Consider the following 52,370-nt stretch of genomic DNA (forward strand, 5'->3'; position numbering starts at 1 on the left):
GAAGGCAACAATCCAGACTGGAAGACGGTTGCTTTCGACACCAAGTCTGGCGCCTATGTTGCGCCACAGGGTTCCATCGGTTTCCGTTGGGGCGACGATGGCCAGTGGAATCTCGAAGAAAAGGGCGGCAACGGCCAGGATGTGGAACTGGCCAAGAGCTTCATCGACAAGGACAAACACGATGCCGTCGCCGATGTGGCCTTCCCATATTTCGGCAATCGTGAGCACGATTACTTTGAAGGCAGCGACCATGACAGCGTGCTGGTCCGCAAGGTTCCGGCCCGCAAGCTCAAGCTCAAGGGCGGCGACGTCATGGTCGCGACCGTGTTCGACCTGTTTGCGGCCAATTACGGGCTTGATCGGGGCCTTGGCGACGAGAATTCGGCCAAGTCCTACGACGAAGGCCTGCCATACACTCCGGCCTGGGCCGAAAAAATCACCGGCGTCCCGCGCGATCAGATCATTGCGGTGGCGCGTGAATTCGCGACCAATGCCGAAAAGACCAATGGCCGCTCCATGGTCATTCTGGGGGCCGGTCTTAACCACTGGTACCACATGGACATGAACTATCGTGGCATCATCAACATGCTGGTGATGTGCGGTTGTATCGGCCAGTCCGGTGGCGGCTGGAGCCATTATGTGGGGCAGGAGAAGCTGCGCCCGCAAACGGGCTGGACAGCGCTCGCCTTTGCGCTCGACTGGAACCGTCCACCGCGCCATATGAACTCAACCTCGTTCTTTTATGCGCATACTGACCAGTGGCGTTATGAGACGGTGAAGGTGCAGGACATTCTGTCGCCGACAGCGCCTGATGGTGCATGGGACGGCACTTTACTTGATTACAACATCCGGGCCGAGCGCATGGGCTGGCTGCCGTCTGCGCCACAACTCCAGACCAATCCGTTGGACATAGCAAAGGAAGCGTCAAGTTCTGGCAAAGACCCGAAAGACTTCATCGCAAATGCGTTGAAGAACGGCACCGTCACCATGTCCTGCGAGGACCCCGACCACGAAGCCAACTGGCCGCGCAACATGTTTGTCTGGCGTTCGAACCTGCTTGGCTCGTCGGGCAAGGGACACGAATATTTCCTGAAGCATTTGCTCGGTACATCGAACGGTTTGCTTGGCAAGGATCTCGGTCAGGACGGAGCGCAGGAAAGCCGCGAGGCCGTGTGGCACGAGAATGCGCCGGAAGGAAAGCTAGACCTTCTGGTCACGCTCGATTTCCGCATGTCCACGACCTGCGTCTATTCCGATATCGTCCTGCCAACCGCAACCTGGTACGAAAAAAACGATCTCAATACCTCCGACATGCATCCCTTCATCCATCCGCTGTCGAGCGCAGCGGACCCTGCATGGGAAGCACGCAGCGACTGGGAAATCTTCAAAGACATTGCCAAAAAGTTTTCTGAAGTCGCCCCGGAAGTGTTGGGTGTCGAAAAGGACGTTGTTCTTGTTCCGACCCTGCATGACACGGCTGGCGAACTGGCGCAGCCCAAGGACGTCCTCGACTGGAAAAAGGGCGAGGTCGAGCCGATCCCCGGCAAGACGATGCCATCTGTTGTGGTTGTAGAGCGCGACTATCCCAATCTCTACAAGCGCTACACTTCTGTTGGCCCGCTTCTCGACAAGCTTGGCAATGGCGGCAAGGGTATCTCGTGGAATACTGAACATGAGGTGGATTTGCTCGCCAAGCTCAACGGAAAAGTTGAAGAGCCTGGCGCAAGCCAGGGACGTCCGCGTATTTATACCGACATCGATGCAACTGAAGTCATTCTGTCGCTCGCGCCGGAAACTAACGGCGAGGTTGCGGTCAAGGCGTGGAAAGCGCTTTCCAAGTTTACCGGACGCAACCACACCCATCTGGCGATCCCAAAGGAAGATGAAAAGATCCGCTACCGCGATATCGTTTCTCAGCCCCGCAAGATCATTTCATCCCCGACATGGTCCGGCATTGAATCAGAGAGCGTGTGTTACAATGCGGGCTATACCAATGTGCATGAACTGATCCCATGGCGCACGCTGACCGGTCGTCAGCAGCTCTACCAGGATCATTTGTGGATGCGCGCTTTCGGTGAAGGCTTCTGTGTCTATCGTCCGCCCATTGATACCAAGACGGTCAATCCTGCGATCCGCGAGAAGGCGGATGGCAAGCCGCATCTCGTGCTGAACTTCATCACGCCGCATCAGAAATGGGGCATTCACTCGACCTATACGGATAACCTCTTGATGCTCACACTCAATCGTGGCGGGCCGGTTGTCTGGATTTCGGAGCCGGATGCCGCACGGGCTGGTCTTGTCGATAATGACTGGGTGGAAGTTTACAATGCCAACGGCGCCATTGTGGCGCGCGCGGTTGTCTCCCAGCGCATGAAGGACGGAACCGTCTTCATGTATCATGCGCAGGAAAAGATCGTGAACACGCCCGGCTCGCCAATGACCGGCCAGCGCGGTGGCATTCACAACTCCGTCACACGCATCATCACCAAGCCGACGCATATGATCGGCGGGTACGCGCATCAGTCCTACGGTTTCAATTATTACGGCACGGTTGGGTCCAACCGTGACGAATTCGTTGTGGTGCGCAAGCTCGACCATGTGGACTGGATGGAAGGTCCATTGGAAGAAAGCAAACAGTCGTCGTTCGCTAAGGAGGCAGCAGAATGAAAATTCGCGCTCAAATCGGAATGGTGCTTAATCTCGACAAGTGCATCGGCTGCCACACCTGCTCGGTGACGTGCAAGAACGTCTGGACCAATCGCGAAGGCGTGGAATATGCCTGGTTCAACAATGTCGAAACCAAACCCGGCATTGGCTTCCCAAAGGAATGGGAAAACCAGAAGAAGTGGAACGGCGGCTGGGTCCGCAAGAAGAACGGTAAGATCGAGCCGAAGATGGGCGCGAAATGGCGCATCCTCGCCAAGATTTTCGCCAATCCGGACCTGCCTGAAATCGACGATTATTATGAACCGTTCGATTTCGATTACGGTCATCTCCAGACAGCGGGCGAAAGCAAGACCATGCCGACCGCCCGTCCGCGTTCGCTGATTTCTGGCGAGCGGATGGAGAAGATCGAATGGGGTCCGAACTGGGAAGAAATTCTCGGTGGCGAATTCGCCAAGCGTTCGAAGGATTACAATTTTGAGGGCGTGGAAAAGGAAATCTACGGCCAGTTCGAAAATACCTTCATGATGTATCTGCCGCGCTTGTGCGAGCATTGCCTCAACCCGACCTGTGTTGCGGCCTGTCCTTCAGGCGCAATCTACAAGCGCGAGGATGACGGCATCGTCCTGATCGACCAGGAAAAGTGCCGTGGCTGGCGCATGTGCGTTTCCGGCTGCCCCTATAAGAAAATCTATTACAACTGGAGTTCGGGCAAATCCGAGAAGTGCATCTTCTGCTATCCGCGTATTGAAGCCGGCCAGCCAACGGTATGCTCCGAAACCTGTGTCGGTCGCATTCGCTATCTCGGCGTGATGCTCTACGATGCCGACCGTATTTCGGAAGCCGCTTCCACCGCCAACGAGCAGGATCTCTATCAGGAACAGCTCAATATCTTCCTTGATCCGAACGATCCTGCCGTGATCGAACAGGCCCGCAAGGATGGCGTGCCGGAAGCCTGGCTGGAATCCGCCAAGCACTCGCCGGTCTACAAGATGGCGATGCAATGGAAAATTGCCTTCCCGCTGCATCCTGAATACCGCACCTTGCCGATGGTCTGGTATGTTCCGCCGCTCTCGCCGCTCCAGTCGGCTGCCGCTGCAGGCAAGCTCGGCATGGACGGCCCACTGCCGGATGTCCGCTCCATGCGCATTCCGGTCCGTTATCTCGCCAATCTTCTGACGGCGGGCAAAGAGGAGCCCGTTATTTCGGCGCTGGAACGCATGCTCGCCATGCGCGCCTATATGCGCGCCAGGACGGTCGATGGCGTTCTCGACGAGGCGATTGCGGATCGCGTTGGCATGAGTGGCGCGATGATCGAGGAAATGTATCACATCATGGCAATCGCCAACTACGAAGACCGTTTTGTCATTCCGACCACGCATCGCGAAGTTACCGAAGATGCCTATGACATGCGCGGCTCCTGCGGCTTCACCTTTGGCAATGGCTGCTCGGGCGGTTCATCGACGGAAGATCTGTTCGGCTCCAAGCGACCGAAACTGGTCCAGACGCCGACAGATATCTTCAGGGAGCAAGTGTAATGAACAAGACCCTGAAAATCATTTCGCTCCTGCTTTCCTATCCGACCGCCGAGCTTCAGCTGGGCGGGCAGGAGTTGAAAGATGCGCTGGCAGGAGAAAAGCTTTCTTCCGGTGTCCGGAAGCTTCTCGACAGTCTCACGGATTATGTTTGCGACTGCGATCTCTATGAGGCGCAGGAGCGTTATGTCCATCTGTTCGATCGGACGCGTTCGCTGTCGCTGCATCTTTTCGAGCATGTCCATGGCGAAAGCCGTGATCGCGGTCAGGCTATGGTTGATCTGATGAAAATGTATGACGACAACGGCCTTGTCGTCGATGCGAAGGAACTGCCGGACTATCTGCCGCTGTTCCTCGAATTTTTGTCGACGCGTTCACCGGAAGAAATTCACGATCTCCTCGCCCAGACCGGCCATATCACGGCGGCGCTCGGCGAACGTCTGCGTAAGCGTCAGTCGCCTTATGCCAATGCTTTTGCGGCGCTGCTTCACGTTGCCAATGCGAAACCGGACAAGAATCTTGTTGGCGAGTTGCTTCGACTGGAAGAGGACGACCCTAATGATCTCGCCGCACTCGACCGTATCTGGGAAGAGGAAGTGGTGACCTTCGGCGGCAATGCGGGTGAGAATTCCTGCGGACCGGACCGGCTGCGTATGCAGATGCGCGCCGCACAGCGCAAGCCCGGCGCCCCGTCCAACCCATCGCATCTTTAGGAGACGGAAAATGGCTTATATCCATACGTTTCTGTTCGGCATCTATCCCTATATCGCGCTCAGTGTACTCGCGCTCGGTTCGATCTTTCGTTACGACCGTGAGCCCTATACATGGCGTTCAGGGTCCAGCCAGCTTCTGCGGCGCAAGCAGCTGATGTGGGGTTCCGTGCTTTTTCACGTCGGCGTGCTATTCATCTTTGCCGGGCACTTTGTCGGTCTGCTGACGCCGATCTGGGTTTTTGACGCTCTGGGCGTCAGCCATGAGGCCAAGCAAATATTGGCTGTGGTTGCTGGTGGAATCGCGGGGGTGATGGCCATTATCGGCGCCTCGCTTCTGGCCCATCGCCGGGTTTTCGACCCGCGTGTTCGCGCGTCGTCGCGCCCGACCGACACGCTGATCATCATTCTGCTCTGGGTCCAGCTTCTGCTTGGCCTCAGCTCTATCCCCGTTTCGTTGCAGCACATCGATGGCCATGAAATGGTGAAGTTCATGAACTGGGCGCAAGGCATCTTTACTTTCAACCCGGAAGCTTCAAGCTACATCACCGATGCGTCCATCATCTTCAAGATGCACATTTTCCTCGGGCTCACAATCTTCCTGCTGTTCCCGTTCACGCGGCTTGTGCATATGTTGAGTGCGCCGGTCCGCTACATCTGGCGTCCGGGCTATCAGGTCGTGCGCGAGCGCAACCATACGGCTCAGTCCTCCCACATGCGCATTCCAGCGGAGTAAAGATCATGGTGACACTTTTTGATCGGAAACAACCGTCAGAACAACCGCGTGGCGCACATGCTCATCATGAGGGTTACACGAGCTATAAGGAGCCGGACACGCGCGTACCGCCAAAGCCGCGCCCGGTTTTCGATGCGGTGTCCGTCAATGGCGTGACGATTGATGAGACGAACATTCTGACGGAGGCGCAAAACCATCCATCGGAAAATCCGGGGAGGGCGCTGCTCGCGGCTGCGCGGGCGCTTGCGGTGCGCGAACTTCTTCTGCAACGCGCAAAAGAAATTGGCCTCGCGCCAGTGCACGAGAAAGATGCGGAAGGACGCAGCGAAACCGACGAAGATGCGCTTGTGCGGATGGTGATCGAGCAGGAGGTCGAAGTGCCTTCGGCCACGCGTGAGGAGGCGCTGCGGTTTTATGAGAACAATCGCCATCGCTTTACGAGCGAGCCCATTCTGGAAGCAAGTCACATATTGATTTCTGCTGATCCGGCTGATGAGAAACAACGGGACAGAGCGCGTTCCACAGCGACACAACTTGCCGCCTCGGCGATTGCCGAGCCGACAAGCTTTGCATCCTTGGCGCATGACTACTCTGCTTGTCCTTCCAGCGCGCAGGGCGGCAATCTCGGGCAGCTTACGCGCGGCAGCACCGTGCCGGAATTCGAACGGGCGCTGGAACGGCTGATGCCGGGTGAGATCACGGCGGCGCCAATCGAAAGCCGTTTTGGCTTTCATATCATTCGCCTCGAACGGCGCGTCGATGGCGAAGAGCTTCCCTTCGATTATGTTGCGGACAGAATTGCGGGCTGGCTGGAAGCATCCACATGGTCGAAAGCCGTCTCGCAATATATCGCAATCCTCGCTGCAGATGCCGACATAACCGGAATAGACCTGCTGGCGGATGACCGGGGAAGCGCATGAGTAAAAAGCCCAGCCTGGCAGCCATTCACTGCGTGAAAGATTTGCCGGTCGATCATTTTCTGGCGGATATCGTGACACGGGCACGGGAGGAAGGTCTGCGTGTCACCGGTTTCCTCCAGCATCGCGGTGCACAAACGGATGAATGTTGCCGAACAATCTCTATCGAACATATCGATAGTGGTGAGGTTCGGCTCATTTCGCAGCCGCTGGGCACGGGATCGTCAGGATGCCGTCTCGATCCTGCCGCACTGGCAGACATTGCAGCCGAATTGCTTGCCGAGCTTGATCGACCGACGGATTTGCTCATCCTTAATCGCTTCGGCAAGGGCGAATGCGAAGGCCATGGCTTGCGTGCGGTTATCGAAACTGCATTTGCGCGCGGCGTGCCGGTATTGACGGTCGTGCGCGATACTTATGCAAATGGATGGTGCGATTTCGCAGGGGAATTCGGTGTTCTCTTGACTGCCAACCAGCAAAGCATAGCCGGCTGGTTCAACGCGCATATTTCACGCCGCACCCAAGTCCTTCAGGACGCATTCTCTCAATAATCCTCGCCACACCACGCCACGTTTGGTCGCACCCAAAAACAAGTATTTTATTTGCATGTTTTCGCGCGCCCATATAGATGCATATCAGATACATAATTTAACATCGTGAGACTCATTCCGGCGGTGCAGCCGTCGAAATGCGCATAGGCCTGATAGCGAACAGGTCGCCTGGCATGCATTTGATATGGAGACGCATATGTCGCAGACACTGAAGGAAAACACGGTTGCCATCGTCAAGGCGACCGTTCCCGCGCTCAATGCTCATGGGCTTGATATTGTTCATGAAATGTATTCGCGCATGTTCCAGAATCCTGAAATCAGGGATCTGTTCAACCAGTCTCATCACGGAGAAGCTTCATCGCAGCCGCGAGCGCTGGCAGGTGCGATTCTCGCCTATGCCAGCAATATCGAGAATCTGGCCGCGCTGGCCCCGGCGGTGGAGCGAATTGCGCAAAAACATGTGGGCCTTCAAATTCTCCCGGAACATTATCCCCATGTGGCTGAAGCTTTGCTGGGAGCGATCAAAGCCGTGCTGGGTGATGCTGCAACAGATGAAATTCTGGAAGCCTGGGGCGACGCCTACTGGTTTCTGGCCAACATTCTGATGGCGCGGGAAAATCGCATTTATGACGAGCAGAAAGTTGCTGATGGCGGCTGGAACGGCTGGCGTGATTTTCGCATTGACGAGATCGTCCGTGAAAGCAGCACGATATCGTCGTTCGTTCTCCGCCCCGTGGATGGCGGGCGGGTCATGGAGCACAAGCCCGGCCAGTATCTGACCTTCTGGTTTGAAATCGCCAATCACGCGCCAATCAAGCGCAACTACTCCATTTCAAGCGCCGCGAATGGCAAAACCTACCGGATTTCGGTCAAGAAGGAGCCTGGTGGCGTGGCGTCGAACTGGCTGCATGATCAGGCAGCCATCGGCAGCGTCATCAAGGTTGCAGCGCCAGCAGGTGAATTTTTTCTGGCCGATAGCCCGACGCGTCCGGTTGTGTTGTTGTCTGGTGGCGTTGGGCTTACGCCGATGGTTGCGATGCTCGAAACCATCGCCGACCAACACCCTAAACTTCCAACGCAGTATATTCACGGCACACATAACCGCGAGACCCATGCGATGCGCGATCATGTGCAGGCACTTGCCGCCAAGGGTGACGCGATCCGTGTGAGCGATTTTCACCAGACACCACTGGACGGTGAGAAAACGGGTGTGCATTACGACCATGCGGGGCTGATTACGGATGAGTGGCTGGTTGCCAACACGCCGCTACAGGATGCAGACTACTATATCTGCGGACCGCGCCTTTTCCTGCGTGCCGCCGTATCAGCGCTATCGCTGGCGGGTGTGCCGTCTGACCGTATCCATTACGAGTTTTTCGGTCCTGCGGACGAACTTCTGGCCGCTTGAGGCCTTCAAATCTGTATATGCAAAAACAGGGAACGGGTGAAAATCCGTTCCTTTGCTTAATCCATCAGGTCAAAACTGAGCGGTGGCTTGCGCTCGGTCAGTCGGCGCATGACGGTTTTGTCTGTCAGCAGATCTTCAACCGTATAACTATCGAACACACGAAGCATCGCTTCAACGCCCTGCGCCAGCACACCGGTTAGACCGCAAGCGGGCGAAAGTGCGCATCCTGGACAGTCCGCCAGTTGATGAAGACCTTCTTCCGTATGCCGGACGACAGCGCCCACCGAAATGGTATGCGCAGGGCGAGCCAGACGCAGGCCTCCGCTCCGCCCGCGAACCGTTTCAATGAAACCGCCGCTCACGAGGCCATTGACGACTTTCATCAGATGGTTGTGGGAAATCGAATATGCGTTGGCAATTTCGCCGATCGAACACAGACGGTCCTCGTGAATTGCCAGATGGATCAAGACGCGAAGCGAAAAGTCCGTATAAAGCGTCAAGCGCATATGATTTTCTCACTACCTTTCGTTTTCAGCGAGACATTATAGGGAAGATGAACTGATCTGTATCATTGCAGATTTTTGCAAGTCCAGTTCCGACCGGCCCGGACATATTTCCCGTCTTTGCAGGCTTCCTAGCAGTTTATACCGTGCATGTTAAGCTGCGGCCGATAATGACTGTCGCGCGAACTTCAGGAAGCGATGCCAGACTTCAGCAGTGCTGAGAAACGCGGGTCGAAATGCCTGCTGATCTGCTCAAGGGCTGCCCCGCGCGCCACGGCCCATATATCGGTCAACCCGACCAGCAGACGCGGCAATGTCCGCACCGGGTAATCTACGCTGGAGGAAATGAGCGGCTCGATCCGGTCCACGAGCCGGTTGGCCAGAAGTTTCGGCGCGCCGCCACACAGAATAACTGTTTGCGGGTCGAAGATCGCTTCTATCGTATGGATGGCGGATCTCAGTTCCATCGCCGCCCGCTCCAGCCATGTTTCCAGTTGCGGATCGTTCTGCGCCAACAGGGCTTCCAATTCCGCAGAAAGATCGGGCTGTGCTTCGTCGATTTTCAAATGTTTGTAGAGCGACCAGAGAGAAGCATGGTGTTCCAGTGGCGTTTGCGCGCCACGATTGGTCATAAGCATGGTGCCGATTTCACCGGCATTGCCCTTGCTGCCCGTATAGATTTCTCCGTTCAGTATCAGCCCGGCGCCGACACCGTAGCCCATATAGATACAGACGACATTATCGAGGCCGTCTGCGAGACCAACCATTTTTTCTGCCCGCGCGCAGGCCGTAGCATCGTTCTGCAATGTTACAGTCAGGCCGGTGCTTTGGGTCAACCTGTCGATCAGCGGGAAAGATTGCCATGCACTCATCACCCATCGGTCATGCTCGGGAACCTTTGTCCCGAAAGGTCCGGGCATGGCGACACCAAGCCCTGACATTCGATAGTGTCCATCGGGGAATTCCCGTGCGAGCGTCGCTTGCGCTTTGGCAATTTCTTCCAGAATGATGGCGCAGCCTTCTTCCGGATTATCGGGTGGCAGTCTGGCCTCTCGCCGCACGACTTCATCGCCGGTCAGATTGACGATGACGATCCGGGTCAGATGCCGGTCGATCTGAACGCCGAGCGCAAAAGCGCCCTCGGGCACCAGCCGGTAGGGCGTTGCCGGTTGTCCGCGACCACGCCTGACGGCATTTTCCGAACTCACCAATCCGTCGCTTTCCAGACCTTCAATCAGGTTGGAGATCGTCTGTTTGGTGAGATTTGTCGCACGGGCGAGTTCGGCGCGGGAGAGCGATCTGTTTTGGCGCAGGGCGTCGATGATCACCCTGCGATTATGGGCGCTTGTACCCTCATGATTGGTGCCACTCGTGGCCCGAATGTCGCTCTTTCTTGGCATCCTCAATCCCTCTTGACACCAGTAGATATTTATAACACGTTTAAGTCAATGGATTTGACTTAATAAAGAACATGAACATTTAATAATGGTGGAACAACAGCTCTGATCTCACGGCGATAAGGCAATGTGCACGGCACTAGCACAAGCCGGAGGCAGGTTAACGGGAGGTACCAATGCTTAAATCAATTCGCACCGTCTTGCTGGGTACGCTGGCCGTATCCGCTTTCTCGGTTCCGCACGCATTTGCTGAAACGACCCTGAATGCCCTGTTCATGGCGCAGGCCGCTTATAGCGAAGCGGATGTACGCGCGATGACGGAGGCCTTTCAGACAGCCAATCCGGATGTGAAGGTCAATCTGGAATTCGTGCCCTATGAAGGGTTGCATGACAAGACGGTTCTGGCTCAGGGTTCGGGGCAGGGCTATGACGTTGTGCTGTTCGACGTGATCTGGCCAGCCGAATATGCAAGCAACAATGTGCTTGTCGATGTCTCGTCGCGCATTACGGACGAGATGAAGAAGGGCGTTCTGCCAGGCGCCTGGACGACGGTTCAGTATCAGGACAAATATTACGGCATGCCGTGGATTCTGGATACCAAGTACCTGTTCTACAACAAGGAAATCCTTGAGAAAGCAGGTATAAAGAACCCGCCTAAGACTTGGGCGGAACTCAACGATCAGGCAAAGATCATCAAGGACAAGGGATTGCTTGCATCGCCGATTGCGTGGAGTTGGGCGCAGGCGGAGGCCGCGATTTGCGACTACACCACGCTGGTGAGTGCTTATGGCGGCGATTTCCTGAAAGACGGAAAGCCCGCCTTCGACAAGGATGGCGGACTGGATGCCCTCAGATATATGGTGGACAGCTATAAGTCCGGCCTCAGCAATCCCAACTCGAAAGAGTTTCTGGAGGAGGACGTACGCAAGGTCTTCCAGAATGGTGACGCCGCTTTCGCGCTGAACTGGACCTATATGTATAGTAAGGTCAATGACCCTGCCGAAAGCAAAGTGGTTGGCAAGGTGGGCGTGGTGCCTGCGCCGGGCGTCGAAGGCAAGAGCGAGGTTTCGGCTGTCAATGGTTCCATGGGGCTTGGCATCACCACCACCAGCAAACATCCTGATGATGCGTGGAAATATATCGTCTTTATGACCTCGCAAAAGGTCCAGAACGATTATGCAAAACTGTCTCTGCCGATCTGGGCGTCGTCCTATGACGATCCGGCTGTATCGAAGGGACAGGAAGAGTTGATTGCGGCAGCGAAGCTCGGCCTGGCTGCGATGTATCCGCGCCCGACGACACCGAAATATCAGGAAATGTCCACGGCCTTGCAGCAGTCCATTCAGGAAGCTTTGCTTGGACAGTCTTCGCCGGAAGACGCCCTCAAATCCGCAGCTGAAAACAGCGGACTCTAAGACCCTGATGGGAGTGGTTGCATCTGCATCCACTCCCTTCTTCCATTTAGACTGAGGTGCAAACAATGTCCGGCAACTGGATGACTATGCGAGCGTGGTTGCTGATGCTTCCGTTACTCGCCGTCATGGTTTGCGTGATCGGCTGGCCAATGTTTGAAACGGTGCGGCTTTCGTTCACCGATGCAAAGCTTGTCGGCACTGGCGGCGATTTTGTTGGCTTTGCCAATTACATCAAGATGCTAACCAGCTCAAATTTCCAGCGTGCCTTCTGGACCACAACCTGGTTTTCTCTCATCTCGGTGTCAGCCGAAATGGTCCTTGGCGTTTTGGCGGCACTGTTGCTGAACCAGCAGTTTTATGGCCGCACTGTTCTGCGCGCCTTGCTTATTCTGCCATGGGCGTTGCCAACGGTGGTCAACGCAACACTATGGCGTCTCATCTACAATCCCGAATATGGTGCGCTCAATTCGCTGTTGACCCAGCTTGGCATCATTTCAGACTACCAGTCATGGCTCGGCGAACCGTCAGCAGCAATGACGGCGCTGATTGTTGCCGATTGCTGGAAGAACTTCCCGCTTGTCGCACTCATCGCGTTGGCGGCCCTTCAAGCCGTCCCAAGAGACATAACAGCTGCATCGCTCGTCGATGGCGCGGGTCCATTCAACCGATTCCGGTTTGTGATTCTGCCCTATCTTGCGGGACCATTGATGGTCGCGCTTGTGCTCCGCACCATTGAGGCATTCAAGGTCTTTGACATTATCTGGATCATGACCCGCGGTGGCCCCGCTAATTCCACACGTACGCTTTCTATCCTCGTTTATCAGGAAGCATTTTCCTTCCAGCGCGCGGGATCTGGTGCATCGCTGGCGCTCATTGTGACCCTAATCGTTACGGTGCTGGCGTTGGGCTATGGTTTTCTGGTGCGCAAAACGGCTGGAGCGGCAACATAATGGAACGTCGAAGCCCCATCGCAACTTTCTTCGTTTATCTCGCTGCGCTGTCGCTAGCAGTCATTATCCTCGCGCCCTTGTTCTGGCTGTTTGTCATGAGCATATCGCCGATGGCCGACCTGTCTGTTCGCCCATTGAAATGGTGGCCGACCACAGCGGATTTTTCTCGCTATCAGACTCTGCTGTCCACGGTCCCCAATAGCGCTGGCGCTGCCTTTGTGGCATCGATGTATAACAGTCTGAGAGTGGCGGGCATGGCCACATTAGTGGCGATCCTTGTTGCGATCCCTGCCGGTTGGGCGGTATCGCGGACCTCGCGCATCGGTTGGTCGCTCACTTTGGTCATTGGCACATACATGCTGCCTCCGGTGGCTTTGGCCGTGCCGCTTTACATTCTCCTTGCAAAACTAGGGCTGCTGAATTCGGTATTCGGTCTCGCGCTTGTCTACCTCACCATTCTGGCACCATTCACCACATGGCTGATGAAGTCTGGCTTCGATGGTATCCCGCAGGAGATTGAGCAGGCCGCGATGATTGACGGTGCAAGCCTGTTCCAGACATTGCGTATCATCACGCTGCCGCTTGCATTGCCGATTGTTGCGACATCGGCGCTGTTCGCATTTCTGCTGGGATGGGACGAATTTTTCTATGCGCTTTTGTTCACATCGGATCAGAGAGCGCGGACGCTGACAGTCGCTATCGCCGATCTCGCTGGCGGGCGCGTTTCCGATTACGGGCTGATTGCGACGGCGGGTGTTTTGGCAGCACTTCCGCCGGTTATTGTTGGGCTTTTGATGCAACGCGCACTTATCTCCGGCCTCACCAGCGGCGGCGTGAAAGGATGATGATGAACACGCAAAAGCAGCGTCCCGAAGGACTTGTCGCAATCGATAAAGAGATGGCGCGCCAGTTTGGCGATGCTCTTATTTCCTTTGAGGATAATCGCGAACTGGCAGAGAAGATCGCCGGGAGTTTACGTAAAACCGGCAAGCTGCTCCTGCTGGGGATGGGCGGGTCGCACGCGGTCGGTCGTGCGGTGGAGCCGCTTTATCGCGCCCATAATATCGATGCAGTTGCCATACCGCTTTCAGAGCAGCTTGGCGCTGCCTTACCCATTGATGGCAAAACGGTTCTGGTCACATCCCAGTCCGGTGAAAGTGCGGAAGTCGTCCGCTGGTTCGCCGAGAAAAAGGGGCAGGCCGATATATTCGGTTTGACGCTTGATGCTGGGTCGTTTCTCGCCAGCAAAGTCGACTGCCTGGTGGGGCATGGCGGCGGGGAGCTTGCATTTGCAGCAACCCGTAGCCTGACAATTAGTTTCGCTCTGCATCTCGCCATATTGGCGGCACTCGGAGACGATCCGCGAGCCGCACTCAACGTGTTGAATTCCCCCCAAACTGTGGCGATTGATGCAGCGCTTGATTGCATCGCTGATGTCAACACGATTGTAACCTCGGGGCGCAGTCTGCAGGGGGTAGCAGAAGCCATTGCTCTCGGGTTTACCGAGCTTTCGCGCGTGCCGAGCTATTCGCTGGAGGGTGGCCAACTGCGTCACGGGCCGATGGAAATGCTCTCGCCAAAGGTTGCAGTTATCCTCTTCAAGGGCAACGATGCGACCGCACCGCTGGTGACGGCGATGGGACAGTCTGTTGCTGAAACGGGAGCCAAACTGGTAGTGTTTGACGCCTCCGGTGATGCGCCTGTTCCGGGTGCTGTAACGATTTCGTTTCCCGCAGCAAGCGGACTTGGCGCCATTTTCACGATCCTGTCAGCTGCGCAACGGCTCATGATAGCCTTTGCCGACCAACGTGTCGAGAATGCCGGTACGCCGGTCCGTTCTTCCAAAATCACCCGGAGCGAATGAGTGAGGCCAATTGCAATTATCGGCAACGTCAATGTTGATATGATCCTGGGACCGACTGCGGCTTGGCCACAACCGGGAACCGAGAACATTGTCAGCCATGACGAATTGCGCGTCGGCGGTTCGGCGGGAAACTCGGCTTTGACACTGATGGCTTTGGAAGTTCCATTTCAAATGGCCGCGAATACAGGCGCCGATCAGTTTGGTCGCTGGCTCGCTGAGAATTTTGGTGATCATGCCAGACAATGGGCGGCGTTTGCTGGAAAAACCACTCTGTCCGTCGGCCTGACGCATCCGGATGGAGAACGGACTTTCTTCACGACACTCGGTCATCTGCCGCATTTTTCAATTGAAGATGCCCTGTCGGCACTTGATGGTGAGGCCTTGTCCGGCGGACTGGCCCTTCTTTGCGGAAGTTTTCTGACCGACAGGCTGGCGGATGCATATGATCAGTTTTTCGATTGGGCCGACAGCCACAACATCGATGTGGCGCTTGATACCGGCTGGCCGGTCGAAGGCTGGACGGAGCGGAACCGAAGCCGCGCACTTTCATGGCTGAAACGCAGCAAGTTTGTCATGTTCAACGAGGTTGAGACGATCAATCTTGGAAACTCCGCCGATCCGGTTGAGGCCGCCCACAATCTCTGCCGGACGATGCCGGATGGCGGCCTTTTTATCGTTAAATGCGGCTCGAATGGCGCCTTCGCGGTTGGACATGATGGCAGCGTCGTATCGGTCAATGCGCCTCAGGTAACGGTTATCGATACAATCGGCGCGGGCGATGTTTTCAACGCAGCTTTTCTTGCGTCATTCGCCAAGGGCCGCTCGGTTGAGGACTGCTTGCAGGCCGCCACACGCAGTGCCTCGAAGGCCATTTCCACAAGCCCGCGGGCCTATATGTCGGATGCTGAAGGAGCGCTTGTATGAGCACCCTGACCATAAGCAATGTTTGCAAGAGCTACGGGTCGACAGAAATCCTCAAAGGTATCGATCTGTCTCTCGCCAGCGGTGAGTTTCTGGTGCTGTTAGGTGCCTCCGGTTCCGGCAAGTCGACATTGCTCAACATGATCGCGGGTCTGGCCGAACCGACAAGCGGCGACATTCGCATTGATGAGCGGTCTATCGTCGGCGTACACCCCAAGGACAGGGATACGGCGATGGTGTTTCAGTCCTACGCGCTCTATCCAAATCTGAATGTGAAGCGCAATATCGGCTTCGGTCTTGAGATGCGAAAAGTACCAGCTGCGGAGCGGGATAAAGCCGTGCTGGAAGCAGCGCGCCTTTTGCAGATCGAAAACCTGCTGGATCGAAAGCCCGCGCAGCTCTCCGGTGGCCAGCGTCAGCGTGTCGCAATCGGTCGCGCATTGGTGCGTCACCCCAAACTGTTCCTTTTCGATGAACCATTGTCCAATCTGGATGCAAAACTGCGCATGGAAATGCGTGCCGAGTTGAAGCGACTGCATCAATTGATGAAAACCACGATGGTTTACGTTACGCACGATCAGATCGAGGCGATGACATTGGCGACGCGGATTGCGGTCATGCGCAATGGGCGCATTGAACAACTGGACACGCCTGAAAATGTCTATAACCGGCCCGCGACGCTTTATGTGGCGACATTCGTCGGCGCGCCGCCAATGAACATGCTGGAAGCCACATTCAGCGGAGATCGTCTGACGATTGACGGTACGGACACCAGCATTCCAATTGGCAACCTACCGAATATTGCGGCTGGCAGACGTATTTTGCTTGGGGTTCGTTCAGAAGCAATAGGGCGGGAGCGGAAAGGTCAAAGTGTCGTTCTGCGCATGAAATGCGACATCGCCGAACTCACGGGTCCCGAACTGATTGTAACGGGAACCGTTGGCCCACAAAGGCTCGTTGCCGCTTTGCCCCCAAGTCATAAAGTTCAGCCAGGCGAAGAGTTCGAAGTCATGCTCGATCCTGCGAATATCCATCTCTTTGACGCAGAGACTGAACAGAGACTCAATTGATATTGCGTCGGCTTATGAACGCTCGTTCTTGATGGCCTCGTAGAGCCAGGGGCATTCGGCCACCGCCGGTGCCCGAATGCCTCGTGCGGCGGCGTCGAGCCGCATGTCGCGCAGGCGCTTCCGGCCTTCTTCTTCCGTCAGGTAGAGACGTTCATGCCCCCAGAAGGAAGGTCCGTCCGTGGTTTCATGCGGTTCCCAATTTGCGGGATCGATCTGTCTTCCGCCCCAGCCGTTTTCTACAAAGAAACCCGAAGGTGTGTTTGCATAAAACGATGTCATGTAATCATTGGTGTGGCGTCCAAGCGTATAGGCCAGCCGACCATCTTCTAGTCCCGCGAGATCATATCCCTGTCCAACATCGTCAAGGTTCTTAAACTCAACCATGAAATGATGGAACCCCTGTTGACCGGACCCAACCATTGCAAAACTATGGTGGCGGTCATTGACATGGAAGAAGTAGAGCCCATAGGGCTTCAGTCCATAATCAGTCACATGGAAATCCAGATTGTCCCGATAGAAGGGCATCATGATTTCGATATTCTTCACATGCAGCACGGCATGTCCCATGCCAAGCGGGCCGGTGTTGAACCCTGATATGGTGCGACCCGGGACAAAAGGATCGGTGGCAATCATCGGCTGCCAGATCAGCTCGATGCGATTGCCCATCGGATCGTCGAACCAGACCATGTCCGCACAAAAGCGCTGATCGCAAAGGGCGACATTGGCCCGATGCACCCGGGTGCCGACCGCTTCCAGACGCGATGCATATTGATCGAGGTCGTGTTGAAACTCGACTTCCCAGCCCATGCAGGACAGCGTTTCACCCGGCTCGTCAAGCACGATCAACCGCTGCATGCGGTCATCCATACGGAAAGCTAGTTGACCGGCGGCAAGGTCAATTTTCTGCATACCAAGCAAGCCGGAGGCAAAGTCGGCCCAATCATCAAGCTTGTCGGAGCGCACGCCGATATATCCCAGAGCATTGATGGCCATGGCCTTTTCCCTCGCGTAAACTTGGATTGGCCCCGCTTTTGGCGGGGCCTGCGGAAATCAGGCTGCGTCAGCGATTGGGTTCGACAACGTGCCAATACCGGTGATTTCGACTTCAACACGGTCGCCAGCGAACATATAGAGTTGAGGCTCGCGGAACTTGCCGACGCCGCCGGGTGTTCCGGTGGCAATGACGTCGCCGGGAAGCAGTTTTGTCACCGTCGAAACATAGGCGATAATTTCGCCAATGGAGAAAGCCAGATCCGAAATCGGCGTCGTCTGCACTTCCTGGCCGTTCACGCGGGTACGTAGATGCTGTTCCTCGGGATTTGGCAGTTCGTCCTTCGTGACCATCCATGGTCCCATTGAGCCGGTGTCGTCGAAGCTCTTGCCCGGCCAAAACTGGGTCGTATGGCGCTGGAAGTCGCGGATAGAGCCGTCGTTGAAGCAGGAATAGCCTGCGATGTAATCTGCGGCTTTTTCGGCGCGGATATTGCGACCCGCTTTGCCGATGATGACAGCGAGTTCGCCCTCATAGTCGAATTCCTTGGAAACGGCTGGTCGCAACAGCGGATTTTCATGCCCAAGAACAGACGACGAATAGCGCGTGAAGATCGAAGGATATTTTGGCTTTTCGCGACCGGTTTCCTTGATATGCGCGGCATAATTCAGGCCGATGCAGAGAATCTTGTCCGGGTTTGGAATTGGCGAAACCAGAGTAACTTCCGATACCGTAACTGGCGCTTCCGTATGTGCAGCCAGTTCGGCCACGGCGTCGGCATTCAAAACAGCCCGCAGATCAGGGTAGCGAGCCTTGAAAGCGGCAGAAGACTTGTGCAGCCCCGCATCGGTAATGAACCCATAACCCGCCCCTTGATCCGCTGTCGTAAATGAAACCAGTCGCACCGTTGTAACTCCCTTCGATCCGTCGGGCGCGGCCCGATCGGGGTCGCGCATTCGTGGGCCTTATGCTGTGACGAGCGGTCCAAGGCCAGATCGAATTGGAGTTGCGTTCACCAGATGAACGGTGCCCCCGGAAGAACGACTTAGTCTGTGGAGTTGGAGTTTTCGCGTCGATAACGCATGGTCATGTCGGGAAAAGCTTCGCATTTTTGAGCAATCCGCGCCGCGCATTCCCGCGCCTGTTCGAGAAAACGTCTAACACCTTCCGCCACTGGAAGCGCCGACACGAACCACACCACCGTGACTACCGCTTGTACTCGCCCTTTGGCGTGAACGGGCACGGAGAGGCTGTTGGTCGCGCGGATCAGCTCACCGCTGCGCAATCCATATCCTTGCTGACGGGTGGCGGCAATCTGCTGCGTGATATGGCGGCGGTCGCCCGCAAGCGCCGCCTGATTGGCGGGGTTTTGCGCAAGCCGGTCCAAAATGGCTTCCCGTTCTTCATCTGGGCAAAAGGCAAGATAGGCTCGTCCGGAAGACGTATGCAGTATGGGCAATCGCGTGCCGACAAGCCCGTGTTGAATGGAAAAGGGGCTGGTGCGGTGCGTCGATTCCCGCACCAGCATCATGTCGTTTTGCAATGTGTGCAGATCGACGGGCCATAGAATTTGCTTGCCAAGCCGCTCGGTTTCCGGCGCCGCGCATTCGCGCACCCATGCTTCGTCATTATAGCCGTCAGAAAGCGACCGGACGTAGAGCGTCGGATACCAGCTGCCATCGGAGGGACTGCGCTCGACAAAACCCAGCCCTTCCAGCGTTTCGAGAAGTCTAACCACAGTTGGACGCGGCAATTCCAGCCGTCGCGCAATCTGCTGCGGATGCGCGCCCTTATAGAGAGAAAGGTCTTGTAGCAGCGCCAGACCGCGCTCCAGAGCGCGAACAGGGGCAAAGTTTCTTTTGTTGGTTGGTTCCATAGGCACTAGTGCTCGACGGCGCGGCAAATTGCGTTCGACAGGTGAACTCTAATCGAAAATGGGTTGAAGTTGAAGGTTCAATATCGGAAACCCGCCGAGAGTTTATATGGGAGATAATAATGCAGATCAATCGACGCAACCTGCTGCTGTCCAGCGCGGGGTTCATGGCCGCTGGACTTTTGCCTGGTTTCCAGTCTGCTGTTCGCGCGGCTTCGGGCGATCCGGTAAAAATCGGCTGGTTTGCCGCGCTTTCCGGCCCCTATTCAACGGGCGCATTGGCGCAGGATGCCGGCCACAAGGCGGCCATCGCAGAACTGAATGCCAAGGGCGGTGTGCTTGGCCGCCCGCTGGAGTTGGTCGCTCGCGATACGGTTGCCGATCCCGGCAAGGCTGTGAATTTCGTGCAGGAACTTCTGTTCTCGGAAAAGGTAAATGTGCTCTTCGGGCCCAACACCTCCGGGGAAGCGATGCCGATCCGCGACTTTATCGCCGAAGCCAACACGATCAATATGCCGACGGCCCTGATCGATCACGTGATCGACCCGGAAGCCTATCCGACGATTTTCCGCGTTGGCGGGTCGGCGGGGCAGCAAATTGAAGCCGGTATCACCTTCGCTCTCGATCACTACAAGAAGCAGAAGATCGCGCTCTTCGTAGATAATCTGTCTTATGGCGTTCTCTGCCGCGATCTTGCGCTTGAAAAGATGAAGGCGCGCAACATCGAGCCGGTCTATGTCGGCACGCTGGACGCCAACAAGGTGGATCTGGGCGACGATATCATCAAGGCGCGCAATAGCGGCGCGGATGTGCTTCTGGTCTGGTCGGCTGCATCATCCTTCATGGCGCGCGTGTTGACGGCGCGTGGTGAGCAGAAGTGGGATATTCCTGCCATCTGTGCACCGATTGCGCTGAATGCCCAGATCACTGATCTCGTGAAGAAGGAATATCTCGACGGTGCAGTCGGCGTGGGCTTCCGTCATCTTGCAGTGGATGGCAATGGCAAGTTTGCCGCAGGCATTGAAACCCTGCTGGCCGAGCAGGCTTCGATTGTCGGGCCACAGCTCAAGAACGGTATAACCTGGATACTTCTTGGTTATGCGTCGACCAAGCTTTGGGCTACTGCCGTAGAGAAAGCCGGTAGCGTTGAGACCGATGCCGTAATCGCAGCTCTCGAAACCATGGGAACGACGGAAACACTGTTCGGCAAGGTCGGTTTCGGTCCGGGCAGCCGGGAAGGACTGTCGATGGACGAATACGCGCTCTTCACGATTTCTTCGTTCCAGAACGGCGGCTTCACGCTGGCCTGATCGATTGTCGGCGGACTCTCGCGCGGTGCGTGGAGCCCGTCACCAAGAGGACTAAACCATGTTTCTCGTTCTGATCTCGGGGCTAGCCCTGGGGTGCCTCTACGCCACGGTGGCCCTAAGTTACAACGTGATGTACTCGACCTCCAAGGTGCTCAGCATGGGCGCCGGACAGTTCGCCATGGTCGGCGGCATTGTCGGCGCATGGACGCTCGGCGATCTTGGCTGGCCGATCTGGGCCTCGCTACCGCTCGTTATCGTCGTTGGTCTGATCTTTGGCTGGCTGACGGAACTTGTCGCCATTCGCCGCACCATGAATGGTGGAGATGACCACCTCTGGATTCTGTCCACGCTTGCCGTTGCAACGATTGTCCAGCAAGGCATGGCGCTTTGGTGGGGAACAGAGCCGAGACCGTTCCCTCGGCTCATTCCCCAAGACTATGCTGGCATTTTGGACCAGAAATACTGGCTTCCGATTGTGACGGCATTTCTCATGGCGGGCGGGCTTGCATTGTTCTACCGCAAGACGACAATCGGCAAAATCTTCGTCGCGCTCGCAGACGATACTTTTGCGGTCAGTGCTCGTGGCATTTCAGCGATCCGCATGCGCTCGCTTTCCTATGCCATTGCTGGTGCGCTAGGCGCTCTGGCGGGGTTCATGACGGGACAGCTCACCTACGCCTATTTTGCGCTTGGGCTGACGCTGACGCTCAATGGCTTCATCGCGCTTGCGATTGGCGGGATCGGTTCCAACATCGGCGCGCTGGCGGGCGGCATCATCTTCGGCGTAGTCACCACCTGCGTCGCTTATGTCTTCGGCTCGGAATTCCAGCAAACCATCGCAGTCGGGACGCTTGTCATCCTCCTGACCTTTATCCCCTCGGGATTGTTCGGCAAGAAGCGGGTACGCCAGGTATGAACGTGAAATCACATCAGGGCCTTCTCTTCGCCCTCATCGGCATCGGCCTCGCCGTTGCCTTCCCCTTTCTCACCAATGATCGCTATCTGCTCCGCATCGGAGAAATGGTTCTGATCTACTGGATCATCGTTGCCGGACTGAACCTGCTTGTCGGTTATGTCGGCCTGATGTCCATCGGCCATGTCGGTCTTCTATCGATCGGTGGCTATGCATTCGCGATTCTCGCTGGCAAGCTGGGGCTTCACCCCTATGCGGCGCTAATTGCTTCCGGTGGCGTGACCGCGCTTGCCGCAGGCCTTTTGTGCCTGCCATCGCTGCGGCTCCCGGGTTTTTATTTTGCGCTCGCAACGATTGCCTTTGCGCTCATCATGGTGGAACTGGCGCTCGGTTTCTCGGGTCTTACCGGCGGCACGGTTGGCCTAGCGGTTCCGGCTTTCCCAGCGCCATTCAAGCGCACAATCGGCGAATACTGGCTTGCACTTAGCATAGCAACCATCGTGACGGCTATGACCTGGAACTTGGCTCGCAGCATGTGGGGCCGTGCGATGATTTCCATCCGCGACAGCGAAGTGGCGGCGCAGAGCGTTGCAGTGTCAATTTTTCGTACAAAGCTCACCGTTTTCCTCTTTTCGGGCTTTTGTGCGGGCGTTGCAGGCGGACTTTTCGCACGCGCTCAAAGCCACATCACGCCGGAAGCCTTCAATTTCGACGTCTCGTTGATGTTCTTCACGGCGATCATTATCGGCGGACGCGGATCGATCATCGGTCCAATGGTCGGCACGCTGCTGCTTGCCGTGATCCCCGATGTATTCGCTTCAATGCAGCGCTATACGGCGTTCTTCTATGGCGGCATTTTGCTCGCGGTGGTTCTCGCAATACCGCAAGGACTCGGTGTCTGGGCCAAAGACCATCTTGGCAACATCGTCGGAAAGAGCGCATCAGATGATCAGCGCGGCGCGCAAGAGCCCAACATGCCCGCATTGACGGCCCTTTTGCAGGAGAAAGCCTGATATGAACATGATAGATCCTGCAGTAAGAAAGAGCACCGGCGTTCTAGGCCCGGACATGCTGCAAGCGCGCAATGTTTCCAAAAGCTTCGGTGGGCTGAAAGCCGTCAACGCTGTGTCGCTTTCCATTCAGGCTGGCCAGATTCACGGGTTGATCGGTCCAAATGGTTCCGGCAAGACCACGATGCTCAACCTCATCAGCGGTTATTACATGATCGATGAGGGGGGGGTGGTGCTTGGCGGCCAGGATATCAGCCGTCTTGACGTGCGCGCCCGCGCACTCGCCGGTATCGCGCGAACCTTTCAAAAACCGCGGCTGTTGCCCTCTTTAAGCGTGCTCGACAATGTCATGCTCGGTGGATGGGGCGCAGTTCAGGCCGGTTTCGTTGAAACCGCGCTGCATATGCCGCGCTCAAGGCGCGAAGAGCGCAAAATGCGCGAGCGCGCGCAGGCGCTGCTTGATGCGTCGGGTCTCGGACATCTCGCCGGGCGGCGTTGCGAACATCTTGAACATGCCGAGCGGCGTTTCCTTGAAATCATCCGTGCTTTGATGATCAGACCAAAACTATTGCTTCTCGACGAGCCCGCGGGGGGGCTGACGGGTCGTGAGATCGAATATCTCGGACAGATTATCCAGTCGGTGGCGGAGGCGGGCATTGGCGTGCTCCTTGTCGAACATCACACGGATTTTGTCTTCCGTTTGAGCCATCACGTTACCGTGCTCAATCTTGGCGCGGTTCTGGCGGAAGGCGCGCCTGATCAAGTGCGTAACGATGCGGAAGTCGTCCGCGTTTATTTGGGGAGTTGAGAGCATGGCAATGATGCATAACGGCACGCCGTTGCTCGAAATCACAGATCTGAGCGTGGCTTATGGCAAGGCGCCCGTGGTCATCGGCGCGTCGCTCAACGTCCATGCCGGTGAGTTCCACGCCATTCTCGGTCGCAATGGTGCCGGAAAAAGTACCATGCTTCACGCGGTTTCCGGTTTGATCGGCAAGCGCAGCGGTCGGGTCCGTTTTGGCGGCGAGGATATTACCAGTGCCAGCCCCGAAAAGATCGTCGAGCTTGGACTGATTCAGGTGTTGGAAGGCCACCGCATTTTTCCTTCACTGACAGTGCAGGACAATCTTGAGGTAGCGGCTTATCCTGGCAAAAAACGTGGTAAAAAGCCAGATTACGAGCGCATCTACCATTTTTTTCCTGAACTGGCGTCCAAGAAGAACGATCCTGCGTCTTCACTTTCTGGTGGTCAGCAGCAGATTCTGGCGGTTGGTAAGGGCATTCTTGCCGAGCCGCGTCTGCTCGTCCTTGATGAGCCTTCAGGCGGACTTGCCCCTATCGTAGTGGATCGCATCCTCGACGTTGCCGCGCAGCTCGCCAAAGAGGGAGCAGCGATCATTCTGGTGGAGCAGTTGGTGGAAAAGGCGCTGCGCCATGCCGATACTGCAAGCGTGATAGATACCGGACGCGTGGTGCATACAGGCAGCGCCGAGGAAATAGCCTCCAGTCCGGTCATCCGGGAAATCTATCTGGGCCACGCATCGTAACCTAACCGACTTGCCAGTTATGGCGGGCGAACATGGGGGACAACACGCGCCCCGTGAAAGATTTCTCATGCTCAAGGATGAAGCAAGTGTCAAAGACGACTGAACTCGCGCGCTACCATGGCAGGGTGGCTTTGGTAACCGGTGGACTTGGCGCCATGGGATTGGCCATCGGTCGGCGACTGACCGAAGAGGGCGCAATTGTTTATCTGGCCGATCTGACTGCCGATGACGCGGGGCGGATTACGGAAGCCTATCAGGGTGTGACACTTCCGAAGGTACTTACGCTTGACGTCAGTTCGGCGGAAAGCTGGGACGAGGCGATCAATACGATCCTCGCTGAAAGCGGTGCTTTGCACCTGCTGGTCAACAATGCAGGCGTGATAACGCCCGTACCACAGCCCATCACCGATATTCCGCTCGATGAGTTTCATCGCGTGCTGAAGGTCAATCTGGACGGCGTTCTGCTCGGAACACAGGCCGCTTTGAAAGCAATGAAACAGGGCGCAGGGGCGGCAATCGTCAATCTCGGTTCACTGGCCGCCTATACCGGCTCTGCCGATAACGGCACTTACGGCGTGTCGAAAGGGGCGGTTCGCTCGCTTACGAAACATGCAGCACTTTCGGCTGCGCGCAATGGTCATGATGTGCGCATCAATGTCGTGCATCCGGGCTATGTCTGGACGCCGCTTGTAGCCGCTAAGGCAGCGAGCCAGTTCGGGACGGAAGATGCGGCGCGTGAAGCCTTCTCGAAAATGAATCCGTCGGGCCGCATCGTCGAACCGTGCGACGTAGCGGCGGCGATTGCGTTTCTTGGCTCAAGCGATGCACGCATGATCCATGGAGCCGATCTCGTCATTGACGGCGGTCGCCTCATCCAGTGATGCTTCGGGCGCTACTTTAACAAAAGCCGTTAAAGTAGCGCGCACTCAGCGTTTTCGGCAAGTGCAGGGCTCGTAGCCACCGGCGAACAAGCGACCAGGCTTCATGCCGATCATGGCCGGAACCTCGTGCAAGGCTTGTGCACCGAGCGAACGTGCAATGGAGATTGTGGCTTCGGCGCAGATGGCCGCGTCTTCCGCCGCATTATGGTGTGCGAAGGTGAGACCGAGATGCGAAGCCAAAACATTTAACTTGTGGGAGCCGAGGTCCGGCCAGACCTTCTGCGCCATTTTTACCGAACACAGATACTGAAACTCCGGGTAGCTTTGCCGATATTGGTCGAGGCATGCGCGCCAGACGCTGAAATCGAAAGCAGCATTGTGGGCGATCATCGTCGCGCCCGCGAAGTCATCTGCGAACTCATCCATGACTTCGGGAAACTCTCCGGCATCTTCGACATGCTCGGGGCGAATGCCGTGAATGGCGATATTGAATGAGGAAAACCGCATATCCTTCGGTCGGATAAGGCGCTCTTCAACGCGCACAACGCGGCCATCTTCAATCCATGCCAATCCAACTGAACAGGCGCTTCCGCGCTGTTCATTGGCCGTTTCAAAATCAACTGCGATGGTTTTCAAGGGATGCTCCGGCTGGCTTTGAAGAGCTTCTACCGTCAAGCGCATCATTTGGCAAAACCAAAGCATCGCCTGCATCCGTTTTGAAAAACCGATGCAGGCGGAATCGTGTTGATTATTTCAGCTCGACAACAGCTGCCTTGATATCGGGCTTTTGGGGAATGATACCGCTCTTGGCATACCAATAGGCAATTTTCCCAATCTGCTCGACATCTGCTGCGGTAACGGCGGTCGTCGGAACGGCATTGTTCTCACCGATCACTTGCCCCAGTTCAGCGGGTATATTCATTTCTTTGGCCCAGATGGCGCCAGCGTCCGCCTTGTTCGCCACGGCCCAGGCATTGTCTTTCTTCAGAACATCGAAAATCGCCTGAAGCTCGTCAGCTTTCTTTTCGGCAAATTCTCGGCTTGAAATCAGAACGACAGCATTGTCGGAACCAATGGCAGCGCCATCCGCAATCACCTGACCGCCATAGGATTTTTCGGCGATTGCCACGAAAGGATCCCATGTCGCCCAGGCGTCGACATGGCCTTGCACAAAACTTGGGCCGCTGTCGCTTGGGCTAAGATAGACGCGCTCGACGTTTTTCGGATCGATACCGTTTGTCTCCAGCCCTTGCATCAGCAGATATTCGCCCGTACCGCCGCGGTTGACGGCGACTTTCTTGCCTGCCAAATCCTTGATCGACGTGATGCCAGCATCTTTCTTGGCAACGATCCCTTCCGATCCCGGCGACATTTTCTGATAGCCGAAGATCGTCAGCGGAATATTTGCCGCCAGCGCAGCAATGGCTGATGTCGAACTGCCAGCGGTAATATCGATGCTGCCCGCATTCAGTGCTTCAAAGGCTGGGGCTGCAGCCGGAAATGGGCCAGCCCATTCCACCTTAATGCCTTTTTCCGCGAGGGCTTGTTCCAGTGTGCCGCGTGATTTGGCCAGTGTTATGTCGTTGGGGCCGCGAAGCCAGCCAATGCGCACAACCTGATCGGCGGCGAACGCCGCTGTGCTCGCAAGTGTCATTGCCGCACCGGTAAGGGCGGCCAGAATTTGAAGTCTTTTCATTGAATATCTCCGCTTTTAAGGGTGCAGGACGGAATGCCGGACGCCCAGCGCTTCCAGCAATTCGGTTTCGATAGCAGCAGCGCGTTTATCTGTTCTCTGTCGAGGGTGATCGATATCGACACGCAGATCGTGACTGAAACGTCCCTGATCCAGAACGAGAATGCGGTCGGCCAAAGCGACAGCCTCCCAGACATCATGCGTCACCAGCAAGGTTGCTGGCTTGTGCTTGCGCCAGAGGTTGAACACCAGGTCGTGCATGCGAAGACGCGTCAGCGCATCAAGTGCTGCAAATGGCTCGTCCAGCAAAAGCAGTTGCGGTTTTCGCACCAGCGCCCGCGCCAAGGCCGCCCGCTGTGCTTCACCGCCAGATAATGTCAGAGGCCATGCATAGATCCTGTGCGACAGACCGACATCGGCCAGCGCTTCCGCGGCCTTGCCGCTGTTGCGGGCGTTCGGCACACCGAGCGCAACATTGTCAATCACACTTTTCCACGGCATCAGCCGCGGTTCCTGAAAGACGACGGCACGGCGTTGTGGAATCTCCAGCGTACTGGCCGGGGCTTCGTCGAGCCCCGCAAGCACGCGCAAAAGCGTGGATTTTCCTGAGCCGCTTCTGCCAAGCAGGGCTACGAATTCCCCCGGCGCGATGCTTAGATCGATACCATCAAGAATTGCCGGTCCGCCGAAGGACCGCGACAAGCCACGAATTTTTACGATGTCGCTCATGATATCACCGCAGGGCGCCAGCGCAGGGCATAGGCCTCGATAGCGCGAACCAGCCCGTCAGTGAGCAGCCCCATGAACGCGTAGACCAGCAGGCAGACCACGATGACGTCGGTTTGCAGGAAATCGCGTGCATAAGTGATGATATAGCCTATGCCACTGGAGGCATTGATCTGTTCTGCCACCACGAGGCTAAGCCATGCGATGCTCAATCCATAGCGTACGCCGACGAGCAACGAGGGCAGAGCGCCGGGGATCACGACATGCCGAATGATTTCGAGCGTGCTGAGATTGAGGGTGCGTCCGGCTTCGATCAGCTTGCGATCAACGCCGCGAATGCCGCCATGCAGTGTCAGATAGATCGGGAAGACGGAGCCAAAGGCAACCATGCCGATCTTTGGTGCTTCACCTATACCGTACCAAAGGATGAAGAGCGGAAGAAGCCCCAGAAAAGGCATTGCCTTCAGCATCTGTACCGGCGGATCGATGATGGTTTCACCGAGTTTGGAAAGCCCGGCGAAAAGTGCCAGTGCGACGCCTACGACAAGCGCGATGGAGAAGCCTGCAATGACGCGGAGGAACGACACGGCCAAACCTGTCACAAGTTCACCCGAAGCCAGCAGCCGCAGGCCGGTTGCCGCGATGTCTACAGGCGACGCCAGCGTGCGGGCCGATAAAAGCCCCGTCATGCTCGCCAGTTGCCACAAGATCAGGATGGCGATGGGCGATATAAGCCTGCGCATCCATTGCGGGAAGCGCGGACTTGCTTTGGCATTGCCGACCGAAGGAGAACCGACGGTCGCCGTTTTCTCCAGAGCGCTCGTATCAGCCATTGACGGCCTTTCCGGTCAGATCCCGGTCGAACAGGGTTGACCACGTAAACTGCTTGCGCTCAGCGACGGGCCGCTCGACAGGAAGGCGCGGCAATACCATTTCGCCGAAACGATAGGCTTCCTCCAGCAGCGGCATGCCCGACAGGATAAACGTATCGACGCCCACGGCCTGATAAGCTTCAAGTGTGCGAATAACCGTGTCGGGCGAGCCGACGATTGCGGTGCCGGGGCCGGGGCGGACGAGACCGATACCCGCCCAGAGATTGGGTGAGATTTCAAGGTCGCGCAGATTGTCGGGTTTCACGCCGCCATGCATTGCCGTCATGCGCTGCTGGCCGACAGAGTCCGTGTTGGAAACGAAGCGCTTGTTGCCCGCCATGGCCGCTTCATCCATCTGGTCGTAAAGGTCGGCTGCTGCTTCCCACGCCTTTGCGTCAGTCGAGCGCACGATTACATAAAGACGGATACCGTATTTCAGTTCGCGCCCATGCGCTGCGGCGCGCGCTTTGACTTGGCTGACCTTCTCGTCCATCTGTTCGGGCGTTTCTCCCCACGAAAGATAGGTATCGACATGCTTTGCCGCGACTTCGATTGCGCTGTCCGACGATCCGCCAAACCATAGTGGCGGTGGGGCAATCGACGAACCGGCAGGAAGGGCCAGTTTTGCGCCTTCGGTCTGGAAATATTTGCCGTTATGGGTGACGCTTTCACCTGCCATAAGACGATGCCACAGCGTCAGATACTCGTCGGCCATCAGATAGCGTTCGTCATGCGGCAACATCATGCCATAAGCGCCAAGCATCTTGGCATCGCCGGAAACGACATTCAGCATCAGCCTGCCATTGGAAAACTCCTGAAATGTCGCCGCCATCTTGGCAAGCAGCGTTGGCGCTACCAGACCCGGATGGAAGGCCAGCAGAAACTTCATGCGCTCCGTAAAGGGCAGAAGGGCTCCAGCCAGCGGCCACACATCATGAGCGCCGGTGGCAAAAAGCGCGCCGGTATAACCCAGATGGTCATAGGCCTGTGCAAGCTGCTTGTAGTAGCCGTAATCGACGACGCGTGAGCCCTCGGGTTTCCAGGGATAAGCGCCGTCTGGCGCGCACATGTACCAAAGGACATTCATGCTGTTTCTGCCTCGTTATGCTCTGCTATAATTTCCAGTCTGCGGCTGATCGCAGCATGGCGAAGCAGTATGTCTGCCTCCGCCTGCTGTTCGCGCAAAAGCGTGTCGTCAGCGGGCACGATGTGCCAGTTGCGTTCCTGGATCACCCGCGTCCAGGCGCGCCGCTCATTGTCGTCGGCGTCCTTGGCGAGAAGGGCTGCGGCCTGTTCAGGATGCGCGATAATCTCACGACCGATCCGGGCGAGTTCCACCGCAAACGCATCGATTACATCGTCCGGCAGATTGCGCTGTCCGATCGTCCAGAACACCGAGCGATTGGGAATTGTGGTGCCGCAATGCAGCAAGACATGGAATTCGCCACTGGCGAGCGCCTGTTCGAGATGCGGCGCCATGGCAATCCACGCCGCCACTTTGCCGGCACGGAGCAGTTCACGCGAAGGGCTCGCCAGAAGATCATGCCGTTTTACATCATCAAGACGAAGCCCGACCTGCTCCAGACTTTTTGCGAGAAAATAAGTGTGAAAGGAGCCATCGACGAGCGCAATATCGCGCCCTTTCAGGTCGGCGACGGTCTGGATATCAGTATCCTTCGCAACCAGTATCGCACCATTTGCAGGCCGTGGCGCAGATGCTGCGGCATAGGTCACCGGCAGTCCGCTCTCCGCTGCAAGAATGGGCGGCGTGGACCCCGTGCCACCAATGTCGATATTGCCGGCAATAAGCTGCTGGGCGGTGTCGCGGCCTTCCGGATAAGGCACGAATTCCGGCTTGAAATCGGCGAAAGCCCCCGGCCAGCGAGACGCGAGCGTCAGATGCAGATTATTGGGATGAAAGCCGATCTTGAATGCCATGAAAACGGGGTCCGGTTGCAAATTCGTTATATAAATTTATATAATGGGATTCAGGCAGGCACCGAAGGAAGGCTTGATTAAACCTTCGGCGGAACTTGGAAAACCATTCCTTGTTTGCTCTATTTTTGAGATTGAATGGCAGGGCGCGACGATCATGAACGAGAAAGCCACTCCAAAAGCCCATGTGCCCAAGGTGAAATGTCGGGCGGTCGGCGCAGCGTCTGATTTTCTGAAAGCCATATCCAATCCCGTGCGGCTTTCGATCCTGTGCGTCTTGCTGGAAGGCGAGCGCTCGGTAAGCGAATTGGAAGACGTGCTGGATGTTCACCAGCCGACCCTGTCACAGCAGCTTGGGGAGTTGCGCGAGGCTGGTATTATCGAAGGGAGGCGCGAAGCGCGCGCGGTCGTCTATCGCGTAGCGGACCCGCGCGCCGGGCAGCTCATAGGGCATTTGCGCCTGCTGTTCTCCGATCCCGGTGCGTCTGCAATATGGAAAGGTGCCCAGCTTGGGGCGCCTGCTCCATCGGAAATGCTGCACAGCTAAGCCGGTTCAGCTATGGCCAACACTGTCGCCTACCAGTTCACGCGCACGCCGAGCTTTCCATTCCAGGCATAATTGTCGGAATCAAAGGTCGTGCTGTAGCTGGGATTGCCATACCGAAGCCTTTGACATCTTGATCAGGGAAGCCAAATTCCGTCGCCCGGTTTGAGCTGGTTGTCATGTTGTACCAGGTTTGCGGTCTTTGAGTTACTCTTCTTCGCCGACACGCTCAGGGAATGAGCCGATCAACTGCCTGCCATAAATGGCTCCCATCGAAAGTATTGGAGCATAAAGGAACACTTCTGGTCCGTAATCAGGTGTTGGGTTCGGGATTGGTTGGATGGGTGAAACAGGCGGTGTTGGTGGGGAGGAGTTGGTGGTGTGGGGGGTACGCGCGTAAGCTCGGATCGGAGATACCAGTTCTCTTGGCCGGAAGCGTCAATACTGCCGCGATAAAGCGAGTATTCCCAAGGGCCAGCCACGGCTGGACCCGCGAGATGGATCGCGCCGGTCTCCCTTCGTTCCGTCATTGGCTGTATCGACAATAAGAATACCACTTCCGGTGGTGATGGCGCCTTGCCCGCCCGCATTCGTCACCTCCAACCGAGTGGAACCAGATGCCCCGCCGCCGTCGATGATCAGGCGGTCGGACAGTGAGCCGTACGTATCAAGATAAGTGTTGAACCCAATTTGACCTGCTTTACCGGGGCTTCCCCAAATGCGCGTAGCGAAAGCATAGTCGCCGGACGGGGATTTGCCTCACAGAAATATGTACATTCGTTACTGATTGGCGTGAAAGACCTTGGCCGCACCCCGCCATTGAGGGAAGCGCGGTTGCCAAAAAACCATAATTGCTCCACATAGATCGGTACGTACATCTCGCGCTGAACAACGGGGCAACACTTGAAACGCCTAAAATTTGCTTCTCTTTGCCTCCTTCTGGCAACCGTTTCACCTGCACTTGCTTTCGAGGCTGGCACACCGCCGGACCTCAAGCCGCTGCCGCAGCAGGTTCAGGCCGCGCGCCTGACCTCTGAATTTTTGTCGCGTTTTCATTATAAGCCAGTGCCACTCAACGATGCTCTGTCGGCCAAAATTATGGACCGGTTTATCAAATCGTTGGACCCGGACCGGCTGATCTTCCTTAAATCCGACATTGACGGGTTTATGGCGGACAAAACCAAGATTGACGACGCAATCAAACAGGAAAATCTGAGCATCCCGTTTTCCATCTTCAATGTTTATGAAAAGCGCATTACCGACCGCATGGCCTATGCGCGCAGCCTGTTGAACACGAAGTTCGATTTCAATGAGCAGGAAAGCTATCCGCTGATGCGGGACAAGGCACCTTGGCCTGCAACGGATGAGGAAAGCAAGGACCTTTGGCGAAAACGCGTCAAGAATGACTGGCTGCGCCTGAAGCTGGCTGGCAAGGATGATGCCTCGATCCGCGAAACGCTGGAAAAGCGCTATCAGAATTCGCTTGAACGTATTTACAAATACAAGAGCGACGATGTTTTCCAGATGTTCATGGCCGCCTATACAACCTCGGTTGACCCCCATACGGATTATTTCGGCGCCAGTGCTTCTGCTGAGTTCGATATATCGATGAAGCTTTCTCTCGTCGGTATCGGCGCGGTTTTGCAGGAACGGGACGACTACATCACGATCCGCGAGCTTGTGGCCGGTGGCCCGGCTCAGGGGTCGGGTAAAATCGCAGTCGGTGATCGCATTACGGGTGTCGGTCAAGACGAGACCGGACCGATGAAGGAAGTGGTTGGCCAGCGTCTTGATGAAGTTGTACAGCTGATCCGTGGCGCCAAAGGCTCGGTGGTGCGCCTGGATATTCTGCCCGCCAATGCAGGACCGGACGCGAAGCACCAGATCATCAGTCTGGTTCGCGACAAGATCAGCCTGGAAAAACAGGCTGCGCAGAAATCGGTGCTTGAGGTCAAGGATGGCAATGCCACGCGCAAGATCGGCGTTATCACCTTGCCTGCCTTCTACGAAGATATCGAAGCGCGCAGAAAAGGCGACAAGGATTATCGCAGCGCCAGCCGCGATGTCGCCAAGCTCATTACCGAACTGAAACAGGACAATGTCGATGGCATCCTGTTCGATCTCCGTAACAATGGCGGCGGCTCGTTGTCGGAAGCAATTGATCTGACCGGTCTTTTCGTTGGAAAAGGTCCGGTCGTCCAGCAGCGTAATGCCAATGGCAAGGTCAAGGTTGAAAGTGATGATCGGTCGACGCCTGCCTGGCAGGGGCCGCTCGGCGTGCTGATCAATCGTGGGTCGGCGTCGGCGTCCGAGATTTTTGCGGCGGCGATACAGGATTATGGTCGGGGCGTGATTATCGGAGAACCGAGTTTCGGCAAGGGCACGGTGCAGACCGTGGTCAATCTTGACGAGGTGGCGCACAATCCAGAGCCAAAACTCGGTGAGCTTAAGCTGACCATCGCCCAGTTCTTCCGCGTTAACGGAGGTACGACGCAGCTGCGTGGCGTAACGCCGGATATCAGCCTGCCTGGGCTCTTTGATCTGAAGACTGTTGGCGAGTCGAGCTTCGACAACGCGTTGCCTTGGAGCGAAGTCAAACCGGCAAAATATAAGCGTTCCGGCGATATCAAGCCACTCTTGCCCCAGCTGCAAAACCTTCACGACGCCCGGGTAAAGGATAATCCTGAGTTCCAGCAGTTTGTGGATGACATTGCGGTGTTGAAAGCACAGCGCGAAAAGGCGGAGCTTTCTCTCAATGAAACGGAACGCCGCAACGAAATGACGGCGGAAGAAAACCGTCTGAAAGCCCGCAAAAAATCCGATGATGGCTTCAACAACAGTCCGGATGACGGTCTTCAGTCCAACGAGCGAAGCCTGAGCGCAGATATCGCCATTGAGAAAACCCGCAAGAGCGCCAAGGACGTTCTGCAGATTGAGGCGGCGGGGATCGTTGCCAATCTCTCGGATATGCTGGCTGGAGCTAAGGCGGCGGCGAAATAGTCGATAATAGTCATCACCCTATGCGGCACATCCCGCATAGGGGCGATGGTGAATATTGCCAACTGGCCATTCCGGCTTAAATGGCTGCGGCTTTACTGCCCGATCTTGACGACCAGTTTTCCGAAATGTCCGGCGCTTTGAAGCGCGTTATAAGCATCCTCGGCCTCGCCGAATGGATAGACCTTGTCGATCTGCGGTTTGATGCCAGTACGAACAAGGGATGCAAGCGTGGAAACCGGGCCGACATAAATGCCCTGCAAGGTGATCCTCTTTTCAAGGATTGCAGCAGTTTCGATGGAACCGTTAAACCCGGTCAAGACGCCCATAAGCGATATGCGTCCATCAAAGCGTGTTGCCTTGAGGGTCTTGTTCAGCGTGGCCGGACCTGCTGAATCGACAGCCAGATCAACGCCCACATTCCCCGTTAGCCGCAGGACTTCATTTTCCCAATCGGGATGTGCCTGATAGTTGATGACGTGGTCAGCACCGAGCTTTCTGGCACGTTCCAGCTTTTCGTCGGAACTCGATGTAATGATGACCCGAGCGCCCGCCATTTTTGCAAGCTGCAAGGCGAAGATCGCCACGCCGCCCGTACCGAGGAGCAGGACGGTTTCGCCTGGCTCTAAAGGTCGTCTTTCAAAAAGCGCGGACCATGCCGTAACGCCTGCGCAGGGAAGCGTTGAGGCTTCTTCAAATGTCACGGGGTCCGGTATCCGTACGACCCCGGTTGCCGGTACGACGATACGCTCACTCAACACACCATCGACGGTATTGCCGCCAAGGCTTGCAGCCTTCTTCGCCTCGGAGAAGGGGCCTTCAACCCATTCAGGCATAAAACCGATGACCACACGATCACCGAGGGCGTAATCTGTCACGCCTTCTCCGACGGCCGACACGACGCCCGCTCCATCGGACAAGGGAATGCTGTCCTTGGTGCGCTTTGCGACGATAAGATCGCGATAGTTCAGTGACGCAGCACGCAAATCGACTGCAATCTCTCCGCGCCCCGGCTTGCGGTCCTGTTTCTCAACCAGCCTCAGGCGTAGATTTTCATTTCCGGTCAGAATGTAACTTTGCACGGCATTGTCTCCTTTAATGCCTGAACAAATAGGCCTATATTGAGCTTTGAAAAAGTACGTACAAATTTGGCATGTAGTATCATGGATGATAGTGTCAGGACGCGCGGCAAGCGTCGAAATGTCAGCAAAACAGGCTGCGCGGTGGAAGCAACGCTTTCGGTCATCGGGGGTGTTTGGAAACCGGTAATCCTTTTTCATTTGCTGAAAGGAAAGCTGCGCTTCAACGCACTTTGCAGGCTCGTTCCAGCAGCGACACCAAGGATGTTGACTTTGCAGCTCCGGGAGTTGGAGGCTGACGGGATCATAAACCGCACTGTCTTTCCGGAAGTGCCGCCGAAGGTGGAATATGAGCTGACGGGCCTTGGTCATTCTCTTGCGCCCATCTTGATCAGCATGCGGGACTGGGGCGAGCGCATTCAGGGCGATCAAGCGCATCCAAGCGCAAAGTGCTGAGTTGGATATATAGGGGTGACTTCATCCTTGACGGGCAACCACCTGCACGTTTAAGCGAAAGGGCAGACGGAACCAACAGCGGAAGCCTCTGCCAATGAGCACTTTGCGCATTCTCCCCAGCGCCGATATCCCTGAACTGCCGAACCGCTACAACGGCAAGGTTCGTGAGAATTATGATCTGCCGGACGGCAGCCGTATCATCATCTCCACCGACCGGCTGAGTGCCTTCGACGTCATCCTGACATCGATCCCGTTCAAAGGTCAGGTTTTGACGCAGACCGCGTCCTATTGGTTCGAGGAAACGGCTGATATTTGCCCGAACCATGTTCTGGCTTATCCAGACCCGAATGTCGTCATTGGCAGACGGTTGGACATTCTGCCCGTTGAAGTCGTTGTGCGCGGCTATCTGGCGGGTACGACCAGCACGTCGATCCTGACGAAGTACCGCAAAGGCGAACGCCAAATGTATGGCGTCACACTGCCAGATGGTTTGAAGGACAATGAAAAGCTGCCGCATCCGATCATCACGCCGACAAGCAAGGCTTTCGACGGCGGACATGATGAACCGCTTTCGGGGGACGAAATTCTTGAACAAGGTTTGCTGACCGCAGAACAATGGGAAACCGTATCCCGTTACGCGCTGGCGCTTTTCGAGCGCGGGCAGGCGCGCGCGGCGGAACATGGATTGATCCTTGTCGACACCAAATATGAGTTTGGAACAGACGCAAGCGGCCACATCATTCTCGCGGATGAAATTCATACGCCGGATTCAAGCCGCTATTGGATCGCCGACAGCTATGAAGAGAGTTTTGCTGCGGGAACCCGCCCGGCGAGCTTTGACAAGGATTTCGTGCGCGCATGGGTCACCGAGCGTTGCGATCCTTATAACGACCCGATCCCGGAAATTCCGCTTGAACTCATCGAGCAGACCTCGAAGGTCTATATTCAGGCCTACGAACAGATCACCGGCAAGACTTTTGTGCCCGATCTGACAGGCGAGACGGTGCTGGACCGCGTTCGCGCCAATCTCGAACCATATTTCGTGAAGAAAGCAAGACCGGCGCGCGCCAAGCCGACCACCCGTGCGCCGCGCAAGAAGGCTGAACCAAAAGCAGCTGTCGTGAAACCAGTTGCAAAGGAGACTGCTGTTACCGGTCTGGCTGTTCGTAAGAGATACACACCAGCGGAACGGGCTGCCATTCTTGCAGCAGTTGCGAAGGCCACGGAAAACGGCAAAGCTACGCTGAAAGCTGTATTGCAGCACGAGGGCGTCAGCGAGCAAACCTATTACAACTGGAAGAACGCTGCTGGTAAGTCCGCAGCCCCAGCCGCTGCCACTCCTTCTGCAGGTGACGATTTGAAAGCGCTGCTGGCGTTGGAAGCGGAAAACCTCAAGCTGCGCAAGGAATTGGCAGCAAAACTTCGAGCGGAAAATGCGGAATTGCGCAGGCGTCTCGGCAAGGCATAACACTTAAAAAACAGGCGACCGTAATCAGGTCGCCTGTTTTGCTTTCAGTAGAAATATCGGTTCATTGTCCATCGAATATTTGCGCAAACGAACGCATGAAGTGGTCGTTCTCGTCCGGGCTGCCGATGCTGACGCGAATAAAATTCGTGTATCCCTGTTGTTTCCATGGTTTGACGATGACGCCGTCGCGTAAGAGCTTCTCGGCAAAAGCAACGGAATCTGTCTTGACGTCTATGAACAGGAAATTGCCTTTTGACGGAGCGAACCGGATTTGCCGCGTGCCGAGGAAATCAGCCACACGGGCCCGCTCACGCAAAGCAAGAGCTACACCTGCCGCAAGATGTTCGCTGTCACGCCGGGCGATCAATCCAGCCGCCTGTGCAATCGCATTGGCGTTGAAGGGCGTGCGTGCGCGGTCAAGATAAGCGCGCAAGGTGCCGTCGCTTGTGAGGCCGAAGCCAAGACGCGCGCCTGCCAGCCCATAGGCTTTGGAGAATGTTCGAAGCACGATCCAGTTGAGATCGGTGCCGCGTAACAGGTCTATGGCTGATGGATAATCATCCCCCGCCGCATATTCGGCATAGGCTTCGTCAAGCACGAGCAAAGTGTTTGGAGATGTAGCATTTATAACCCGCTGTAGCGCTTTCGGATCGAGCCAGCTTCCGACCGGATTGAGCGGATTTGCGAACATGACAAGCCGCGGGCCTTTTGCAACGGCGGCCACCAGAGCATCGACATCGACCTCCAGTGATTGTTTTACCTCTACCCGCTCGACCACAGCTCCCATGAGCGTCGAATAGTCTTCATGCAAAGGGAAGGATGGGTAAAGCGTGACGACGCGATCACCGGGGCGAAGCACAGATCGGCAGATGACCCCGATCAGGTCTTCCGATCCGTTGCCCAAGATAACCTGATCCTCCGGCAACTGAAATTCCTGCGCTATTTCGAGCGCCAGAGCGTGACCGGACGGGTCAGGATAAAGCCTCAGCAGGTCGTGCACGGAGACGAAGAGTTCTTCTATTTTCGGGGAAGGACCCAAAGGGTTCTCGTTCGAACCGAGCTTTGCGATTTGTGCCGGATGATAGCGATGTTCGACTTCGGCAATGGTCAGCCCGGCATTATAAGGGCTAAGGGCGCGTATCTCTGGACGAATCAGACTGTTGAGCACTGTTTGATCATCGTTCATTTCTCGTTCTCCTCTCATGGCGCGCTCTTGGATGCGGCGCGCCTTGCTAAAGAACGTTCTAAGACTAAACTCCTATTTTGTATATATATGTATAGACAAGTTCCGAAAAAGATGCCTTTATGTCGGGGAGACCATAAAAAATTGCTAAACATTACCCGCAGAATGGTTAGAAGTTCTGGCGATGTTTTGTTCAGGCAGGGTCCATAGGGGAACATGATGCAGGTTTTATCGCTTTTCGACCTTAGCGGGCGTAAGGCGCTGGTCACTGGCGCGAGCCGGGGGCTGGGACAGGCTATTGCCGAGGCTCTGGCATCGGCAGGGGCCGACGTCGCCATAACAGCGCGCAAGTCCGACGATCTGACCGAAACGGCCTCTCTCATCGCCGCTCTTGGGCGCGCCTGCGTGCCGCTTTCCCTTGATGTGCAGGATGTTGAGGCCTGCGCAAACGTGACTGCAGAAGCTGCTGCAAAACTGGGCGGTCTCGATATTCTCGTTAACAATGCCGGTTATGAAGAAATACGACCTTCGCTCGATGTCGATGAAGAGCTGTGGGACCGCATTGTCTCGACCAATCTGAAGGGCGCTTTCTTTTGCGCTCAGGCCGCGGCGCGTCACATGACTGATACCAAAAGCGGCGGCGCAATCATCAATCTTTGTTCGCTCACCTCCTATGTTGGCGTACCGACAGCGGCACCTTACGGCTCGTCGAAGTCTGGCCTCATGGGGATGACGCACGCGCTTGCAACGGAATGGGCACCGCACGGCATTCGCGTCAATGGTATCGCGCCCGGCTATTTCCGCACGTCGATGACGGACGTTTTTTATGAAAATGACGAATGGCAAAAATCCATGCTGGATAAAATTCCGCAGGGTCGGTTCGGCCGCATGGATGATGTTGCGGGCGCGGTGGTTTTTCTGGCGAGCACCGCATCGGCTTACATAACGGGTCAGGTTATCCCCATCGACGGTGGCTATCTGGCATCGATCTAGCGTTTCGGCTCCCCGAAACTGACTTGAGACACTTACGACCGGCGTTTTCAAACGCTTCTGAATGAAACGGGAAACATCAATGAAATCCACCGGAAACGGAACTGGCCCCAATGCCAAGATCGGACCGGCTGCCGTCTCGGCCAAGAATGTCAGCATGATCTATAACGGCATTCATGCCGTTCGGTCGGCTTCATTCGATCTTGATCAGGGACGTTTCCTGACCATTCTCGGGCCATCTGGTTCGGGCAAAACAACCCTCCTGCGGCTGATCGCAGGTTTTCAACGCCCAAGTGTCGGCGAAATTTTCATCAATGGCCAGGCGGTCAGTGCAGTTCCGTCGCATAAGCGTTCGATCGGCATGGTGTTCCAGAAACTTGCCCTGTTTCCGCATATGACGGCGGCGGAGAATGTGGCTTTTCCGCTCAAGATGCGCCGTTTCGATGCCCGGACTATCCCGGAAAGGGTCGAGCGCTATCTCGATCTGGTTCGTTTGGGCGGGTTCGGCAACAGACGCGTTCATGAGCTCTCCGGCGGCCAGCAACAGCGCGTCGCCATTGCCAGAGCCTTGGTGTTCGAGCCTGATCTTCTGCTGCTTGATGAACCGCTGGCGGCCCTCGACCGCAAGCTTCGTGAAGAAATGCAGCTTGAATTTCGCCGCATCCAGCGCGAACTGGGCGTCACCACAATCAACGTCACCCATGACCAGCGTGAAGCACTGGTCGTGTCGGATGAAATCATCGTTATGGATGGCGGTAAAATACAACAGATGGCAAGGCCGTCGGAAACCTATCGCAACCCGTCCAACGCTTTTGTCGCGAATTTCATCGGGGTTACCAATTTCATCACCGGGAAAGCTGCGTCCGTGGACGGCAGTATCGTGCAGGTGGATGCGGGGCCGAAGCTTGTTGGTATGTTGGGTGACGGTCAAAAGCCAGTTGCCGCAGGCGATGGTGTTTCTTGTGCCATTCGCGCCGAACAAATCCGTATCGGTTCAAATGCTGAAGGTGCTGCCGGGCTGGATACCACGCTTGAAGGTGTTGTCACCGACGCAATCTTTGAAGGTGAGCGCATTGTGTATGAATTGCGCGTACCGGCGCTGGGCGATGCCTTGATGCGCGTGTTCGATCACGATCCGGTCGGACACAGCCAGTTTGAAGAAGGCGCGACCGTCACGCTCGGCTGGAATGCACGCGATCTCATCGTTTTTGCAGCATAAACTGAACACCAGATTACAGACAAAACCCTAGAGGAGAGAACATTATGAGCGCTGTGAAGAAGCCCTTTTTGATACTCGACCGCCGCCGCTTTCTGCAAAGCGCAGGCGCGATGGCCGCTGCTGCCGGAACCACCTCGCTTGGCCTTTCCCGCGCTTTCGCGGAAGAGCCTGCAAAGCCGAAAGAACTCATCGTGCGCGCCTGGGGTGGCAGCTGGGTTGATGCGCTGAAGGCGGGCGTTTCCGATCCATTTACGGCTAAGACCGGCATTTCAATCCGCCACGATCTGACGGAAGACAATGAAATTCAGCCGAAGCTTTGGGCAGCGGTAGCGCAGAAGCGTATTCCGCCGATCCATGTCAACTGGGATACGACGACCAATGCAACCAAATCGGCATTGCGTGGCGTGACGGAAGATCTGTCGGACCTGTCCAATCTGAAAAACACTACCGATCTTGCCAAGCCGGTCGGCCTCGACGGTTATCCGATCGTCAATACCTATGGCTATGTCTATGTGCTGGCTTATCGCCCGGAAGCATTCCCGGATGGCCCGCCGAAGTCGTGGCATGCTCTGCTTGATCCGAAGTTCAAGGGACGCATCGCGCTTTACAATGACGGCATTGGTTTCCACTTCCCGGCACAGGTTGCCGGGGGCGGCAAACTGGAAGACATTCCGGGCAATATGCAGGCAGCCTGGGATTTCATCGCCAAGGTGAAGCAGCAGCAGCCGCTGCTCGGTGAAGACCCGGATTTCACCACCTGGTTCCAGAAGGGTGAAATCGATCTCGCCTGCACCATTTCGACCAATGCGCGCGAAGCCCAGAAGAACGGCGTCAAGATCGACTGGACCGTGCCTGAAGAAGGCGCGAAGTTCGACACCGATGGTTTGTGGATTCCAAAGGGTCTGCCGGAAAACGAACTTTATTGGGCCAAGGAATATATCAACTTCGCTCTCACCAAGGATGCGCAGCAGGTCTGGCTCGACGGCCTCGGCCTGCCGGGCGTGGTGCCGGGTCTGACGCCGCCCGCCGATCTGGTGAATGATCCGGCCTATCCGACCAAGGACGAGGATTTCAAGCATCTCATCCGCATCTCGGCCAAGGTACAGGTTGAGAACGAGAGCGAGTGGTTCTCCAAGTTCAAAGCGATCATGCAGGGCTGATCCAGCTCGATAGACAACAAGGATCGCCCGATGAGGGCGATCCCTATGCCCGATATTCTCAAGGCAAATATTCAGGAATTGTAACATGCGAGCGGCACGCTCTGCCTATCCGGTGGTTTGGCGTATCATGGATGCGCTGGAAGCAATCGCAGCCTTTCTATGGCCCGCGCGGTTTAACCGTGCTGTGCCCTATCTGATGCTGTTTCCGGCCATCGTGTTGGTGGGCTTGCTGGTGCTCGGCCTGATCCAGATAGCAGACACCAGCCTGCGTACGCTCGACACGTCAACCTTCCTGATGTCGGACTATTACACGCTCGCCAACTACAAGCGCGCCCTGACGGAATCCCTCTTTGCGACAGTCGCCTGGCGCAGCCTTTTCGGATCGCTCGTCGTTACGCTTTTCACGCTCATTCTGGCGTTTCCCTATGCCTATCTGATGGTCAGAACGCCTTCGGCAGCCTTGCGTAAATTCCTGCTGATCGCACTTTTTCTGCCATTCTTCATCGGGCAGGTGGTGCGCGCTTATGGCTGGCTCATCATTCTGGGCAATCAGGGCATGGTGAATGAGGCGCTCGGTCTCGTCGGTATCCCACCCTTGCGCCTGCTTTATAACTATCCGGCAGTTCTGTTCGGACTTGTGCAATATATGCTGCCATTCGCGGTCCTGATGCTGGCGCCGGCGCTGACGGCCATACCAGAAGAAATGGAAGCGGCGGCAAGTTCGCTTGGTGCGAACTGGATGCGGACATTTGCGCATGTTGTGCTGCCCATGGCGCGTCCCGGCCTGATTGGCGCGGGGCTGGTGGTGATGACGCTTTCGCTGACCGATTTTGCCATTCCGGCAATCCTTGGTGGCGGCTCTCAGGACTTTATCGCCAACGCCATTTATGACCAGTTCTTCCGCACATCCGATCAGGGGCTGGGCGCGACTTTGGCGCTGCTTCTGGTCGGTGTCGGTTCCATTCTTGTCGGGATCGTCTTTACCCTGTTCGGTGCGGGAACGCTCGCCATGGGGAGGGCGCGCAAATGACCGCTCCATTGTCCAAGTCTGTCGTTATCTGGACCTTTGTAATTGCCGTGCTGGTGCTTCTTTCTGCACCAACCATCGTGGTTCTTGGAGCGTCCTTCACGTCGGGCAATATGATCACCTTCCCGCCCGAAGGGTTTTCCTTGAAATGGTATCAGAAGATCGTCGGGACAAGCGATTTGTGGGATGCATTCCTGCGTTCCCTCTACGTGTCCTTCATCTGTACCATCGTCGCTATTCCTGTCGGAACGCTGGCCGGTATCGCGCTGGCGAAATATGCGGTGCGCTTTGAAAAGACGATCCAGATCTATCTGCTGTTGCCGTTCACGATCCCACTGATCGGTTCTGGTATCGGCCTGATGCTGGTCTTCGGGCATGCCGGTATTCTGGGTCAACTTTGGCCAGTCGGGATTGCAGCCTGCGTCATCAATCTGCCTTTCATGATCTGGGCTGTGACGGCAAGTGCGGCCAATCTCGATGCTGACCTTGAACTGGCCGCCGCAAATTGCGGCGCAGGGCCGATATCGACATTTTTCTTTGTGACGCTGCCCGTCGTGGTGCCGGGTGTAATCAGCGGATCGCTGCTGATGTTCATTCTGGCGCTCAACGAATTTCTGGTGAGCCTGCTTCTGGTTGACGCCCGTATCGTCACCCTGCCAGTGCAGATTTACAATTCGATCCGATCCATCATCACGCCTGACCTCGCAGCGATTTCTGTGGTTTTCATCGCCTGCGCCGCGTTTGCTATCTTCCTGCTCGACCGTCTGGTCGGGCTCGACATTTTCCTGAAATCGAAATGATCAGCTGCGTCCCCAACGCAGCGAGCAAGGAGCCGACTATGTCCGATGTAACCTTTCACGAACTGGCAAAGCTGGACGACGCCAAGCGCGCGGAGCTTTTGAAGCGTTCGGAAACCGATCTCTCAGGCTTTATCGAGAAAGTGAAACCGATCATCGAAGCCGTTCGCACGGAAGGCGACGCCGCATTGGTACGGTTTGCACGTGATCTGGACAAGGCCGAAGTTGATCCAGCCAATATCAAGGCAACCGAGGCGGAATTTGACGCGGCTTTCGACAAGGTCGAAAAAGACGTGATCGAAGCCATTCAATTCGGCATCGACAATATACGTCACTTCCATGAAGAGCAGAAGCCGGAAGCGATGTGGCTGAAGGAAATGCGTCCCGGCGCCTATGCTGGCGACCGCTTTACGCCCATCCGTTCGGTAGCGCTCTACATCCCGCGCGGGAAGGGCGCATTTCCGTCTGTCACCATGATGACCGCCGTGCCTGCTGTGGTTGCCGGTGTGCCGGAACTGGCCATCGTTACCCCGCCGACCCCGGATGGCTCGGTGGATGCCGCCACGCTCGTCGCTGCACGTCTGGCCGGTGTCGAAACCGTCTATAAGGTTGGCGGCGCGCAGGCCGTTGCAGCGGTTGCTTATGGAACGGAGACCGTGAAGCCCGCGCTCAAAATCGTTGGTCCGGGCAGTCCATGGGTTGTCGCCGCAAAGCGCCTCCTTGGTGGTGTCATCGATCCGGGTCTCCCCGCAGGTCCTTCCGAAGCAGTGATTTTCGCAGACGATACCGTCAAGGGCGGTCTGGCCGCGCTCGACCTTTTGATCGAAGCCGAACACGGTCCGGATTCCTCCGCTTGGCTTGTCACGCATAGCCGCCGGGTGGTGGAAGAAGCACTTGCCGCTCTGCCGGATCATTGGGCGCGCATGACGGAGCAGCGGGTTGGTTTTTCCAAGACCGTTCTGACCGGCAAATATGGTGGTATCGTCCTGACCTCGTCGGTCGAGGAAAGCTATCGCTTCATCAATGATTATGCGCCGGAACATCTGGAGCTTCTCTCGACCGACCCTTTTGCGCATCTTGGCCACATTACCGAGGCTGCGGAAATCCTCATGGGGCCGCATACGCCGGTGGTCATCGGCAATTTCGGGCTCGGACCGAATGCCGTGCTGCCAACCAGCCGCTGGGCGCGCACCTATGGTCCGCTTTCTGTGACTGATTTCGTCAAGCGTTGTTCCATCGGCTATGTGACGGCTTCCGCTTATCCTGAATTCGCCAAGCACGCCCGCACGCTCGCCCGTTATGAAGGCTTCTCGTCTCACGAAAATGCCGTTTCGGAAATCCGCAAAGACTATCTTTAAGAAAGTGCGCGCAATGAAAGCGGTCCGGCTATATGCGGCCAAGGATCTGCGGGTCGAAAATATCGACCCGCCAACGGCGCTTGCGCCGGGCTGGGTCCGGCTGAAGGTTTCCGCTGCGGGGATTTGCGGTTCTGACCTGCACAATTTCTCGACCGGCCAGTGGATCAGCCGTTCGCCCTCGGTTGCGGGGCATGAATTCGCTGGCGTCGTGACCGAGATTGGCACAGGTGTGAGCGGGTTCAAGCCGGGCGATACGGTCATTGCCGATTCCAGATATTGGTGCGGCGAATGCCCGGCTTGTGCGAGCGGTCGACACAATGTCTGTTCCACTCTCGGTTTTATCGGTGAAGTCTGCGATGGTGGCTTCGCCGAGGAGACGGCGCTGCCTGCCCGGTTGCTTGTCCATTATGCTGCCGATATCAACCCGGTTGTCGCCGCGATGGGCGAGCCGCTTTCGGTTGCGTTGCATGCCATTCGCAAGCAGCGTGTGCCGTCCGGCGAGGCGGTTCTGGTTGTGGGGTGTGGGCCGATTGGCGGGCTTGTGGCTTTGTTGCTTTCCCGCCTACATGACGGGCCGGTACTCGTCTGCGACCGCAATGAACAGCGCGCTGAACTGGTTTCGAGAGTAACCGGCGCAATCAAGGTGGAACTCGACAAGCCTGCTCTGGAGCGTGCGCTTTCAGGTAAAACCTTGCGTTATGCCATTGATGCGACGGGCAATATCGCCGTTTTGAACGCGATCATCGATGTCCTGTCCGGTGGTGGTTCTCTGGCGCTCGTCGGGATTTCGCACGGCAAGATCGAGCTTGATCCCAATATTCTGGTTGAGAGGGAAATCAGTCTGATCGGTTGTCATGCCTATCAGGACGAACTTCAGGAAATAGCGGCTTTGCTGCCAGAACTGGAGGCATCGTTGGTGAAACTGATCGATCGCGAGATTTCACTTGATGAAGTGCCGGAGGCTTATGACCGCTTGCTGGCGGGCCAGGCCGAAGGGCTGAAAACGATCATACGGATAGGAGCATAGTCGCGTCATGAGCTCTGCCGGTAAATCGGATGCGGATCATCGTTCGGCGATGGAATTGCCCGAAACGGCAGGGCCCCTTTACGAGAAGGTGAAGGCCCAGGTTCTCGAAAATATTCGGTCAGGACGCTGGCCTGGCAATTTTCGCCTGCCATCCGAGCATGAGCTTGTAGAGGCGCTTGGCATCTCCCGCATGACCGTCAACAGGGCGCTGCGCGAGCTGACCGATCAAGGCATTTTGAAGCGTATTCAAGGTGTTGGTACATTCGTTTCACCGCCTAAGCCCGAAACGACGTTGATCGAAGTGGTGAACATTGCCAACGAGATTGCGGCGCGGGGCGCGACGCATCGCGCGCAGGTGGTGGCGCTCGATATTGTGCAGCCGGATGCGGCGCTGCTGAACGCGTTCGAACTGCAAAGCCCGATAGCTGTCGCGCATTCAATCATCGTACATTTCGAAAACGATGTGCCCGTGCAACTGGAAGAACGCTTCGTCAACACGCAACTGGTGCAGGATTATGAACTGCAGGATTTCCGCACCATGACGACCTATGATTATCTGCAGAAAAGCACACCGATGACGGAAGTCGAACAGGTGATCTCAGCGGTGACTGCGAATGCGCAGATTGCCGACCTGTTGCAAATCGAGGTCAACGCGGCCTGCCTCCACCTCGACCGTCGCACATGGACCAGAGAGACTGTCGCGACCGTCAACAAGCTGATCTATGCGGGTGATCGCTATCGCTTGGGCAGTCGCTACAAGCCAGAAATTTACAGATAGTCCACCGGGTTATCGATACTCAGCGCGTTCGAACCATCTCGATATTGCTATGCTGAATGCGTGCTTTGAGCAGATCCTGCCGCGAGACCAGACCGACGACTTTGTGTGACTGCGGGTCGAGAATGGGAATGCGCGGAATGCCGCTCATAACCATCAGATCGGCGACCTCGCCAAGCGGCGTCGAGGTGAAGGCTGTGGGTTGCGAGGCGTCGGAGAGGGTTTCGGCAAGCGATGCGGCCACCGGAGCGCCCGACACCTGCCATTGCAGAACTTCCGATCTGGAAACAAGACCGAGCAAGCGCCCGTCGTCGCTCAGAACAGGATAGGCTCTGTGGCGTGCGTCTTTCGTGAAAAATGCAATCGTCTCGTCAATCGACTGTTTGCCCGACAGACATTCCGGCGCAGGCGTCATGACGTGCGCAGCCTGTAGAAATGCAAACGGGTCAACTGAATATTCCTGCAAGATATGGCGTCCGCGACGCGCAATTTTCTCTGTCAGAATGGAACGGTTGAGAATGAGGACACTGACGGCATAGGCTGAGGCCGACGCGGCAATGGTCTCGGGCAGGGCGGCGAAATGACCGGTCAGTTCGACCGCGAAGATGGCGCTCGTCAGTGGCGCGCGCATTGCACCGCTCAAAATCCCTGCCATGCCGATCATGGCCCAGAAGCCTGCACCGCCGGGCAGGAACTGCCCAGTCAGTCCACCCAGTGCACCGCCAAGCAGAAGAAGCGGGGCGAGGACGCCGCCTGACGTGCCGGAGCCGAGCGCAATCAGCCAAACTGCCGCCTTGACCACCAACAGCAATGCGATTGCCTTCATGGTCATGGAACCGTCCAGCAATTGTTGGATGCTGGCATAGCCTGCACCGAGAACATGCGGATCGATCAGCCCTCCGATACCAACCGCGACAGCTCCAAGCGCTGGCCACCACATCCAATGAACTGGCAACCGATGAAACATGTCTTCAATGCGATAAAGGCCAGTGGAGAGCAGCACGCTCTGTATGCCGACGACAGCACCGAGCAACAGCGCGAAGAGCAGTGGCATTCCGCCGCCGACATCGGCGCCCATGAACGGAAAAAGCGGGCCTGCACTGATGAGAAAAGGCCGCCATGCCGAGGAAACCAGCACAGCGACCACAACGGGGATGAAACTGCGCGGCTTCCATTCGAAGAGCAATACTTCCAACGCAAGCAGGATAGCCGCCATTGGTGTGCCGAATATCGCGGTCATGCCGGCGGTGGCGCCTGAGACCAGCAGGGTCTTGCGCTCTGCGGCGCTCAGTTCAAAAAGCTGTGCAAATAAGGAGCCGATGGCCCCGCCCGTCATGATGATTGGTCCCTCGGCGCCGAACGGACCGCCGCTGCCGATTGAGATTGCAGAAGACAACGGCTTCAGCACCGCAACTTTAAGCGAAAGACGGCTTTCGCCAAACAGGATCGCTTCGATGGCCTCGGGTATGCCATGTCCCCGGATTTTTTCAGACCCGTAGCGCGCCATCAATCCGATGATAAGGCTACCGATGACGGGTATGACAAGCGCCAGCATTCCTAGTTGATGGTCGATGATTTCGGAATTCGCGAAAGAAAACCTGCCAAACCAGAAGAGATTGGTCGAAAGCGCGATGAGTTTCAGCAGCAGCCATGCCCCGAAAGCGCCGCCAGTGCCAACCACGATTGCCGCAAGAGCAAGCATCAACATACGGCGGTCGGTCGTATGGTCGCGCAATCTTGGAAGATTTGGTATGGCTGACGGCGAGGACATAATTGCTCCGGATTTGATAGGACCGGAAGCGAATTATATCGTACTACGACATATTTCAAGAAGGTAAAAATGGTTTCCCGAAGAATGACTGAAAACGATTATGCGGTTCTGGCGGATTTTCGCTATTCATTGCGAAATTTTCTGGCGTTCAGCGAAACCAAGGCCGCCGAGTATAATCTGACACCACAGCAGCATCAGGCCCTGCTAGCAATTCGCGCAGCAGAGGATGGCCGAGCCACGGTCGGCTATGTCGCGGAACGGCTGGTTTTGAAGCCGCATAGCGCCAGTGGATTGGTTGCGCGCCTTGAAGCATTGGGGCTGCTTAAACGTTTACCGGGAACAGGCGACAAACGACAAACCGTGCTTGGCCTGACCGAAGAAGCGGACAGAATACTGGCTGAACTGAGCTTGACCCACCGCGAGGAAATCCGCCGGTTGCGCCCCTTGCTGCTTGATCTGCTGTCACGAATAGAGAGCGAAACTTAGCCTCTGGTTTGCCTAGCCGATGGGCAGGCCGGTCTCGGATTTCATCGTGCGCAACGCGATTTCGGATTGCACGCGGGCGACCTGCGGATGGGGTAGCAGCACGAGATGAATGAAATCGGCAAAGGCGGAAAGGTCCTTGGCGACAATAATCAGCACATAATCCGCATCGCCGGAAACCGAATAGGCTTCGCGCACTTCTTCATGTCGGGTCAGAAAGCTGACGAAGGATTCATCGGTGCGTTCGTTATGGGTTGATAGATTGACGCGTGTGATGGCGCGCAATCCGTAGCCCAGCTGTGCCGCATCAAGCCTCGCAGAATAGCCCTGAATGATGCCTTCCTGCTCCAGCCGCGTGCGGCGACGCGAGCATTGGGATTGTGACAGATTGACCAGTTCAGAAAGCTCCGCATTGGTCAAGGACGCATCGCGCTGCAATGTTTGCAAGATTGCACGATCGAAGGAATCGAGCATAATTTCGTGCATGAAACGTCCTTCCGGCTCATAATTTGTGCAAATCTTCGCTAAGATTGCCACATATTGCAAGCACTTCGCGCGGGTCAGCTCATAGAATCTTCTCAATTATCAGGAGGATTCAAAATGGGCCCATATCCGCACGACGCACCCAAAGCCGAAATCAACGAAGCAAATCCCGCGGGAACGGACGGTTTTGAATTCGTGGAATTCGCGCATCCCGAACCAGAAAAGCTCGATATATTGTTCCGCCAGATGGGCTTTCGTCCTGTTGCCAGGCATCGCAAGAAGGATATCTTTCTCTATCGTCAGGGCGACATCAACTATCTTCTAAACCGTGAGCCCAACAGCCACGCCGCATCCTTCGTTGCAGACCATGGCCCTTGCGCGCCAGCAATGGCGTGGCGCGTGGTGGACGCAGGCCATGCGTTGCGCCGCGCAGTGGAACTGGGCGCGGAAGAATATCGTGGCGACGGCAAGTCGCTGGATGTTCCGGGCGTTATCGGTATTGGCGGCTCACTGCTCTACTTCGTGGACACCTATGGCGATGACGGTTCATGCTATTCGGCGGAGTTCGAATGGCTCGGAGAGGCCGATCCGAAACCGGGAGGTTTCGGCTTCTATTACCTCGATCATCTCACGCATAATGTGGTGCGCGGGAATATGAATACGTGGTACAAATTCTACCACGACACCTTCAATTTCCGGGAGATACGCTATTTCGACATCGCCGGAAAAATGACGGGGCTGACCAGCCGTGCATTGACATCGCCCGACGGGAAAATCCGTATTCCAATCAATGAAAGTGCGGATGATCACAGCCAGATCGAGGAGTATCTTCGCGAATATAAGGGCGAGGGCATTCAGCATATAGCAATCGCCAGCAATGATATTTATGGCGGTACGGATGCGATTGCAGCGCAGGGGCTGGAATTCATGCCCGGTCCTCCGGACGTTTATTATGAGAAGTCCAAGGCGCGCGTCAAAGACCACAACGAGCCGCTCGACAAGCTGAAACGGCGCGGCATTCTCATCGATGGCGAAGGCGTTCTGGGCGGTGGCGAGACGCGCATACTGCTGCAGATTTTCTCAAAAACCGTCATCGGGCCGATCTTTTTCGAATTCATTCAACGCAAGGGCGACGACGGCTTTGGCGAAGGCAATTTCAAGGCCCTGTTCGAGTCCATCGAGGAAGATCAGATCCAGCGCGGTGTGCTCGGCAATGTGCAGAAGCCGCATCAAGATAAGCGTGTGGCGGAGCGCAATGCATGAGCGATGCCTGGCGGTCCTATGCCGGGGCACCTGAGAATGGCACCGTCATTTGCGCATCGTCGGACATATCCGATGGTTGCACAAAATGTCTGGTTCTGCGCGCTGATGGGAAGGAATTTCCGCTTCTTCTCATCAGGCGGGACGGAATCTTGCGTGGATTTGTCAATGCTTGTCCGCATCAATATCTGCCATTAAACTACCGATCAGATGCAATACTCTCAACCGATGGTGCGCGTCTCCTCTGCACAGCACACGATGCGACGTTCGACGTTGAGAGCGGAAAATGCCTGTCTGCCGGGCTTGATGGACTTGATGCGGTTCCCGTAGCCGATGATGAAAACGGGAATGTCGTCATCCGCGAACGGCAGTAAACAAGCAACGGGAGGAAATCATGCCGAATACAATTCGCCTGCATCGCGTCATTGCAGCCAAGCCAGAAAAAGTTTTCCGAGCCTTTGTTGAGCCGGATGCCATAGCGAGTTGGTTGCCGCCTTATGGATATCTGTGCACAGTCCATGAACTGGATGCAAAAGCTGGCGGCAGCCATAAAATGTCGTTTCGCAATTTCACGACAGGCCATAGCCATTCGTTTGGCGGCACATATCTTGAAGTGGTTCCCGGCGAACGCCTCGTCTACACGGACAAATTCGACGATCCGAACCTGCCGGGTGAGATGAAGGTTACGGTCGCGCTGAAAGCCGTGTCTGTTGGAACAGAAATCAGCATCACACAGGAGGGGGTGCCAGACATTATTCCTACGGAAGCCTGTTATCTCGGCTGGCAGGATTCTCTTCACAAACTCGCAAAGCTGGTCCAGCCTGAGATTAATGAATAACACTATCTGAGTATGCGTTATTGAACGAATACCGGTGAGGGCCGTTCGCTCATATCAAACGCTACTTTTCATCAGCCGGGTGCTTTATTCTGATAGTTAGCTTGCGAAGCACTCGGCTGCTTATCCTCACAGAAGTATCGGGCCGTGCGAAAGCGAATACTTATTTTATAAAACCCTAACTTTTCTTGGCAATTTTTCTTGCCTTAACGCAACTGCGCCCTACCCTCCCTCTCTGTCCGATTGTGGCTTGGAGGGCAGTATGCAGTGGCTTCAGTCCGTTTTTGAGCAGGCACCGGAGATAGCACTATTTCTATCTCTGGCTGGCGGTTACGCGCTGGGAAAAATACATTTTGGGAAGTTTCAGCTGGGTGGCGTCGCTGGGTCGCTGCTCGTAGCGGTCGTGATCAGTCAAGTCGGTGTCCATATCGACAATGGGGTGAAGGCAGTGCTCTTCGCCCTTTTCATTTACGCCGTCGGTTTCGAAAGCGGTCCGCAATTCTTCCGGTCGCTTGGGCGTCAATCTCTTCGAGAAATTGCGATGGCCGCGGTGCTGGCCATCAGCGGATTGGTGACGGTGGTTGTCCTGGCGCGTATGTTCGGCCTCGACAAAGGCCTCGCAGCCGGCATTGCCGCAGGGGGCCTGACACAGTCAGCCATCATTGGCACCGCCAGTTCGGCGATATCGAAATTGGGTCTGGCCGCCGATGAAGTTCAGCGATTACAGGCCAATGTCGCCGTTGGCTACGCGGTCACCTATATTTTCGGCTCGTTCGGTGCAATCCTGGTTTGCGTCAATCTGCTGCCGAAATTCATGGGACGTAGCATTCGCGACGATGCCATCAAGGCGGAAGCGGAACTTCTTGCCGGTATTCGGCTGCTCGGCCCCAATGAGCAGGAAGCTGCGCCTGACCTTGTCGGGCGTATCTATCAGGTAGACAAAGCTGCCGGAAAAACCGTCGCGGAAATCGAGGCCAAAACCTCTATAGAGAGCTGGCTCGGGAAATCTGCACAGCTAGGATAAGTGGAATTTCCGCCTGACTTCAGCTTAAATGCTGGGAACAGG

General features: G+C 56.2%; 52 protein-coding genes and 1 pseudogene (1 of these 53 only partly in view). 37 read left to right on the top strand and 16 right to left on the bottom strand.

Annotated features, from left to right (window positions below; genetic code table 11):
- From HWD97_RS10280 to hmpA, 7 genes are all read left to right on the top strand, one after another.
- On the top strand, positions 1-2,667 hold the 3' portion of the coding sequence (locus tag HWD97_RS10280) for a nitrate reductase subunit alpha (RefSeq protein ID WP_109366095.1). The gene continues 1,098 nt to the left of window position 1, outside the view; only the last 2,667 of its 3,765 coding nucleotides appear in the window; its start codon lies off the left edge, out of view; its stop codon occupies positions 2,665-2,667.
- The gene (gene narH, locus HWD97_RS10285) at positions 2,664-4,202 is read left to right on the top strand and encodes a nitrate reductase subunit beta (RefSeq protein WP_109366094.1); all 1,539 of its coding nucleotides are present in this window, start codon (positions 2,664-2,666) and stop codon (positions 4,200-4,202) included. Before HWD97_RS10280 ends, narH begins: the two co-directional genes overlap by 4 nt.
- Positions 4,202-4,912 (top strand): nitrate reductase molybdenum cofactor assembly chaperone, encoded by a 711-nt coding sequence (narJ, locus tag HWD97_RS10290; RefSeq protein ID WP_109366093.1) that lies wholly within the window; start codon positions 4,202-4,204, stop codon positions 4,910-4,912. The genes narH and narJ overlap by 1 nt, the downstream gene beginning before the upstream one ends.
- A gap of 10 nt (positions 4,913-4,922) precedes the next feature.
- A complete protein-coding gene (narI, locus tag HWD97_RS10295) occupies positions 4,923-5,645 on the top strand; it encodes a respiratory nitrate reductase subunit gamma (RefSeq protein ID WP_109366092.1) in 723 nt (240 codons plus the stop codon).
- Positions 5,646-5,650: 5 nt separating this feature from the next.
- Positions 5,651-6,565, top strand: a complete 915-nt coding sequence (locus HWD97_RS10300; protein WP_319080249.1) for a peptidylprolyl isomerase — start codon at positions 5,651-5,653, stop codon at positions 6,563-6,565.
- The gene (locus HWD97_RS10305; protein WP_109366090.1) at positions 6,562-7,113 is read left to right on the top strand and encodes a DUF2478 domain-containing protein; all 552 of its coding nucleotides are present in this window, start codon (positions 6,562-6,564) and stop codon (positions 7,111-7,113) included. The genes HWD97_RS10300 and HWD97_RS10305 overlap by 4 nt, the downstream gene beginning before the upstream one ends.
- A gap of 196 nt (positions 7,114-7,309) precedes the next feature.
- Positions 7,310-8,521 carry an NO-inducible flavohemoprotein gene (gene hmpA / locus HWD97_RS10310; protein ID WP_109366089.1) on the top strand — a complete coding sequence of 404 codons (1,212 nt, stop codon included), beginning with the start codon at positions 7,310-7,312 and terminating at the stop codon, positions 8,519-8,521.
- Positions 8,522-8,577: 56 nt separating this feature from the next.
- On the opposite strand, the gene HWD97_RS10315 is transcribed toward hmpA, so the two are convergent.
- Together HWD97_RS10315 and HWD97_RS10320 are read right to left on the bottom strand one after the other, a co-directional pair.
- Complete coding sequence (locus tag HWD97_RS10315) at positions 8,578-9,027, bottom strand: Rrf2 family transcriptional regulator (RefSeq protein ID WP_109366088.1); 450 nt, start codon at positions 9,025-9,027, stop codon at positions 8,578-8,580.
- A 185-nt stretch (positions 9,028-9,212) separates the two neighbouring features.
- Positions 9,213-10,424, bottom strand: coding sequence for an ROK family transcriptional regulator (locus HWD97_RS10320; RefSeq protein WP_109366087.1), 1,212 nt, complete (start codon positions 10,422-10,424; stop codon positions 9,213-9,215).
- Between the two features lie 173 nt (positions 10,425-10,597).
- On the opposite strand from HWD97_RS10320, the gene HWD97_RS10325 reads away from it, so the two are divergent.
- The 6 genes from HWD97_RS10325 to HWD97_RS10350 all read left to right on the top strand — a co-directional run bounded on the left by HWD97_RS10325 (position 10,598) and on the right by HWD97_RS10350 (position 16,641).
- Entirely contained in the window at positions 10,598-11,836 is a 1,239-nt protein-coding gene (locus tag HWD97_RS10325) for an extracellular solute-binding protein (RefSeq protein ID WP_109366086.1), read from the top strand.
- A gap of 65 nt (positions 11,837-11,901) precedes the next feature.
- Positions 11,902-12,786: a carbohydrate ABC transporter permease gene (locus HWD97_RS10330; RefSeq protein WP_109366085.1), complete on the top strand. Its 885-nt coding sequence runs from the start codon at positions 11,902-11,904 to the stop codon at positions 12,784-12,786.
- On the top strand, positions 12,786-13,631 hold the full coding sequence (locus HWD97_RS10335; protein WP_109366084.1) for a carbohydrate ABC transporter permease: 846 nt from the start codon (positions 12,786-12,788) through the stop codon (positions 13,629-13,631). Before HWD97_RS10330 ends, HWD97_RS10335 begins: the two co-directional genes overlap by 1 nt.
- 2 nt (positions 13,632-13,633) lie before the next feature.
- Complete coding sequence (locus HWD97_RS10340) at positions 13,634-14,650, top strand: SIS domain-containing protein (protein WP_109366435.1); 1,017 nt, start codon at positions 13,634-13,636, stop codon at positions 14,648-14,650.
- Complete coding sequence (locus HWD97_RS10345; protein ID WP_109366083.1) at positions 14,651-15,574, top strand: carbohydrate kinase family protein; 924 nt, start codon at positions 14,651-14,653, stop codon at positions 15,572-15,574.
- Entirely contained in the window at positions 15,571-16,641 is a 1,071-nt protein-coding gene (locus HWD97_RS10350) for an ABC transporter ATP-binding protein (RefSeq protein ID WP_109366082.1), read from the top strand. The genes HWD97_RS10345 and HWD97_RS10350 overlap by 4 nt, the downstream gene beginning before the upstream one ends.
- Positions 16,642-16,653: 12 nt before the next feature.
- Here HWD97_RS10350 and HWD97_RS10355 read toward each other — a convergent pair whose 3' ends face one another.
- The 3 genes from HWD97_RS10355 to HWD97_RS10365 all read right to left on the bottom strand — a co-directional run bounded on the left by HWD97_RS10355 (position 16,654) and on the right by HWD97_RS10365 (position 19,508).
- Positions 16,654-17,634 carry a VOC family protein gene (locus HWD97_RS10355; RefSeq protein ID WP_371834999.1) on the bottom strand — a complete coding sequence of 327 codons (981 nt, stop codon included), beginning with the start codon at positions 17,632-17,634 and terminating at the stop codon, positions 16,654-16,656.
- Between the two features lie 57 nt (positions 17,635-17,691).
- Positions 17,692-18,537, bottom strand: a complete 846-nt coding sequence (locus HWD97_RS10360; RefSeq protein ID WP_109366434.1) for a fumarylacetoacetate hydrolase family protein — start codon at positions 18,535-18,537, stop codon at positions 17,692-17,694.
- A 140-nt stretch (positions 18,538-18,677) separates the two neighbouring features.
- Positions 18,678-19,508 (bottom strand): IclR family transcriptional regulator C-terminal domain-containing protein, encoded by an 831-nt coding sequence (locus HWD97_RS10365; protein ID WP_371835000.1) that lies wholly within the window; start codon positions 19,506-19,508, stop codon positions 18,678-18,680.
- A 119-nt stretch (positions 19,509-19,627) separates the two neighbouring features.
- On the opposite strand from HWD97_RS10365, the gene HWD97_RS10370 reads away from it, so the two are divergent.
- From HWD97_RS10370 to HWD97_RS10395, 6 genes are all read left to right on the top strand, one after another.
- On the top strand, positions 19,628-20,815 hold the full coding sequence (locus tag HWD97_RS10370) for an ABC transporter substrate-binding protein (RefSeq protein WP_109366079.1): 1,188 nt from the start codon (positions 19,628-19,630) through the stop codon (positions 20,813-20,815).
- Between the two features lie 58 nt (positions 20,816-20,873).
- Positions 20,874-21,731: a branched-chain amino acid ABC transporter permease gene (locus HWD97_RS10375; protein WP_109366078.1), complete on the top strand. Its 858-nt coding sequence runs from the start codon at positions 20,874-20,876 to the stop codon at positions 21,729-21,731.
- Positions 21,728-22,741, top strand: a complete 1,014-nt coding sequence (locus HWD97_RS10380; RefSeq protein ID WP_109366077.1) for a branched-chain amino acid ABC transporter permease — start codon at positions 21,728-21,730, stop codon at positions 22,739-22,741. The genes HWD97_RS10375 and HWD97_RS10380 overlap by 4 nt, the downstream gene beginning before the upstream one ends.
- A gap of 1 nt (position 22,742) precedes the next feature.
- A complete protein-coding gene (locus HWD97_RS10385; RefSeq protein WP_109366076.1) occupies positions 22,743-23,546 on the top strand; it encodes an ABC transporter ATP-binding protein in 804 nt (267 codons plus the stop codon).
- A 10-nt stretch (positions 23,547-23,556) separates the two neighbouring features.
- Positions 23,557-24,285, top strand: a complete 729-nt coding sequence (locus HWD97_RS10390; protein ID WP_371835001.1) for an ABC transporter ATP-binding protein — start codon at positions 23,557-23,559, stop codon at positions 24,283-24,285.
- An 86-nt stretch (positions 24,286-24,371) separates the two neighbouring features.
- Complete coding sequence (locus HWD97_RS10395; RefSeq protein WP_210205540.1) at positions 24,372-25,166, top strand: SDR family NAD(P)-dependent oxidoreductase; 795 nt, start codon at positions 24,372-24,374, stop codon at positions 25,164-25,166.
- A gap of 45 nt (positions 25,167-25,211) precedes the next feature.
- On the opposite strand, the gene HWD97_RS10400 is transcribed toward HWD97_RS10395, so the two are convergent.
- The 6 genes from HWD97_RS10400 to HWD97_RS10425 form a co-directional block, all read right to left on the bottom strand.
- A complete protein-coding gene (locus HWD97_RS10400; RefSeq protein WP_109366433.1) occupies positions 25,212-25,802 on the bottom strand; it encodes a 3'-5' exonuclease in 591 nt (196 codons plus the stop codon).
- 112 nt (positions 25,803-25,914) lie between these two features.
- Complete coding sequence (locus tag HWD97_RS10405; protein ID WP_109366073.1) at positions 25,915-26,862, bottom strand: aliphatic sulfonate ABC transporter substrate-binding protein; 948 nt, start codon at positions 26,860-26,862, stop codon at positions 25,915-25,917.
- Positions 26,863-26,877: 15 nt separating this feature from the next.
- The gene (locus tag HWD97_RS10410; RefSeq protein WP_109366072.1) at positions 26,878-27,588 is read right to left on the bottom strand and encodes an ABC transporter ATP-binding protein; all 711 of its coding nucleotides are present in this window, start codon (positions 27,586-27,588) and stop codon (positions 26,878-26,880) included.
- The gene (locus HWD97_RS10415; RefSeq protein ID WP_319080247.1) at positions 27,585-28,418 is read right to left on the bottom strand and encodes an ABC transporter permease subunit; all 834 of its coding nucleotides are present in this window, start codon (positions 28,416-28,418) and stop codon (positions 27,585-27,587) included. The genes HWD97_RS10410 and HWD97_RS10415 overlap by 4 nt, the downstream gene beginning before the upstream one ends.
- Positions 28,411-29,544 (bottom strand): LLM class flavin-dependent oxidoreductase, encoded by a 1,134-nt coding sequence (locus tag HWD97_RS10420; RefSeq protein ID WP_109366070.1) that lies wholly within the window; start codon positions 29,542-29,544, stop codon positions 28,411-28,413. The genes HWD97_RS10415 and HWD97_RS10420 overlap by 8 nt, the downstream gene beginning before the upstream one ends.
- Positions 29,541-30,395 carry an ABC transporter substrate-binding protein gene (locus HWD97_RS10425; RefSeq protein WP_109366069.1) on the bottom strand — a complete coding sequence of 285 codons (855 nt, stop codon included), beginning with the start codon at positions 30,393-30,395 and terminating at the stop codon, positions 29,541-29,543. Before HWD97_RS10425 ends, HWD97_RS10420 begins: the two co-directional genes overlap by 4 nt.
- Before the next feature lie 154 nt (positions 30,396-30,549).
- Between HWD97_RS10425 and HWD97_RS10430 the strand changes: the two genes are divergently transcribed.
- On the top strand, positions 30,550-30,939 hold the full coding sequence (locus HWD97_RS10430) for a helix-turn-helix transcriptional regulator (RefSeq protein ID WP_109366432.1): 390 nt from the start codon (positions 30,550-30,552) through the stop codon (positions 30,937-30,939).
- A 435-nt stretch (positions 30,940-31,374) separates the two neighbouring features.
- Here HWD97_RS10430 and HWD97_RS10435 read toward each other — a convergent pair whose 3' ends face one another.
- Complete coding sequence (locus HWD97_RS10435; RefSeq protein WP_109366067.1) at positions 31,375-31,656, bottom strand: autotransporter outer membrane beta-barrel domain-containing protein; 282 nt, start codon at positions 31,654-31,656, stop codon at positions 31,375-31,377.
- A 183-nt stretch (positions 31,657-31,839) separates the two neighbouring features.
- Here HWD97_RS10435 and HWD97_RS10440 point away from each other — a divergent pair, with 183 nt between their 5' ends.
- Complete coding sequence (locus HWD97_RS10440; RefSeq protein ID WP_371835002.1) at positions 31,840-33,936, top strand: carboxy terminal-processing peptidase; 2,097 nt, start codon at positions 31,840-31,842, stop codon at positions 33,934-33,936.
- Between the two features lie 92 nt (positions 33,937-34,028).
- On the opposite strand, the gene HWD97_RS10445 is transcribed toward HWD97_RS10440, so the two are convergent.
- On the bottom strand, positions 34,029-35,015 hold the full coding sequence (locus tag HWD97_RS10445; RefSeq protein WP_109366065.1) for an NAD(P)-dependent alcohol dehydrogenase: 987 nt from the start codon (positions 35,013-35,015) through the stop codon (positions 34,029-34,031).
- A gap of 39 nt (positions 35,016-35,054) precedes the next feature.
- Between HWD97_RS10445 and HWD97_RS10450 the strand changes: the two genes are divergently transcribed.
- The 3 genes and pseudogenes from HWD97_RS10450 (at position 35,055) to HWD97_RS10460 (ending at position 36,936) form a co-directional block, all read left to right on the top strand.
- Entirely contained in the window at positions 35,055-35,468 is a 414-nt protein-coding gene (locus tag HWD97_RS10450) for a winged helix-turn-helix transcriptional regulator (protein WP_371830916.1), read from the top strand.
- A gap of 103 nt (positions 35,469-35,571) precedes the next feature.
- Positions 35,572-36,510: pseudogene (locus HWD97_RS10455) on the top strand (phosphoribosylaminoimidazolesuccinocarboxamide synthase); the annotation flags it as partial.
- Positions 36,511-36,588: 78 nt separating this feature from the next.
- Positions 36,589-36,936, top strand: coding sequence for a transposase (locus HWD97_RS10460; RefSeq protein WP_353410582.1), 348 nt, complete (start codon positions 36,589-36,591; stop codon positions 36,934-36,936).
- A 61-nt stretch (positions 36,937-36,997) separates the two neighbouring features.
- Here HWD97_RS10460 and HWD97_RS10465 read toward each other — a convergent pair whose 3' ends face one another.
- Complete coding sequence (locus tag HWD97_RS10465; RefSeq protein WP_371835003.1) at positions 36,998-38,122, bottom strand: histidinol-phosphate transaminase; 1,125 nt, start codon at positions 38,120-38,122, stop codon at positions 36,998-37,000.
- 216 nt (positions 38,123-38,338) lie between these two features.
- On the opposite strand from HWD97_RS10465, the gene HWD97_RS10470 reads away from it, so the two are divergent.
- The 8 genes from HWD97_RS10470 (at position 38,339) to hutC (ending at position 46,475) form a co-directional block, all read left to right on the top strand.
- Positions 38,339-39,112, top strand: coding sequence for an SDR family NAD(P)-dependent oxidoreductase (locus HWD97_RS10470; protein WP_109366061.1), 774 nt, complete (start codon positions 38,339-38,341; stop codon positions 39,110-39,112).
- 79 nt (positions 39,113-39,191) lie between these two features.
- Complete coding sequence (locus HWD97_RS10475; protein ID WP_109366060.1) at positions 39,192-40,328, top strand: ABC transporter ATP-binding protein; 1,137 nt, start codon at positions 39,192-39,194, stop codon at positions 40,326-40,328.
- A gap of 44 nt (positions 40,329-40,372) precedes the next feature.
- Positions 40,373-41,488 (top strand): ABC transporter substrate-binding protein, encoded by a 1,116-nt coding sequence (locus tag HWD97_RS10480; protein ID WP_109366059.1) that lies wholly within the window; start codon positions 40,373-40,375, stop codon positions 41,486-41,488.
- 85 nt (positions 41,489-41,573) lie between these two features.
- The gene (locus HWD97_RS10485) at positions 41,574-42,518 is read left to right on the top strand and encodes an ABC transporter permease (protein ID WP_109366058.1); all 945 of its coding nucleotides are present in this window, start codon (positions 41,574-41,576) and stop codon (positions 42,516-42,518) included.
- Entirely contained in the window at positions 42,515-43,315 is an 801-nt protein-coding gene (locus HWD97_RS10490) for an ABC transporter permease (protein WP_109366057.1), read from the top strand. The genes HWD97_RS10485 and HWD97_RS10490 overlap by 4 nt, the downstream gene beginning before the upstream one ends.
- Positions 43,316-43,353: 38 nt before the next feature.
- The gene (hisD, locus tag HWD97_RS10495; RefSeq protein WP_319080246.1) at positions 43,354-44,670 is read left to right on the top strand and encodes a histidinol dehydrogenase; all 1,317 of its coding nucleotides are present in this window, start codon (positions 43,354-43,356) and stop codon (positions 44,668-44,670) included.
- Positions 44,671-44,683: 13 nt separating this feature from the next.
- Positions 44,684-45,697 (top strand): zinc-binding dehydrogenase, encoded by a 1,014-nt coding sequence (locus HWD97_RS10500; protein WP_109366056.1) that lies wholly within the window; start codon positions 44,684-44,686, stop codon positions 45,695-45,697.
- Positions 45,698-45,704: 7 nt separating this feature from the next.
- Complete coding sequence (hutC, locus tag HWD97_RS10505; RefSeq protein ID WP_109366055.1) at positions 45,705-46,475, top strand: histidine utilization repressor; 771 nt, start codon at positions 45,705-45,707, stop codon at positions 46,473-46,475.
- Between the two features lie 19 nt (positions 46,476-46,494).
- Here hutC and HWD97_RS10510 read toward each other — a convergent pair whose 3' ends face one another.
- Entirely contained in the window at positions 46,495-48,243 is a 1,749-nt protein-coding gene (locus HWD97_RS10510; protein WP_210205539.1) for a chloride channel protein, read from the bottom strand.
- 84 nt (positions 48,244-48,327) lie between these two features.
- Between HWD97_RS10510 and HWD97_RS10515 the strand changes: the two genes are divergently transcribed.
- The gene (locus HWD97_RS10515; protein WP_109366054.1) at positions 48,328-48,729 is read left to right on the top strand and encodes a MarR family winged helix-turn-helix transcriptional regulator; all 402 of its coding nucleotides are present in this window, start codon (positions 48,328-48,330) and stop codon (positions 48,727-48,729) included.
- Between the two features lie 12 nt (positions 48,730-48,741).
- Here HWD97_RS10515 and HWD97_RS10520 read toward each other — a convergent pair whose 3' ends face one another.
- Positions 48,742-49,212 carry an Lrp/AsnC family transcriptional regulator gene (locus HWD97_RS10520; protein ID WP_109366053.1) on the bottom strand — a complete coding sequence of 157 codons (471 nt, stop codon included), beginning with the start codon at positions 49,210-49,212 and terminating at the stop codon, positions 48,742-48,744.
- Between the two features lie 114 nt (positions 49,213-49,326).
- On the opposite strand from HWD97_RS10520, the gene hppD reads away from it, so the two are divergent.
- The 4 genes from hppD (at position 49,327) to HWD97_RS10540 (ending at position 52,328) form a co-directional block, all read left to right on the top strand.
- Positions 49,327-50,472 (top strand): 4-hydroxyphenylpyruvate dioxygenase, encoded by a 1,146-nt coding sequence (hppD, locus tag HWD97_RS10525; protein ID WP_109366052.1) that lies wholly within the window; start codon positions 49,327-49,329, stop codon positions 50,470-50,472.
- Complete coding sequence (locus HWD97_RS10530) at positions 50,469-50,843, top strand: Rieske 2Fe-2S domain-containing protein (protein WP_109366051.1); 375 nt, start codon at positions 50,469-50,471, stop codon at positions 50,841-50,843. The genes hppD and HWD97_RS10530 overlap by 4 nt, the downstream gene beginning before the upstream one ends.
- Positions 50,844-50,863: 20 nt before the next feature.
- On the top strand, positions 50,864-51,307 hold the full coding sequence (locus tag HWD97_RS10535) for an SRPBCC family protein (protein ID WP_319080244.1): 444 nt from the start codon (positions 50,864-50,866) through the stop codon (positions 51,305-51,307).
- A 259-nt stretch (positions 51,308-51,566) separates the two neighbouring features.
- Positions 51,567-52,328: a hypothetical protein gene (locus tag HWD97_RS10540; protein WP_371835004.1), complete on the top strand. Its 762-nt coding sequence runs from the start codon at positions 51,567-51,569 to the stop codon at positions 52,326-52,328.
- Positions 52,329-52,370 lie beyond the last annotated feature (42 nt).

The sequence above is a fragment of the Ochrobactrum sp. C6C9 genome, from assembly GCF_022627935.1.
In the GTDB taxonomy this organism is placed as follows: Bacteria; Pseudomonadota; Alphaproteobacteria; order Rhizobiales; family Rhizobiaceae; genus Brucella; species Brucella teleogrylli.

Excerpts from the sequence above, each read along its gene's own strand:
- HWD97_RS10415 (WP_319080247.1), bottom strand. The coding sequence starts at position 28,418 with ATGGCTGATACGAGCGCTCTGGAGAAAACGGCGACCGTCGGTTCTCCT.
- HWD97_RS10390 (WP_371835001.1), top strand. The coding sequence starts at position 23,557 with ATGATGCATAACGGCACGCCGTTGCTCGAAATCACAGATCTGAGCGTG.
- HWD97_RS10500 (WP_109366056.1), top strand. The coding sequence starts at position 44,684 with ATGAAAGCGGTCCGGCTATATGCGGCCAAGGATCTGCGGGTCGAAAAT.
- HWD97_RS10465 (WP_371835003.1), bottom strand. The coding sequence starts at position 38,122 with ATGAACGATGATCAAACAGTGCTCAACAGTCTGATTCGTCCAGAGATA.
- narI (WP_109366092.1), top strand. The coding sequence starts at position 4,923 with ATGGCTTATATCCATACGTTTCTGTTCGGCATCTATCCCTATATCGCG.
- narH (WP_109366094.1), top strand. The coding sequence starts at position 2,664 with ATGAAAATTCGCGCTCAAATCGGAATGGTGCTTAATCTCGACAAGTGC.
- hisD (WP_319080246.1), top strand. The coding sequence starts at position 43,354 with ATGTCCGATGTAACCTTTCACGAACTGGCAAAGCTGGACGACGCCAAG.
- HWD97_RS10335 (WP_109366084.1), top strand. The coding sequence starts at position 12,786 with ATGGAACGTCGAAGCCCCATCGCAACTTTCTTCGTTTATCTCGCTGCG.
- HWD97_RS10485 (WP_109366058.1), top strand. The coding sequence starts at position 41,574 with ATGCGAGCGGCACGCTCTGCCTATCCGGTGGTTTGGCGTATCATGGAT.
- HWD97_RS10375 (WP_109366078.1), top strand. The coding sequence starts at position 20,874 with ATGTTTCTCGTTCTGATCTCGGGGCTAGCCCTGGGGTGCCTCTACGCC.
- hutC (WP_109366055.1), top strand. The coding sequence starts at position 45,705 with ATGAGCTCTGCCGGTAAATCGGATGCGGATCATCGTTCGGCGATGGAA.
- HWD97_RS10300 (WP_319080249.1), top strand. The coding sequence starts at position 5,651 with ATGGTGACACTTTTTGATCGGAAACAACCGTCAGAACAACCGCGTGGC.
- HWD97_RS10510 (WP_210205539.1), bottom strand. The coding sequence starts at position 48,243 with ATGTCCTCGCCGTCAGCCATACCAAATCTTCCAAGATTGCGCGACCAT.
- HWD97_RS10365 (WP_371835000.1), bottom strand. The coding sequence starts at position 19,508 with ATGGAACCAACCAACAAAAGAAACTTTGCCCCTGTTCGCGCTCTGGAG.
- HWD97_RS10515 (WP_109366054.1), top strand. The coding sequence starts at position 48,328 with ATGACTGAAAACGATTATGCGGTTCTGGCGGATTTTCGCTATTCATTG.
- HWD97_RS10530 (WP_109366051.1), top strand. The coding sequence starts at position 50,469 with ATGAGCGATGCCTGGCGGTCCTATGCCGGGGCACCTGAGAATGGCACC.
- hmpA (WP_109366089.1), top strand. The coding sequence starts at position 7,310 with ATGTCGCAGACACTGAAGGAAAACACGGTTGCCATCGTCAAGGCGACC.
- HWD97_RS10330 (WP_109366085.1), top strand. The coding sequence starts at position 11,902 with ATGTCCGGCAACTGGATGACTATGCGAGCGTGGTTGCTGATGCTTCCG.
- HWD97_RS10320 (WP_109366087.1), bottom strand. The coding sequence starts at position 10,424 with ATGCCAAGAAAGAGCGACATTCGGGCCACGAGTGGCACCAATCATGAG.
- HWD97_RS10490 (WP_109366057.1), top strand. The coding sequence starts at position 42,515 with ATGACCGCTCCATTGTCCAAGTCTGTCGTTATCTGGACCTTTGTAATT.
- HWD97_RS10315 (WP_109366088.1), bottom strand. The coding sequence starts at position 9,027 with ATGCGCTTGACGCTTTATACGGACTTTTCGCTTCGCGTCTTGATCCAT.
- HWD97_RS10350 (WP_109366082.1), top strand. The coding sequence starts at position 15,571 with ATGAGCACCCTGACCATAAGCAATGTTTGCAAGAGCTACGGGTCGACA.
- HWD97_RS10470 (WP_109366061.1), top strand. The coding sequence starts at position 38,339 with ATGCAGGTTTTATCGCTTTTCGACCTTAGCGGGCGTAAGGCGCTGGTC.
- narJ (WP_109366093.1), top strand. The coding sequence starts at position 4,202 with ATGAACAAGACCCTGAAAATCATTTCGCTCCTGCTTTCCTATCCGACC.
- HWD97_RS10430 (WP_109366432.1), top strand. The coding sequence starts at position 30,550 with ATGAACGAGAAAGCCACTCCAAAAGCCCATGTGCCCAAGGTGAAATGT.
- HWD97_RS10340 (WP_109366435.1), top strand. The coding sequence starts at position 13,634 with ATGAACACGCAAAAGCAGCGTCCCGAAGGACTTGTCGCAATCGATAAA.
- HWD97_RS10535 (WP_319080244.1), top strand. The coding sequence starts at position 50,864 with ATGCCGAATACAATTCGCCTGCATCGCGTCATTGCAGCCAAGCCAGAA.
- HWD97_RS10385 (WP_109366076.1), top strand. The coding sequence starts at position 22,743 with ATGAACATGATAGATCCTGCAGTAAGAAAGAGCACCGGCGTTCTAGGC.
- HWD97_RS10325 (WP_109366086.1), top strand. The coding sequence starts at position 10,598 with ATGCTTAAATCAATTCGCACCGTCTTGCTGGGTACGCTGGCCGTATCC.
- HWD97_RS10540 (WP_371835004.1), top strand. The coding sequence starts at position 51,567 with ATGCAGTGGCTTCAGTCCGTTTTTGAGCAGGCACCGGAGATAGCACTA.
- HWD97_RS10370 (WP_109366079.1), top strand. The coding sequence starts at position 19,628 with ATGCAGATCAATCGACGCAACCTGCTGCTGTCCAGCGCGGGGTTCATG.
- HWD97_RS10520 (WP_109366053.1), bottom strand. The coding sequence starts at position 49,212 with ATGCACGAAATTATGCTCGATTCCTTCGATCGTGCAATCTTGCAAACA.
- HWD97_RS10425 (WP_109366069.1), bottom strand. The coding sequence starts at position 30,395 with ATGGCATTCAAGATCGGCTTTCATCCCAATAATCTGCATCTGACGCTC.
- HWD97_RS10355 (WP_371834999.1), bottom strand. The coding sequence starts at position 17,634 with ATGGCCATCAATGCTCTGGGATATATCGGCGTGCGCTCCGACAAGCTT.
- HWD97_RS10475 (WP_109366060.1), top strand. The coding sequence starts at position 39,192 with ATGAAATCCACCGGAAACGGAACTGGCCCCAATGCCAAGATCGGACCG.
- HWD97_RS10405 (WP_109366073.1), bottom strand. The coding sequence starts at position 26,862 with ATGAAAAGACTTCAAATTCTGGCCGCCCTTACCGGTGCGGCAATGACA.
- HWD97_RS10480 (WP_109366059.1), top strand. The coding sequence starts at position 40,373 with ATGAGCGCTGTGAAGAAGCCCTTTTTGATACTCGACCGCCGCCGCTTT.
- HWD97_RS10410 (WP_109366072.1), bottom strand. The coding sequence starts at position 27,588 with ATGAGCGACATCGTAAAAATTCGTGGCTTGTCGCGGTCCTTCGGCGGA.
- HWD97_RS10380 (WP_109366077.1), top strand. The coding sequence starts at position 21,728 with ATGAACGTGAAATCACATCAGGGCCTTCTCTTCGCCCTCATCGGCATC.
- HWD97_RS10420 (WP_109366070.1), bottom strand. The coding sequence starts at position 29,544 with ATGAATGTCCTTTGGTACATGTGCGCGCCAGACGGCGCTTATCCCTGG.
- hppD (WP_109366052.1), top strand. The coding sequence starts at position 49,327 with ATGGGCCCATATCCGCACGACGCACCCAAAGCCGAAATCAACGAAGCA.
- HWD97_RS10305 (WP_109366090.1), top strand. The coding sequence starts at position 6,562 with ATGAGTAAAAAGCCCAGCCTGGCAGCCATTCACTGCGTGAAAGATTTG.